Annotated in this window: 38 protein-coding genes and 5 tRNA genes (2 of these 43 running past the window's edge); 12 read left to right on the top strand and 31 right to left on the bottom strand. The window is 38.5% G+C overall.

Annotation, left to right across the window (positions count from 1 at the left end):
• The 15 genes from ACP6L2_RS09885 to ACP6L2_RS09815 form a co-directional block, all read right to left on the bottom strand.
• Positions 1-331, bottom strand: the start of a protein-coding gene (locus tag ACP6L2_RS09885) for an MgtC/SapB family protein (RefSeq protein ID WP_344673008.1). 338 nt of this gene lie to the left of the window's left edge; only the first 331 of its 669 coding nucleotides appear in the window; its start codon is at positions 329-331; its stop codon lies off the left edge, out of view.
• Positions 332-517: 186 nt separating this feature from the next.
• A complete protein-coding gene (gene rpoC, locus ACP6L2_RS09880; RefSeq protein WP_440509038.1) occupies positions 518-4,795 on the bottom strand; it encodes a DNA-directed RNA polymerase subunit beta' in 4,278 nt (1,425 codons plus the stop codon).
• 73 nt (positions 4,796-4,868) lie between these two features.
• The gene (rpoB, locus tag ACP6L2_RS09875) at positions 4,869-8,678 is read right to left on the bottom strand and encodes a DNA-directed RNA polymerase subunit beta (RefSeq protein WP_440509037.1); all 3,810 of its coding nucleotides are present in this window, start codon (positions 8,676-8,678) and stop codon (positions 4,869-4,871) included.
• Positions 8,679-8,838: 160 nt separating this feature from the next.
• The gene (gene rplL / locus ACP6L2_RS09870; protein ID WP_344673011.1) at positions 8,839-9,216 is read right to left on the bottom strand and encodes a 50S ribosomal protein L7/L12; all 378 of its coding nucleotides are present in this window, start codon (positions 9,214-9,216) and stop codon (positions 8,839-8,841) included.
• Between the two features lie 80 nt (positions 9,217-9,296).
• Complete coding sequence (gene rplJ, locus ACP6L2_RS09865; protein WP_440509036.1) at positions 9,297-9,815, bottom strand: 50S ribosomal protein L10; 519 nt, start codon at positions 9,813-9,815, stop codon at positions 9,297-9,299.
• A 2-nt stretch (positions 9,816-9,817) separates the two neighbouring features.
• Positions 9,818-10,516, bottom strand: a complete 699-nt coding sequence (rplA, locus tag ACP6L2_RS09860; protein WP_344673013.1) for a 50S ribosomal protein L1 — start codon at positions 10,514-10,516, stop codon at positions 9,818-9,820.
• A 22-nt stretch (positions 10,517-10,538) separates the two neighbouring features.
• Positions 10,539-10,982, bottom strand: coding sequence for a 50S ribosomal protein L11 (gene rplK / locus ACP6L2_RS09855; protein WP_149526995.1), 444 nt, complete (start codon positions 10,980-10,982; stop codon positions 10,539-10,541).
• Between the two features lie 230 nt (positions 10,983-11,212).
• Positions 11,213-11,758: a transcription termination/antitermination protein NusG gene (nusG, locus tag ACP6L2_RS09850; protein ID WP_099365880.1), complete on the bottom strand. Its 546-nt coding sequence runs from the start codon at positions 11,756-11,758 to the stop codon at positions 11,213-11,215.
• Between the two features lie 23 nt (positions 11,759-11,781).
• Entirely contained in the window at positions 11,782-11,976 is a 195-nt protein-coding gene (secE, locus tag ACP6L2_RS09845; protein ID WP_344673014.1) for a preprotein translocase subunit SecE, read from the bottom strand.
• 24 nt (positions 11,977-12,000) lie between these two features.
• Positions 12,001-12,071: transfer RNA gene (locus ACP6L2_RS09840), tRNA-Trp, on the bottom strand.
• 158 nt (positions 12,072-12,229) lie between these two features.
• Positions 12,230-13,417, bottom strand: coding sequence for an elongation factor Tu (gene tuf / locus ACP6L2_RS09835; RefSeq protein ID WP_440509035.1), 1,188 nt, complete (start codon positions 13,415-13,417; stop codon positions 12,230-12,232).
• 73 nt (positions 13,418-13,490) lie between these two features.
• Positions 13,491-13,562, bottom strand: a tRNA-Thr gene (locus ACP6L2_RS09830).
• A gap of 90 nt (positions 13,563-13,652) precedes the next feature.
• Positions 13,653-13,725: transfer RNA gene (locus tag ACP6L2_RS09825), tRNA-Gly, on the bottom strand.
• A gap of 61 nt (positions 13,726-13,786) precedes the next feature.
• Positions 13,787-13,867 (bottom strand) — tRNA-Tyr (locus tag ACP6L2_RS09820).
• Positions 13,868-13,892: 25 nt separating this feature from the next.
• A tRNA-Thr gene (locus ACP6L2_RS09815) sits at positions 13,893-13,965 on the bottom strand.
• A 288-nt stretch (positions 13,966-14,253) separates the two neighbouring features.
• Between ACP6L2_RS09815 and ACP6L2_RS09810 the strand changes: the two genes are divergently transcribed.
• Positions 14,254-15,423, top strand: coding sequence for a BamA/TamA family outer membrane protein (locus ACP6L2_RS09810; RefSeq protein ID WP_440509034.1), 1,170 nt, complete (start codon positions 14,254-14,256; stop codon positions 15,421-15,423).
• 540 nt (positions 15,424-15,963) lie between these two features.
• Here the strand turns inward: ACP6L2_RS09810 and ACP6L2_RS09805 are convergent.
• The 15 genes from ACP6L2_RS09805 to ACP6L2_RS09735 all read right to left on the bottom strand — a co-directional run bounded on the left by ACP6L2_RS09805 (position 15,964) and on the right by ACP6L2_RS09735 (position 43,785).
• On the bottom strand, positions 15,964-16,431 hold the full coding sequence (locus ACP6L2_RS09805; protein WP_440509033.1) for a hypothetical protein: 468 nt from the start codon (positions 16,429-16,431) through the stop codon (positions 15,964-15,966).
• 25 nt (positions 16,432-16,456) lie between these two features.
• A complete protein-coding gene (locus ACP6L2_RS09800) occupies positions 16,457-17,773 on the bottom strand; it encodes a sensor histidine kinase (RefSeq protein WP_440509032.1) in 1,317 nt (438 codons plus the stop codon).
• Between the two features lie 5 nt (positions 17,774-17,778).
• Positions 17,779-19,134: a sigma-54-dependent transcriptional regulator gene (locus ACP6L2_RS09795; RefSeq protein WP_440509031.1), complete on the bottom strand. Its 1,356-nt coding sequence runs from the start codon at positions 19,132-19,134 to the stop codon at positions 17,779-17,781.
• Positions 19,135-19,150: 16 nt separating this feature from the next.
• On the bottom strand, positions 19,151-20,458 hold the full coding sequence (locus ACP6L2_RS09790; protein WP_440509030.1) for a TolC family protein: 1,308 nt from the start codon (positions 20,456-20,458) through the stop codon (positions 19,151-19,153).
• 498 nt (positions 20,459-20,956) lie between these two features.
• Positions 20,957-21,481 (bottom strand): hypothetical protein, encoded by a 525-nt coding sequence (locus tag ACP6L2_RS09785; protein ID WP_440509029.1) that lies wholly within the window; start codon positions 21,479-21,481, stop codon positions 20,957-20,959.
• A gap of 62 nt (positions 21,482-21,543) precedes the next feature.
• Positions 21,544-22,692: a PD-(D/E)XK nuclease family protein gene (locus ACP6L2_RS09780; protein WP_440509028.1), complete on the bottom strand. Its 1,149-nt coding sequence runs from the start codon at positions 22,690-22,692 to the stop codon at positions 21,544-21,546.
• 941 nt (positions 22,693-23,633) lie between these two features.
• Positions 23,634-26,033 (bottom strand): FtsX-like permease family protein, encoded by a 2,400-nt coding sequence (locus ACP6L2_RS09775; protein ID WP_440509027.1) that lies wholly within the window; start codon positions 26,031-26,033, stop codon positions 23,634-23,636.
• Positions 26,034-26,206: 173 nt separating this feature from the next.
• Complete coding sequence (locus tag ACP6L2_RS09770) at positions 26,207-28,606, bottom strand: ABC transporter permease (RefSeq protein ID WP_440509026.1); 2,400 nt, start codon at positions 28,604-28,606, stop codon at positions 26,207-26,209.
• 253 nt (positions 28,607-28,859) lie between these two features.
• A complete protein-coding gene (locus tag ACP6L2_RS09765; protein WP_440509025.1) occupies positions 28,860-31,286 on the bottom strand; it encodes an FtsX-like permease family protein in 2,427 nt (808 codons plus the stop codon).
• Between the two features lie 240 nt (positions 31,287-31,526).
• Entirely contained in the window at positions 31,527-33,926 is a 2,400-nt protein-coding gene (locus ACP6L2_RS09760) for an ABC transporter permease (protein WP_440509024.1), read from the bottom strand.
• A 303-nt stretch (positions 33,927-34,229) separates the two neighbouring features.
• Positions 34,230-36,581, bottom strand: coding sequence for an ABC transporter permease (locus tag ACP6L2_RS09755; protein ID WP_440509023.1), 2,352 nt, complete (start codon positions 36,579-36,581; stop codon positions 34,230-34,232).
• 183 nt (positions 36,582-36,764) lie between these two features.
• Entirely contained in the window at positions 36,765-37,442 is a 678-nt protein-coding gene (locus ACP6L2_RS09750; RefSeq protein WP_440509022.1) for an ABC transporter ATP-binding protein, read from the bottom strand.
• Positions 37,443-37,474: 32 nt separating this feature from the next.
• Positions 37,475-39,841, bottom strand: coding sequence for an ABC transporter permease (locus ACP6L2_RS09745; protein WP_440509021.1), 2,367 nt, complete (start codon positions 39,839-39,841; stop codon positions 37,475-37,477).
• 39 nt (positions 39,842-39,880) lie between these two features.
• Positions 39,881-41,134, bottom strand: a complete 1,254-nt coding sequence (locus tag ACP6L2_RS09740; RefSeq protein WP_440509020.1) for an efflux RND transporter periplasmic adaptor subunit — start codon at positions 41,132-41,134, stop codon at positions 39,881-39,883.
• Positions 41,135-41,376: 242 nt separating this feature from the next.
• Positions 41,377-43,785, bottom strand: a complete 2,409-nt coding sequence (locus ACP6L2_RS09735) for an ABC transporter permease (RefSeq protein WP_440509019.1) — start codon at positions 43,783-43,785, stop codon at positions 41,377-41,379.
• 503 nt (positions 43,786-44,288) lie between these two features.
• Here ACP6L2_RS09735 and ACP6L2_RS09730 point away from each other — a divergent pair.
• Genes ACP6L2_RS09730 through ACP6L2_RS09715 form a run of 4 tightly spaced genes read left to right on the top strand, consistent with a single transcriptional unit; the run spans position 44,289 to position 50,660 of the window.
• Positions 44,289-46,679, top strand: coding sequence for an ABC transporter permease (locus ACP6L2_RS09730; protein WP_440509018.1), 2,391 nt, complete (start codon positions 44,289-44,291; stop codon positions 46,677-46,679).
• Positions 46,680-46,700: 21 nt separating this feature from the next.
• Positions 46,701-49,055: an ABC transporter permease gene (locus ACP6L2_RS09725; RefSeq protein WP_440509017.1), complete on the top strand. Its 2,355-nt coding sequence runs from the start codon at positions 46,701-46,703 to the stop codon at positions 49,053-49,055.
• A gap of 44 nt (positions 49,056-49,099) precedes the next feature.
• Positions 49,100-49,762, top strand: a complete 663-nt coding sequence (locus tag ACP6L2_RS09720) for an ABC transporter ATP-binding protein (protein ID WP_440509016.1) — start codon at positions 49,100-49,102, stop codon at positions 49,760-49,762.
• 46 nt (positions 49,763-49,808) lie between these two features.
• Positions 49,809-50,660 (top strand): transglutaminase-like domain-containing protein, encoded by an 852-nt coding sequence (locus ACP6L2_RS09715; protein ID WP_344673036.1) that lies wholly within the window; start codon positions 49,809-49,811, stop codon positions 50,658-50,660.
• A 1,012-nt stretch (positions 50,661-51,672) separates the two neighbouring features.
• Here ACP6L2_RS09715 and ACP6L2_RS09710 read toward each other — a convergent pair.
• Positions 51,673-52,734: a hypothetical protein gene (locus ACP6L2_RS09710; RefSeq protein ID WP_440509015.1), complete on the bottom strand. Its 1,062-nt coding sequence runs from the start codon at positions 52,732-52,734 to the stop codon at positions 51,673-51,675.
• Positions 52,735-52,859: 125 nt separating this feature from the next.
• On the opposite strand from ACP6L2_RS09710, the gene ACP6L2_RS09705 reads away from it, so the two are divergent.
• From ACP6L2_RS09705 to accC, 7 genes are all read left to right on the top strand, one after another.
• Positions 52,860-53,510: an epoxyqueuosine reductase QueH gene (locus ACP6L2_RS09705; RefSeq protein WP_440509014.1), complete on the top strand. Its 651-nt coding sequence runs from the start codon at positions 52,860-52,862 to the stop codon at positions 53,508-53,510.
• 75 nt (positions 53,511-53,585) lie between these two features.
• Positions 53,586-54,125 carry a YceD family protein gene (locus ACP6L2_RS09700; protein WP_440509013.1) on the top strand — a complete coding sequence of 180 codons (540 nt, stop codon included), beginning with the start codon at positions 53,586-53,588 and terminating at the stop codon, positions 54,123-54,125.
• Between the two features lie 14 nt (positions 54,126-54,139).
• Positions 54,140-54,331, top strand: a complete 192-nt coding sequence (gene rpmF / locus ACP6L2_RS09695; RefSeq protein WP_344673040.1) for a 50S ribosomal protein L32 — start codon at positions 54,140-54,142, stop codon at positions 54,329-54,331.
• Positions 54,332-54,435: 104 nt separating this feature from the next.
• Entirely contained in the window at positions 54,436-55,374 is a 939-nt protein-coding gene (gene plsX, locus ACP6L2_RS09690) for a phosphate acyltransferase PlsX (RefSeq protein WP_440509012.1), read from the top strand.
• A 5-nt stretch (positions 55,375-55,379) separates the two neighbouring features.
• Entirely contained in the window at positions 55,380-56,369 is a 990-nt protein-coding gene (locus ACP6L2_RS09685) for a beta-ketoacyl-ACP synthase III (RefSeq protein ID WP_344673042.1), read from the top strand.
• 66 nt (positions 56,370-56,435) lie between these two features.
• A complete protein-coding gene (gene accB, locus ACP6L2_RS09680; RefSeq protein WP_440509011.1) occupies positions 56,436-56,918 on the top strand; it encodes an acetyl-CoA carboxylase biotin carboxyl carrier protein in 483 nt (160 codons plus the stop codon).
• A 73-nt stretch (positions 56,919-56,991) separates the two neighbouring features.
• On the top strand, positions 56,992-57,671 hold the start of the coding sequence (gene accC / locus ACP6L2_RS09675; RefSeq protein WP_440509010.1) for an acetyl-CoA carboxylase biotin carboxylase subunit. 682 nt of this gene lie beyond the right edge of the window; only the first 680 of its 1,362 coding nucleotides appear in the window; it begins with the start codon at positions 56,992-56,994; its stop codon lies beyond the right edge, outside the window.

Below are 57,671 nucleotides of genomic sequence, written 5' to 3'. Positions count from 1 at the left end.
CCGCAGACATCCAAATAATACTTGCAGTGGTAAGCCCATTGACATTGACACCATCTTTAAAGATCACACCTGCGCCTAAGAAACCAATACCAGAAACAACATAGGAAGCAATCCTGGTAGCATCTTCTGATTCCCCTGCACCAAGTTTATAGGATAAAAGCGAGAACAAAGTACTCCCTAGGCAGATAATAGAAATGGTTTTAAAGCCGGCAGCCTTATCCTTCCATTCCCTTTCAAAACCTAATACAAATCCCGCCAATAAGGATAAGACTGCTTTTAGTAGGTCATTCCATTCCCATTCAAATTGGTTAAGTATTAAATCTAAACTCATATTTCTTTTTCTTAAATCAATAAACAATCATGCCGTAAAAAGGTTAGTGTGGCATGTAAATTCATAGGTTTCTCTGTAAATATAAAAAACAAAATGGTCTGATTTCATATTGAAACCAGACCATTTTTGTATATGTTATTGAAATTCTTGTCAAGCCGAAGCTTGGAAATTCCAACCTCTTAATTATTAATCTTCTTCTTTAGAAGCTAATAATTGATCGTACTCTTCACGAGAACCAACAATGATGTTGCTGTACTGACGTAAACCTGTACCTGAAGGGATTAAGTGACCAACAATTACGTTTTCTTTCAATCCTAATAGGTTATCACGTTTACCAGCGATTGCTGCTTCGTTCAATACCTTAGTTGTTTCCTGGAAGGAAGCAGCTGAGATAAATGACTTCGTACCTAATGAAGCACGAGTAATACCTTGTAACAATGGACTTGAAGTAGCTGGGATAGCATCACGAACTTCAACAAGTTTCATGTCTTGACGTTTCAAGCTAGAGTTTTCCTCGCGTAATTTACGCATAGCAATAATCTGTCCTGGACGTAAAGATTTAGAATCACCTGCATCTACAACAACTTTCTTGTCGTATAATGAGTCGTTCTCTTCCATGAAATCCCATTTGTTTACTGCTTCTTTTTCTAAGAAACGAGTATCTCCTGGATCTTCGATATTCACTTTCTGCATCATTTGGTGAACGATGGTTTCGAAGTGTTTATCGTTGATTTTTACCCCTTGTAGGCGGTAAACCTCTTGGATACCATTTACGATATATTCTTGTACCGCAGAAGGGCCTTTGATTGACAAGATATCTGAAGGAGAAATCTGTCCATCGGATAAAGGCATACCTGCTTTGATAAAGTCATTATCCTGTACCAAGATGTGTTTAGAAAGTGGCACTAAGTATTTTTTAACTTGGCCATCACGAGACTCAATAGAGATCTCACGGTTACCACGTTTAACACCACCTAAAGATACAACACCATCGATTTCGGTTACAACTGCAGGGTTTGAAGGATTACGAGCCTCGAATAACTCCGTTACACGAGGAAGACCACCCGTAATATCTCGGGTCTTACCTGTAGAACGAGGGATCTTAACTAATACCGCACCTTCTTTCACTTTTTGACCGTCAGAAACGGAAACGTGAGCTCCTACTGGAATGTTGTATGAACGGATGATTTCACCTTTATTATCTAATACCTTGATAGTCGGGTTTTTCGTTTTATCACGAGTCTCGATAATTACTTTCTCTTTGTGACCAGTTTGCTCATCAGACTCTTCACGGAAGGTAATACCTTCGATGATCGCGTCAAATTCAACTTTACCAGCAAACTCAGAGATAATTACTGCGTTATATGGATCCCAGTCTACCAACTTAGTTCCTTTTTCTACTTGCTCGCCTTCTTTTACGAAAAGGTTTGAACCGTATGGAATGATTTGTTGGTAAAGAACTTTACGATCTTCATTTACAACTTTAATCTCACCTGAACGACCTAATACTACTTGGTAAGGACCTTCTTCACCTTCTTTTTCAACTGTACGAACGTTTTCAAATTCGATCTTACCGTCGTATTTAGCGATGATAGAAGATTCTGCAGCAATGTTGGAAGCCGTACCACCGACGTGGAACGTACGAAGTGTTAACTGCGTACCTGGCTCACCGATGGACTGTGCAGCAATTACACCTACAGCCTCACCCAATTGAACACGCTTACCAGAAGCTAAGTTACGGCCATAACAACAAGCACATACTCCGCGCTTAGACTCACATGTCAATACCGAACGGATTTCTACGCCTTCAATTCCAGCGTTTTCAATCGCTTCAGCAATCTCTTCTGTGATATCTTCGTTTGCAGCTACAATTAGCTCTTCAGTTTCAGGATTAACAACATCGTTCAATGGTGTACGACCTAAGATACGGTCATATAATGGTTCAACGATATCATCATTATCTTTCAAGGCAGTTGTGTAGATACCACGAAGGCCATTACAGTCTTGTTCTACAACAATCATATCTTGAGCTACGTCATGTAAACGACGAGTTAAGTAACCCGCATCCGCCGTTTTCAACGCCGTATCCGCAAGACCTTTACGCGCACCGTGGGTAGAAATAAAGTACTCTAATACGGATAATCCTTCTTTAAAGTTCGATAAAATCGGGTTCTCGATGATTTCCCCTCCAGAAGTACCAGACTTCTGTGGTTTAGCCATCAAACCACGCATACCACATAACTGACGAATCTGCTCCTTCGAACCACGAGCTCCTGAATCCAACATCATGTATACTGAGTTGAAACCTTGGTTGTCGTTCGAAAGGATATCCATTACGTGTGCAGTCAATCTGTTGTTGATACGTGTCCAGATATCGATGATTTGGTTGTAACGCTCGTTGTTGGTAATGAAACCCATGTTATAGTTGTTCATTACTTCTTCTACTTCATTCGTAGCTTGAGCAATCAAATCAGCTTTAGCAGCAGGGATATTCAAATCTTGCAAGTTGAAGGATAATCCTCCTTTAAATGCAGTTTGGAATCCTAATTCTTTCATATCATCCAAGAATTTAGCCGCACGTGCCATACCAGTGTTCTTAACGATTTCACCGATTACATTACGTAGGGATTTCTTGGTTAATAATTCATTGATATAACCTACTTCTTCAGGAACGATCTGGTTAAAGATCACACGACCTACTGTAGTATCAATGATGGCGTCTTTAAATTCGCCTTCTTTTGTTTTAATACGAGTCTTAACCTTGATAAATGCGTGAAGATCTACTTTTCCTTCGTTCAAAGCGATGATAACCTCTTCTGCTGAATAGAAAGTACTTCCTTCACCTTTCATTACTAATTTATCGTCAGTTTTACGGCCTTTAGTGATGTAGTAAAGACCCAATACCATGTCTTGAGATGGTACAGTAACTGGAGAACCGTTAGCTGGGTTAAGGATGTTGTGTGCTGCCAACATTAAGATTTGGGCTTCCAAAATTGCAGCATTACCTAAAGGTAAGTGAACTGCCATCTGGTCACCGTCAAAATCGGCGTTGAACGCTGTACACACTAATGGGTGTAATTGAATTGCTTTACCCTCTACTAAAGTAGGTTGGAAAGCCTGAATACCCAAACGGTGAAGCGTAGGAGCACGGTTAAGTAATACTGGGTGACCTTTCAATACATTTTCAAGGATATCCCATACTACTGGATCTTTGCGATCTACGATTTTCTTAGCAGATTTTACAGTCTTTACAATTCCTCTTTCAATCATCTTACGGATGATGAACGGTTTGTAAAGCTCAGCTGCCATATCTTTAGGAAGACCACACTCGTGTAATTTCAAGTGAGGACCTACAACAATTACAGAACGTGCAGAGTAGTCAACACGCTTACCTAATAAGTTCTGACGGAAACGACCTTGTTTACCTTTTAAGATATCAGATAAGGATTTTAAGGCACGGTTACCCTCTGTCTTAACTGCGTTTACTTTACGCGAGTTATCGAATAAAGAGTCTACCGCTTCTTGAAGCATACGCTTCTCGTTACGTAAGATTACTTCTGGTGCTTTGATCTCGATCAAACGTTTCAAACGGTTGTTACGGATAATTACACGACGGTATAAGTCGTTCAAATCCGAAGTCGCGAAACGACCACCATCCAAAGGTACTAATGGACGTAATTCTGGTGGAATAATAGGAACGATTTTCACGATCATCCACTCAGGGCGGTTCTCGATGTGATCATTAGCACCACGGAAAGCTTCAACTACGTGAAGACGCTTTAAAGCCTCGTTCTTACGCTGTTGAGAAGTTTCGTTAGCTGCTTGGTGACGAAGATCGTACGATAATTGGTCAAGGTCTAGACGTTTTAATAAATCCTCTAGTGCCTCAGCACCCATTTTCGCAACGAATTTCTGTGGATCAGTATCATCCAAGTACTGGTTTTCTTTTGGAAGGGTATCCAAAATATCCAAGTACTCTTCTTCTGTTAAGAAATCCATGTAAGAAATACCATCATCTTCTTTGATACCTGCTTGAATAACAACATATCTCTCGTAGTAGATGATCATATCTAATTTCTTAGTAGGAAGACCTAATAAGTAACCGATTTTGTTTGGAAGAGAACGGAAGTACCAGATGTGTGCTACAGGAACCACCAAGTTGATGTGTCCCATACGCTCACGACGTACTTTCTTCTCTGTAACCTCAACACCACAACGGTCACACACGATACCCTTATAGCGTATACGTTTGTATTTACCACAGTGACATTCGTAATCTTTTACAGGACCGAAAATACGCTCACAGAATAATCCGTCGCGCTCAGGCTTGTAAGTACGGTAGTTGATGGTTTCTGGTTTAGTAACCTCACCACTTGAGCGCTCCAAAATAGTCTCTGGAGATGCTAAGCTGATCGTAATCGATGTAAAGTTACTTTTGATTTTATTATCTTTTTTGTAAGACATACTTAGTAAAAAGTTAAAGCTGTATGTGAAAGCTTAAGAAGGTTTAAGGCCTTCTTAAGCTCTATTTGCTTGATTAATCCAATGTGATATCTAAACCTAATCCGCGTAGTTCGTGTACCAATACGTTGAACGATTCTGGTACTGATGGTGTAGGAAGGTTGTTACCTTTTACGATTGCTTCGTAAGTTTTAGCACGTCCTACTACATCATCCGATTTCACGGTCAAGATCTCTTGAAGGATATTTGATGCACCGAATGCTTCTAATGCCCAAACCTCCATCTCACCGAAACGCTGACCACCGAATTGAGCCTTACCACCTAATGGCTGTTGAGTAATCAATGAGTATGGTCCAATTGAACGAGCGTGCATTTTATCATCTACCATGTGTCCTAATTTCAACATGTAGATTACACCTACCGTAGTTGGTTGGTCAAAACGCTCTCCAGTTAATCCATTGTACAAGTATGTACGACCAGATTTTGGTAAGCCTGCTTTTTCTACCCACTCTTCTACTTGATCCATTTCTGCACCATCGAAGATCGGAGTAGCAAACTTAACACCTAATTTCTGACCAGCCCATCCTAATACAGTCTCATAGATCTGTCCAAGGTTCATACGCGAAGGTACCCCTAGTGGGTTCAACACGATATCAACTGGTGTACCATCTTCTAAGAATGGCATATCTTCATCTCTTACGATACGAGCAACAATACCTTTGTTTCCGTGACGACCTGCCATCTTATCACCAACTTTCAATTTACGTTTCTTCGCCACGTAAACCTTAGCCATCTGAACAATTCCTGATGGAAGCTCATCCCCTACCGAGATTGCGAATTTCTCACGTTTGAATGCACCTAACTCCTCATTTACTTTAATGCTGTAGTTGTGTAGTGCATACTTGATCATCTCGTTCTTGTCATCATCAGTAGTCCATCCTGTTGGATTTACATTGTTGTAGTCAAGATCTTGAAGGATCTTTTGTGTGAATTTAGCACCTTTAGCTACTAAAAGCTCTTTGTATACATTGTAAATACCTTGAGAGGTTTTACCGTTTACAATAGTGAATAATTTATCCACTAAACGATCTTTTAATACTTTGATGTTTTTATCGTGTGCTACTTCTAATTTCTCTAAAGCTTTACGCTCAACTTCTTTAGACATTTTCTTCGCACGGGAGAATAATTTTGTGTCGATAACCACACCTTTGATAGAAGGTGGAGTTTTTAAGGATGCATCCTTAACATCACCGGCTTTATCACCGAAGATCGCACGTAATAATTTCTCTTCTGGTGAAGGATCAGACTCTCCTTTAGGAGTAATCTTACCAATTAAGATATCACCTTCGCCAACCTCAGCTCCGATACGGATAATACCGTTCTCGTCTAAGTCTTTTGTAGCTTCTTCAGAGACGTTAGGAATATCAGCAGTTAATTCCTCTTCACCACGTTTAGTATCACGTACTTCCAATTCGAACTCTTCAATGTGTAATGAAGTGAACAAATCTTGAGATACAACACGCTCAGAAATTACGATCGCATCCTCAAAGTTATATCCTTGCCAAGGCATGAATGCAACTTTCAAGTTACGGCCTAATGCTAATTCTCCGTCTTCTGTAGCATAACCCTCACATAATACCTGACCTTTGCTTACTTGCTGACCTTTTCTTACGATAGGTTTCAAGTTGATACAAGTATTCTGGTTGGTTTTCTTGAATTTCGTTAATTTATAAACTTTAACGTCCTCATCAAATGACACCAAACGGTCATTCTCAGTACGGTCATAGCGGATATGGATTTCTTGTGCATCCACGTATTCTACTACACCATTACCTTCTGCATTGATTAAGGTACGTGAGTCTTTAGCCACACGAGCTTCCAATCCTGTTCCCACAACTGGAGCTTGCGGACGTAATAAAGGCACTGCCTGACGTTGCATGTTCGATCCCATCAAGGCACGGTTAGCATCATCGTGTTCCAAGAAAGGAATCAATGAAGCCGCGATTGAAGTAATCTGGTTAGGAGCAACGTCCATATAGTCTAATTTCTCAGGCTCGATAATCGGGAAGTCACCCTCATAACGTGCTTTTACTTTCGCATCTAAGAAATTACCTTTATCATCATATATCGCATTCGCTTGCGCGATTGTCTTATCATCTTCATCTTCTGCCGATAAATAAACTACTGGCTCATCAACAACTACTTTACCGTCTTGAACTTTACGATAAGGTGTTTCGATAAATCCTAAGTTATTGATCTTAGCGTGTACCGAAAGGGACGAAATCAAACCAATGTTTGGACCCTCTGGTGTTTCAATCGTACAAAGACGACCATAGTGCGTATAGTGCACGTCACGAACCTCGAAACCAGCACGTTCACGAGAAAGACCACCAGGACCTAAAGCTGAAAGACGACGTTTGTGCGTAATCTCCGCTAATGGGTTCGTTTGGTCCATGAACTGTGATAACTGGTTAGTTCCGAAGAACGAGTTAATCACAGAAGACAAGGTACGAGCATTGATCAAGTCGGTTGGAGTGAACACCTCGTTATCACGAATGTTCATACGCTCACGAATGGTACGAGCCATACGCGCTAAACCTACACCGAATTGAGCATATAATTGCTCACCTACTGTACGAACACGACGGTTTGACAAGTGATCGATATCATCCACTTCCGCTTTCGAGTTGATCAAGTTGATCAAGTACTTCACAATCGCGATAATATCTTCACGAGTTAACACTTTCGTTTCCGAATCTGTCTCTAAGTTTAATTTACGGTTGATACGGTATCTACCTACATCACCTAAATCATAACGTTTGTCAGAGAAGAATAAACGATCGATGATACCACGAGCAGTTTCCTCATCAGGTGGTTCAGCGTTACGTAATTGGCGATAGATGTGCTCCACAGCCTCTTTCTCTGAGTTCGAAGTATCCTTCTGTAATGTATTGTATATAATGGAATAGTCCGCATTGTTTGATTCATCTTCTTTTGTAAGGATGATGGATTTTACGCCAGCATCAATGATCAAGTCAATGTGGTCTTCTTCTAAAACAGTTTCGCGTTCAAGGATGATTTCATTACGGTCGATGGATACAACTTCACCTGTATCTTCATCAACGAAATCTTCCGTCCACTTGTTCAATACCCTAGCCGCTAAACGACGACCAACGTATTTCTTCAAACCAGTTTTGCTAACTTTTACTTCATCAGCTAAATCGAACAATTCAAGGATATCTTTATCCGAATCAAATCCGATTGCGCGTAATAAGGTAGTAACTGGGAATTTTTTCTTACGATCGATATAGGCATACATCACGTTGTTCACGTCTGTAGCAAACTCGATCCAAGAACCTTTAAAAGGAATTACCCTAGCAGAATAAAGTTTAGTACCATTTGTATGTCTACTTTGACCGAAGAACACACCAGGGGAACGGTGTAATTGAGAAACGATTACACGCTCAGCACCATTGATTACAAAGGTACCTTTTGGAGTCATGTAAGGGATAGTTCCTAAATATACATCCTGTACAATAGTTTCGAAGTCTTCGTGTTCTTCATCATTACAAGACAACTTCAGTTTTGCCTTCAAAGGCACGCTGTAAGTTAATCCACGCTCAATACATTCTTGGATGTCATAGCGCGGCGGATCAATGAAATAATCCAAAAACTCGAGCACAAAGATGTTTCTTGAATCAGAAATAGGGAAGTTTTCTGCGAAAACCTTGTAAAGCCCTTCCTGATGGCGGTTGTCCGAAGTAGTTTCTAATTGAAAAAACTCCCTGAAAGACTCCAATTGTACATCCAAGAAATCCGGATAATCGATTACCTTCTTACTGGTTGCAAAATTTACTCTTTCTTGTTGAATTTTATTGTTTGCCAAGGGAATAAGTATTTAGTTTTAAAAAACTGAGCTAACATAGCTGATTTGGTCTTCCGATCTGGTCTCAGCGAAAACGCAGATCCATGTTGTTGCTAATAAACAGGAATAGACTCTGACAGGAAACCTATCAGAGTCTAAGTTTTTGGCGCTTTATGCGAGATTATTTAATCTCAACTACAGCTCCAGCTTCTTCTAGTTGTTTTTTCAAAGCTTCAGCTTCGTCTTTAGAAACACCAGTTTTTAATTCTTTAGGTGCACCGTCAACTAAGTCTTTTGCTTCTTTCAAACCTAAACCAGCTAAATCTTTAACTAATTTCACTACAGCTAATTTCTGACCACCAGCTTCTTTCAAGATAACGTCAAATGAAGTTTTCTCTTCAGCAGCAGCAGCGCCATCACCAGCAGGTGCAGCAGCAACAGCTACAGCAGCAGCAGCAGGCTCAATACCGTATTCGTCTTTTAAGATATCAGCTAATTCTTTAACTTCTTTTACTGTTAAGTTAACTAACTGTTCAGCAAGTTGTTTTAAATCTGCCATTTTATTTTGATTTTTTGAATGTACTTTAAAAAATAATTGTTAATTAAATTGCAACGATCTTTGTTTCGAAAGAGTGATCGTTAGCCTCTTTCTTCTAATGCTTTTACTAAGCCTGAAATTGTATTTCCGCCTGATTGAAGTGCAGAAATAACGTTCTTCGCAGGAGACTGAAGTAATGCAATAACGTCCGCGATAAGTTCCTCTTTAGATTTAAGATTCACTAATGCATCAAGTTGGTTGTCACCAATGAACGCAGTTTCTTGAATATACGCTGCTTTCAATACTGGTTTTTCACCTTCTTTACGTAATTGTTTGATCAATTTCGCTGGAGCATTGTTTGTCTCAGCAAACAATAATGTAGATGCTCCTTTTAATACGCCAAAGATCTCTTCAGAGTCAACACCTGCTTCTAACAATGCCTTCTTGATCAAGGTGTTTTTCACAACTTGAATCTCGATGTTTTGCTCGAAACATTTGCGACGAATGTTATTCACTTTATCAACAGATAAATCCGCAGTATCGGTAATATAGAAACTACCGTAAGATTTAATCTGCTCTGCTAAAGCTTGAACAATTTCATGTTTAAGTTCTTTTCTCATGATTAAATTCCTACTACTGATTTAGTTTCTACATGAATACCTGGACTCATGGTTGATGAAATGTGAATACTCTTGAAGTACGTTCCTTTAGCTGCAGATGGTTTCAAACGAGCTAACGTTTGCAATACCTCTAATGCGTTATCATAGATTTTATCTGCATCGAAAGACACTTTACCAACTGAAGTGTGGATGATACCGGTTTTGTCAACTTTGAAATCGATCTTACCAGCCTTAACTTCGGTAACAGCTTTACCAACTTCGGTAGTTACTGTACCAGTTTTAGGGTTAGGCATCAAGTTTCTTGGACCTAAAATACGACCCAATTTACCTACTTTCGCCATAACACTAGGCATAGTGATGATAATGTCAACGTCAGTCCAACCACCTTCGATTTTGCTGATGTAGTCGTCAAGACCTACGTAGTCCGCACCTGCTGCTTTAGCTTCTTCTTCCTTATCAGGAGTACATAAAACTAAAACACGAACTGTCTTACCAGTTCCGTGAGGTAATGTTGCGATACCACGAACCATTTGATTTGCTTTACGAGGATCTACGCCCAAACGAACGTCGATATCCACTGAAGCATCAAACTTGGTATTGGTGATTTCTTTAACCAAAGCCGAAGCTTCTTTTAAAGTATACGCCTTACCAGCTTCAATTTTGGATAGTGCCGCTTTTTGATTTTTTGTTAATCTAGCCACTTTCTTAAACTGATTTCGTTAATTAATTTTTCCAAGGAGCATCACCAGATACGGTAATACCCATACTACGTGCTGTACCTGCAACCATTTTCATAGCTGACTCAACGGTAAATGCGTTCAAATCCGGCATCTTATCTTCTGCGATAGTCTTTACTTGATCCCAAGTAATACTAGCCACCTTCTTACGGTTTGGCTCTCCTGATCCAGATTTTAATTTAGCTGCGTCTTTTAATTGAACAGCTACTGGAGGAGTCTTGATGATAAAATCAAAAGATTTGTCGGCATATACAGTGATTACAACAGGTAATACTTGACCTGGTTTGTCTTGCGTACGAGCGTTGAATTGCTTACAGAAATCCATGATGTTAACACCTTTAGCACCTAATGCAGGTCCTACTGGTGGAGATGGATTCGCAGCACCGCCCTTCACTTGTAATTTTACTAACGCACTGACTTCTTTTGCCATTTTTTTTGTGATTTAATTTGTTAAATGTTTGTTAGTAAGTTGGAAGCATAACGTAACATTTACTTTCTCGATGGCTTTCAAACATAGTTTTACAACCAAACGAGGTGCAAAGATATATATAATTCTGATAATAAAAAAGTATTTTTTGCTTTTTTATCACACATACTCAGAGCCTTAAAAAGAAAAGCCTCGATCGTATAATCGAGGCTTTATATTTTGATCAGGTAAGATTACTCTTTTTCTACCTGCATGTAGTTCAACTCAAGTGGTGTCTTACGTCCGAATACTTTAACCATAACGGTAAGCTTCTTCTTGTCTTCATGCACCTCTTCGATTTCACCGGTGAAACCATTGAATGGTCCATCGCTTACTTTCACTGTTTCCCCAACATAGTAAGGGACATTGATCGATTCGCCTTGCTCAGCCATCTCATCCACCTTACCTAAAATACGATTTACCTCAGCTGGACGAAGTGGGATTGCATTACCGGCTTTATCGCCTAAGAATCCGATGACACTGTTCACATTTTTGATTGCGTGTTCAATCTCACCATCTAAAGCCGCTTCGATCAAAACATATCCAGGGTAATAGTTACGCTCTTTAGCAACTTTCTTTCCATCACGCATTTGGTAATATTTCTCCATTGGAATTAAAACCTGCGTTACTAAATGCTGAATACCCAAACGATTGATTTCAGCTTCAAGATATTGCTTAACTTTCTTCTCTTTCCCGCTCACAGCACGTACCACGTACCATTTTAAACTTTGATCTGCCATAATTATCTATTGGAATTAGAAAATTAAGAAGCCGTATTGTATAACAACTCCATGATGTTGCTCGACGCTTTATCCATTACGAAGATTAATAAAGCGATAATAAGTGATGCAACAAGCACAATCACAGCATGACTCTGCAATTGCGACCAGGTAGGCCAAGTCACTTTCTCAGTGATCTCTGTATAAGAGTCCTTAAAAAAACCGAATACTTTTGCCATTTGAATTTTTTCTAAGTTTATTAGCACGGGCACCAGGATTCGAACCCAGATCAAAGGTTTTGGAGACCTCTATTCTACCATTGAACTATGCCCGTGTAGATTTTTTTGATGTTGCAAATATAGCGTTTAAACCGTATTACAACAAATATTATTTCACTTTTCTTGCAATTTCTGCAAGCTTTCTTGGTTAGAAAAAATAAGCTAATCAGCCTGAGCTAATTAGCTTATTTTCTATTTTGATAATCGATATAGATTATGCTAAGATTTCAGTTACCTGACCAGCACCTACTGTACGACCACCCTCACGGATAGCGAAACGTAGACCTTTTTCCATAGCGATAGCGTTGATCAACTTAACAGTGATTGTAACGTTATCACCTGGCATAACCATCTCAGTTCCTTCTTCTAGAGAGATCTCTCCAGTTACGTCTGTCGTACGGAAGTAGAATTGAGGACGGTATTTGTTGAAGAATGGAGTGTGACGTCCACCTTCTGCTTTTGATAATACGTAAACCTCAGCTTTGAAGTCTGTGTGAGGAGTTACTGAACCTGGTTTACAGATAACCATACCACGACGGATATCAGTTTTCTCAATACCACGTAACAATAAACCTACGTTATCACCTGCTTCACCGTAATCTAAGATTTTACGGAACATCTCAACACCTGTTACTGTAGATTTCAAGTTCTCAGCACCCATACCTAAGATCTCAACTGGATCACCAGAGTTGATTACACCTCTTTCGATACGACCAGTTGCAACTGTACCACGACCAGTGATCGAGAATACGTCTTCGATAGGCATCAAGAAAGGAAGATCTGTCAAACGTGGAGGAATTGGAATGTAGTTATCTACAGCATCCATTAATTCCATGATTGAATCTACCCACTGAGGCTCACCGTTCAATGCACCTAATGCAGAACCTTTGATTACTGGAACATCGTCACCTGGGAATTCGTAGAATGATAATAACTCACGAACTTCCATTTCAACTAAGTCTAATAACTCAGAGTCATCAACTAAGTCAACTTTGTTCAAGAATACTACTAACGCAGGAACACCTACCTGACGAGCTAATAGAATGTGCTCGCGAGTTTGAGGCATAGGACCATCTGTAGCAGCAACTACGATGATAGCACCGTCCATCTGCGCAGCACCAGTTACCATGTTCTTAACGTAATCGGCGTGTCCAGGACAGTCTACGTGTGCATAGTGACGGTTAGCTGTTTGGTATTCTACGTGCGAAGTGTTGATTGTGATACCACGCTCTTTTTCTTCAGGAGCAGAGTCAATTGAATCAAATGAACGAGCTTCTGAAAAACCTTTATCAGCTAATACTTTAGTGATAGCAGCTGTTGTAGTTGTTTTACCGTGGTCAACGTGACCGATAGTACCAATGTTTAAGTGCGGTTTACTACGGTCAAATTTCTCTTTTGCCATGTTTATGCGAATTAGTAATTATAAAATATTTCCTTTAATTATCTTACAAAGTTAAATAAAACTATTGTATTCGAGCCAAAGATGGGATTTGAACCCACGACCTCTTCCTTACCAAGGAAGTGCTCTACCCCTGAGCTACTTCGGCTTAAAAAACCTTTATCTACAGATATAAGCCTCTACCCTTTTAATATAATGATTGAAAAAGAAGAGAGACCTAGATTTGTTTTATAAATTGAGCGGAAGACGAGGTTCGAACTCGCGACCTATAGCTTGGAAGGCTATCGCTCTACCAACTGAGCTACTTCCGCTTGTTGTTCGACACTCGAGAATGTAGAGATCAACTCTACGGAATGCAAACATCATTTGATGTGGAGGGAGAAGGATTCGAACCTTCGAAGCCGAAGCAACGGATTTACAGTCCGTCCCATTTGACCGCTCTGGAACCCCTCCAGACCAGCAACTTACGTCGCTTTTGAGCCTCCTATCGGAATCGAACCAATGACCTACTGATTACAAGTCAGTTGCTCTACCAGCTGAGCTAAGGAGGCGTATTTTTAATTTAATAAAACTCTCTGTTAAAGAACGGCTATCTCTGGATAGCGAGTGCAAAAATCTAATATTTATCTGATATTCGCAAGTTTTATTTTTATTTTTTTTTCTCTTTAAGAACATTCAAAACTTTCGACCCGTTGTCCCCGTTTTGATGATGCAAAGATAGCTAACCCATGAACATATCAAAAATATTTAGTCATTTTTTTCTCCCTTGAAAATCATATCCTTGATATGCAAGTAAATAATTTTCATTTTTCATTCCTTTCTATACCCTATATTTGTGCATGATTCATACCTTTTACCCAAAATATTACCGAAAATTTATCGTAACATCCCTATGTTTACTGCTCGCCCTACCCCATTTACAGGCACAAGAGCAACAAAATATCGTTCAAAAAATCATAAAAAAATTCGTCTCCGCTAAAAAAGACTCCTCCAGATCCGCCAGTTTTATGGTTCTCCCAGCAATTGGCTATGCTCAGGAAACCGGATTTGAATACGGCATCGCCGGAACTTACGACTTCTATATGGACAAAGAAGATCTAATGAGCAGGACTTCCAACCTCACTCTCATCGGAACTTTAACCACCAAAAAACAAAAAAACATCAAGTTGACCTCCGATTTATGGACAAAGAATAACGATTACCATATTCTTTCTGAACTCCGTTATCGCGATTGGCCATTCAATTTCTACGGATTAGGCAATGATACCTGGAAGGAAGATGAGGATTACCTTGATCAAAAGCTTTACCGTATTAAGGTTGATGCCGAACGCAAAATCATCCCCAATGTATATGCCGGATTCAATGTCAATTATGAGCATTTCAATTTCCAAGACATGGAAGCAGGCGGTGTATTTGAATCTCCCGAAGTATATGGAAAAGATGGTGGACAATACCTAGCTCTAGGAGCGTCTGCACTTTATGATACCCGAAATTTCACGAACTACACCACAAAAGGCCTGTATGCGCGGATTAAATATGCCTATGCACCAAAATTCTTTGCCGATGATGATTTTACGGGTAGCCAAACTGAAGTCGATATCCGAGGCTTCTACCCCATCAGCAATAAATTCACATTAGCAGCTCAAGGCCTCTATCGAGGCTCCCACGGCAAGAACGTGCCATTCTATGTCATGCGCGACCTTGGAGGCGATATGACCATGCGTGGCTACTACCTCGGCCGCTATAAAGACAAAAACTACCTTACGGGACAAGCGGAAATCCGCTATAGAGTACACCCAAGAATAGGTGCTACAGGCTTTGTCGGTGCAGGAAGCACCTTCTCCAACGAACATAAAGCAAGAATCCTCCCATCCTATGGTGCAGGATTACGCTATTTCTTTAGTCTAGAACACAACAGCAGCATCCGTTTCGATTATTCCTACGGAGAAAAAAGACCCGGTGAAAAAAGACAATCTGGTTTTTATCTGAGCATTAGTGAAGCGTTTTGATAGATGTGAGACAACAGACACAAGACAACAGATGTTTGTAGATCAACTCAGAACGAAGTGAAGAGTCTTTGATCTCTCCCTAAGACCGAGTTTATTCTGAGGCTAGCCGAACAAACCATTCATCTGAAATTCAGAATTGCTTTAAATGTGTGGAAAGAATTTTTAATTGCGGGCGATGCATGCATCGCCCCTACAAACAATCGTGATTTTATTAATTTTATAACTATAACCGTAGGGTCGAAGCATGATTCGACCGCCATACACCACATTTCACCATTATCTCGTAAATAGCTTAAACTTTTTGATAAACGGGCGGACATTCCGTTCGTTTTCGTCGGTAATAAATTCCCCTTCCTCAAACTCACTCAGTACCGCCCCTACCAAACGTACTACCTAGAAACTTTGTTATTTGGCGATTAATAGCTCGTAACGCGTAGGGGCAGTACTGAGCGTCAGCGGAATGTCTGCCCGCATTTACGTCTGTCTCAAATCTGTAGTCTAAAATCTGGTGTCTATTGTCTATCGTCTATCATCTACCATTTAGCTCCTCAACAAAAAATGCTCTTTTCTTTGCCCATTACGGTGAAGTAAAATTGCAAAGGAGAACAAATCAATCGATACAATCACCTCTTCTTGCTGCCATAATGCTTTCCAAGGTTTTTCATGTTTTCTTTTGTGGGGTTGATCAACAATCAGCATCTTTCCTGCTCGAATATCTTGGAGAAGCGTTTCAAGCTCGTATTGCTGAATATCTTTGATCCAAATAGCTTGAGCATTCAAATTCTCCAGATTATCAGAAAGCCGATCTATTTTCCAATAGCTCAGAATTTTATTTAATAAGGGCTTATACTTCGGATTAAAACCTTTAGGATACTGAACCAGATGATTTGACTGAAAAGATTTATTATAAATGGCTTCATCGGCCAAGGCATACACAAAAGGCGAATGCGTGCCGTGACGGCTATTGGATATCAGATAATGACGAATGTATTTTAGGAAGTACCACATGGATGCTTCAAAAATACAAAAAGCTTTAGAATTGCAAGGTGAATGTACTTCCTGCACCTTCCTCACTATCCACCGAAAGATTGCCTTGGTGCATTAACATAATCTGTTTACTCAGCGTTAAGCCTACACCTGTACCGGTTTTCTTAGTCGTAAAGAATGGCGTAAATATCTGCTCTTGAAGCTCCTGACTCATACCGACACCATTATCCTGAATTTTAATCTGAACAGAATCCTTTTGCTCCACAGCCGATAAACTGATGTATGGGTTCTCCTTATCTTTCACAGCCTCTATCGCATTTAACAACAAATTGATGATAACCTGCTCAATCAGGTTAATATCTGCCTGTATAATCAAACGGGTATTTTTGATGATAATATCCAAGTCGATATTCTTTTGCATCAAGGTAGGTTCCAATAACTGATAGATACTTTCAAAGAGCTGTAGCACCTGAATATCGCCATATTGCGGTTGATCAACCTTATTGATCATACGATAGCTCTTCGCAAATTGCAATAACCCCTCGCTGCGTCTCTTGATGGTATAAATCCCCAATTTTAGGTCCTCCAAATCTTCTTCCGCAGTCCAATGTTCTAAGCGCTGATGCAATGTTTCCGCCAAAGAGCTGATTGGACCAATGGAATTCATAATCTCATGCGTCAATACGCGCAATAATTTATGCCAAGCTTTGGTTTCTGTCTCATCAATGGCCTCATTAATGTTTTGATAGACGACAATCCTAAAATTCCCCTCTTGGGTTTCGAAACCGGAGCTTTGCATCAACAACTTGATCTTTCCCTTACTGGAATGCACCGTATCCATTTGATGTTTGCCAACCCGCAATTGCATAGTCTTCTCATAAAGCTCTCCATGACGTTTCTTCATGCCGGAAATATTTCCCAAATGTGGAACCTGGAATAATTCCTTAAAGGCTTCATTCAACCAAATCACTTTACCACTCTCCGAATGGTAAAATAGGATGGCCGTATCCAGCATATTGATAACCTTATTCAAATATTGGTGTTGCAGAGCTTGATCAATGCTGATATGCTTATACACCTCATTGATCTGATTGAAAGCATGAAACAGTTGTCCTTCCGTACTCTTTTGGTTTTTAACCACAAAACGGCGGGTGAAATCCTTATACTTTACGGCTTCAGAAAACTCCAGCAATTGTTTAAAGAGAAAGCGATGGGAAGAGAATATGTTGTAGGCGAATATGACCAGAACAAAAAATAAGCATATAGCATAGGTATAGAAACCTTTAAAGAAAAGGTATCCGACCGCAACAGCTGCAGCCATAAGGACCAACATTTTCAAAAAATCGGTTACCGCTAGGCGCATAAATATTACAGGTTATATTTTTCCAATCGACGATATAAGGCAGCCCGAGTAAGGCCTAGTTCTTTAGCAGCTTTACTAATATTGCCATTGTACCGGTCAATAGCCGACTTAATAGCTTTTCTTTCCATCTCTTCCAAGTTATGTGAAGAAAAGACATCAGAAGTAGGCTCCTCCACCTGTTGCTGCTCAATCGGAGAAAACAAAATATCTTCCCCTCGAATACTGGATCGATCCGACATAATCACAGCTCGCTCAATGCTGTATTGCAATTCCCGCACATTGCCCGGGAAATGATAGGCTTTCAACTTAGCAATAGCATCCTGCTCTAATCCAGCAATATTTTTGTGGTACTTGCTGTTGTAGAAACTCAGGAAATGTTCTGCTAATAATGGAATATCAGAAACGCGCTCCCGCAAAGGGGGTACTTGAATTTCCAAAGTGTTGATACGATAGATTAAATCTTTCCGAAATCTACTTTCATCTGCCAATGCTTTTAAAGGCACGTTGGTGGCACTTAACAAGCGTATATCGACTGGGATTGATTGGCTAGAACCCAAAGGTACCACTGCCCTATTCTGTAGAACTGAAAGCAATTTAGCTTGCTGTTGAAGGCTGATATTTCCAATCTCATCCATAAAGAGCGTTCCACCATCAGCATGCTCAAAGCGACCCTTACGATCTTCACGAGCATCGGTAAATGCACCTTTCTTATAACCGAAAAGCTCACTCTCGAATAATGTCTCTGTTAAAGAGCCAACATCTACCTTTACATAGGCTTGCTTATGACGCAAGGAGCGTTGGTGGATGGCAGAGGCAATTAAATCCTTCCCTGTTCCATTCTCACCCAATATAAGAATATTGGCCTCTGTAGGAGCAACCTTATCCAGCTTATATTGCAAGTCTTCCATGATGGCAGATTTGCCAATAATGCCGTGATGATCACGTGAAACGTTAATAGGATTAGGTTTTTGAACCGGTTTATTCTCGTCTAGTGCTGCTTGAATTGTTTGTAAAAGCTGATCGTTTTGCCAAGGTTTAACAATAAAATCCGATGCTCCTTGTTTTAAGGACTTCACCGCCAAGTCTACAGCTCCATAGGCTGTGATCATGATGACATTGATATTTGGGAATAAAGATTTTACCTTAGACAACCAAAAAAGCCCTTCATTGCCCGTATTGATGGCACTTTTGAAATTCATATCCAACAGGACTACATCCACAGGATTTCGCTCCAAAATATTGATCAGCTTTTCTGGATTATGCTCCACCAAAACTTCCTTTACATTGGGTCGTAAGAGAATTCGCGTAGCAGTTAATAAATCTTGATCGTCGTCTACAACTAAAACAGTAGCCTTTTTCATACCCTCGCTAAGTTAATTATAATTCCAAAGAACCTGCGTAATAATCATTGATATATTTCTGCATCAACAATTCATACTGCTTAATGATCAATTGACTCTTCACCTGATCCATCTTATTTTTTGCAGTAAGGTATAATACGGAATTGCTATTTCCAGCTTCAAAATGAACTGTAGCAATTCGAAAAGCCTCCATAAAATTGACGTCCTGATCTTTAAGATTTCGAACTTGCTCCTGTGTCATTTGCAAATCGAACACCGCTTGTGCTGTCTTAACCTGAAGATCATTGCGCATAATCTCCTTATTAAATCCGGCCTCTTCTAAATCTACTTTCGCCATCCTAACTTGTGTCCTTGTTGCTAATCGATTGAAAATTGGAATGCTGAGGTTTAAGCCTATTCCTTTGTATAAATTGCCTTTATATTGCGAAGAGAATGAACCTCCTTCCCGACTGTAATTGGTACTTAAGCCTCCAGATAAGGATAGCGATGGAAAATAATCGGACTTTGCTAATTTCACACCTTCTTCCATTTGCTTCTTCCGCCAATCCAATGCTTTAAATTGAGGCAAAACTGATAAAGATTGTTGAAATAGATTTTCCGCCGAAACAGTAGAGTAAGCTGTTGGGATATCTAATTTTTCTACAGCTTTCAATTTACTTGGATCCATATTTAATAATCCTGCTAGACCAAGCCTTGCTGTATACAATCCTTGTTTGGTCTGCTCTATAGAATTCAATTCGGCACTGTATTGTCCTTTAAGGTCATAATAGTCGCCAGGAGCAATATTTCCCTCGCGGTTCATCACCTCAGCGCGGTGCAACTGTTCTTTGGTAACTTCAACTTGTCCTTGGATTTGTTTTAACATATCCTGAGCCGTCAACAGCTTAATGTAGGCCTCAATCACATCCAATTTGAGGTCATTGCTCAACCCTTCATACTCCAACTTGCCTGCATCTTTGGCATTCGACTGCATCCGGATATTATGAAGTATCGCAAATCCATTAAACAAAGGCACATTCATGTTTAAGGACTGTCTACCCGAACTGTTATTATTATCAATATATTGATTGGTTGTTGGATCAATGGCCCTTCCTTGGGTCAAATCATGGCTGATATTTCCAGATAAAGCCGGTAAGCGATCATATTGCGCCTGCTTATACCTCAAATCAGCTCGATTCACCTGCAATTCCCCACGTTTTAAGCTGGGATTGTTTTTTAAAGCCAAATTGATGCAGTCGGCTAAGGACAGGATGCTGTCCTGCCCTTGAACCCTGCAAACTAAACAACAAACAAAAATTATTACAACGATATATACTTTTCTCATGAATCAATTTTCAATATGCATCCACAGCTTGTGCCAAACAACAACACAACTGAATAACAAGCACTTATGAATACCGTTGTTTTATAATTGTCCATAGGCGAACATCCAAGTGTTCATTAGCGAACAGTGTGTAAAGCTTCCATATCGAACGTATAGTCCAAATATTAAAGAGGTTCTTGCCTTAGGGATAGTTATAAATTGCGTCCATTTCGATTCGAAACTCTAAAGGAATTTCTTAGGATTTGATAAGAATCTTGTTCGGATCTCGTTCGGTCGGAACCGAACGAGATCCGAAGGAGTTCCGAACAAGTTCCGAAGGAGATCCGAAGGAGTGTCGAGTAAAACCCCTGTGAGAGACGATGAGACAACAGACGAAAGACACCAGATTTTAGACCTGTAGGCGCGTTAGGGAAATCGAGATATAAATCAAGCTGTCAGGATAAGCTTAAACAGCTTGAATATTATCAGGAATAGTCTTCTTTAATTTTCAAATTTATACTAACTTTTATTGATAATATATTTATTAATCAACGGAATAAATTCTTGAAATTTAAGAATGCGGTGACTATCATCTACAAATATGCTCTCAACATTTTCTCCAATTTTAACTTTATTTTGATCAATCACTTCATCAAACCTACTTCGTAAAATAAAGCAATCATTAACAGTTGTAATAGTTTGAAGACTATTGAGAAGTTCTTTAGGAAACGGAAAGTCTGCTATTCTATTAGAAACATCTAATAATGGATTTAGCAAAACAAGTTTAATAGAATTATTCGCATTCGCCAGCATACTTCTAAATTGATAGGCATAGTTTCCACCAGTGGAATCACCTATAATTACGAGGTTACTCACCTTATCATATTTAGATAATAGGTTATTAAAAAATTCTAGAAAGTCTGTGTTTTTATCCCAAAATGCAAAATGACAGTTATAGATTTTTCCTAGTGACTCTTCAATTATTTTAAATTTTCTAGAATTCCTATCGGATCCTAAGCCATGAATATATACTAGTTCATTCATAAAATTTGTATTTAAAAGAGAATTGGTTTGTGTAAAATATTAAGAATCTTTTGTTTGATTATTTAGACAAGTACTTCATCAGTTTTTATTAGAATATAATTATTCAATAAATCATTTGTTAACTCTATTTCTTCCATGAATAATTCTGCAAATTGTTTTGGAGTAAGCTCCCACCAATGCTTAATCTCTCCTAAGGATGGTTCCGAAAATGTCGTTATATTTAGCGGCTTAGAAACGGAACAAAGGGCCTTACTTTTAGGTAAATTCACTTGTTTCATATAACCAAACTGAGGATGTTGTGTATGAATATTTTTAAATAGTTCTAATATTTCTTGTGGTAAGTCGTTTTTATTTGATCCAAAATAATCAGTGGAAACGCAAAAAGTTTTGACCGTACCTCTCTGGAAATCTAGGCCAAAATTAAAATACCTCCCATTTCCAAGCTTTCTTTCTGGAATGGTAATAATACCTAAGATGGCATCACCTCTAGTCTCGTTAATATAATAATAACGTTGTGGCGGTATATACTTAAGGACTTCTCTAAAATATAATTTCTGGAATAATGTTTCCAATTGGTTTTCACGAATAAACAATTGTAAGTTATCCTTTATATCCTTTATTGCCCGTTTTTGAGATTTTTTCAAATTTGCTTCTGAAAACACATTAGGCATGGATTTTGGCTCTTTTAAAAACAAATCGATAGCACCAGTTAATTTCTCGAGTGTAATAATATACTCTTTAAGGATGAATCCTTCTCCCTCTTTATAGATATGTTCATCTTTTTCCAATTTATTTAAAACTGAAAGTAAATCTCTATATGATTTATTAATCCAATCTTGGTTTTCAGAATCTTCATCAATTAAGGTTAAGTAATAAAATCTTCTTTCAACATCACCATAGTGTGAATCAATAAAATCTTTGTATTTATTAAGTTGATCTGAATGTTGGGATGATTTCAATTTGTTTTCAATACAAAGAACGACTTTATCTAACTTGATTAGGATGTCTATTGAATCGCTCTCCGTGGAAATTTCCACAATATCTTCAGGGTCATTTAATCCAAAGAAATTTTTTAATATCTCTTTCCTACAATAAACAGGATCTTTAAAACCTTGAAAATCCTTGGACAAAATCCAGGCAATCATTTGGGAATGAATTAACTCAGCGTCTGCTAGGCTGATAAATTCAAAGAATGTTCTTCTTGAATACATAAATAAATGTTATGAAATATAATAGTTAATTAATGAATTGGTTAAAGTAGCTTCGTGCTTATTTGTTTTTTATCAATTGCCACAATCTAGCAAATATCTCTTCAAATGCATAAACGAAAATCAATAAAAATATAATGGGCAATTTTGCTATTAAATGAACAACTTGAAAGAGGTAAAAAACAATAAGTAGTAATTGTTTATTCAATAAGGTTAACATATTTAAATGCTATTAATATTTAAGGAAATAATATAATATGCTATAAAATAATAGAGATATCTCAAAACTAAAATGGTATAGTCCCAGGCTTTTATTTTGTATTATAGAATTTGAAGAATTATTTATTGGATGAGGTAGCTTAGGAAAAGAATGCCGTTCCAACTTATTTAACAAAACAGCGCTAAATATTTGGATAAATAACTGTATAAATGACCCAATTATACCATAAAAGAGCCACCCCTTTTCTTTTTTCCAATAAAGAATTTGAAGCTTATATAAGAATTTATAGAATTGATTTTGGAGAGAGAACAGAGCCAAGTTCTTATACCTAATGTATTGTGCAAGCATATCTATCAATTTTTTTTCGATATTATACTCTTATAAGAACAAAAGTTTCATTTGCGAACGAAAAAAAATAAAATTCTTTCTAAATCGTGAACACTCTACTTGAGGTACTCAATATAGACCAATTTTATCAAAAACAAAGTCTTAAAACATAAAAATGACAATAGAAAAGTGATGAAACTACTTTTATTTATAAAATAATTATAAGTATTGTTTCATAGCGGGCGATGCATGCATCGCCCCTACAAACATTCGTGATTTTTATTGATTCTAACCACCATAACAGTAGGGTCGAAGCATTCTGAGTTGCCCTACAAAAATCTTGCGTCTGTGGTCTTGTGTCTGTTGTCTCAAATCTAATAGCGAAGCGGTCTCCCACTCACTCATCCCTCAGGCTCTTTACCGGATTTGCTTTTGCGGCAAAGTAAGTTTTGGAAAGCAATATTAAGGTTGCTACTAATAGTAACCCTAATGCAGATAATGGGAATAGCCACCAGTTAATATCCATCTTATATGTAAAGTTTTCTAGCCATTTGCTTCCAAAGTACCAAGCGATTGGGAAGGCGATTAGGCAGGCTATCCCCACCAATGACAACAGGTTCTTCAACAATAATGCAATAATCTGTGATATGGAAGCGCCTAAGACTTTGCGAATACCGATCTCCTTGGTTCGTTGATTAGCGGTAAACAAACCTAATCCGAATAGCCCTAAACCTGCAATTAGAATTGACAAGCCCATTGCCCATGTTAACAGTTTGGAAAGTTGCTTATCCTTGGTATAGAAGCTTTCCACCGTATCATCAATAAATTTGAATTCAAAAGTATCGTTTGGAAATACTGCATTAAATTCCTTGGAAATTTTATCCGTTGCTTTGGACCAAGTTTCAGGATGCTGCTTATCTAACCTTACATGAATCACATAACCCTCAGAAGATCCATAATAAATAATTGGACGATTAGCCTGGCGGGCGGTAGTCATGTCAAAATCCTTCATCACACCTACAATGGTCATCTGCCCTTCATTTAAAGTTTTCCCTAATGCATCTTGTGGATTCTGGAATTTGAAGTATTCTAGACTACGCTCATTGATCAACACCTCTTGAAGGGAATCGCGGACAATTATATTGCGGCCTGCAACCAATGGAATATCATATACGGAAAGGAAATTCTCATCTCCATTCCGCATATCGATTTGTTTGGTGTCCTTTTCATCCGATTGATCCAATACAACAGAGGTGGTCATTTGTCCCATTACTGCTGGTGAATGATTACCAAAGCTTACTTTTTGGACCTCAGGTATCTGAGCGATTCTATCCTTTAGTACATTTCCTTTTGCTGAATTTTGGTAAGAACCGGGGATAAAGAAATTGAGTACCGCATCTTTCTCAAATCCCATATCTCGTTGGGATACATACTTCACTTGCTGAACAACGATTAACACACAGATCAAAAACACTTGAGCCAATGCAAATTGAAAAACAGTCATCAATTTACGAACCCAATTACTTCGACTTAAATTGGTATTCTTGCCTGCTTGATTTTTCATGGCAAGTACAGGAGAATAACCTGTTAATATCCATGCAGGATAAAATCCAGCCATTAGGGTCACAATGATCAATTGCCCCAAGAGAAATACCACTGCCAGAGGTGTAAATAAATTAGCTATTTCTAGTCCCGCAGGTATAAATCCATCGAACGCTTTTAATAAAATCGGAGTTAACACAATGGATAATAAGGTAGCAGTTAAAGCGATGACGAAGGTTTCAACAAGAAACTGCATAGTCAATTTTCCCTTAGTACTTCCCAAGGTCTTACGAATACCTATTTCTTTAGCTCGTTCGGTAGATTGTGCAGTAGAAAGATTGATGAAATTGATGACACCTAGGGCAAGTAAAAACACAGCCAATAAAATAAGATTTCTTAATGTCTCTGGTTTACTCGCGTTATAATTGAAATCTGAATTAAAATGTACATCAGCTAAGGGTTGAAGCATAAACTTATCCTCAAATCCTTCATTCATTTTCTTATTCTTCTTGGTCAGTTCAACTATTGTTTTTTCGACATCTGCGGGATTAGTTCCTTCAGGTATTTTAACCAATACATTGTTAATGTCGTTATAATTCGTCCAAGAGTCCCAGGCAAAAATCGTTTTTAAAGAAGGGAACATTGGAATAGTTGACATGGAGATAAAACCCTGAAAACTAAAATCAGAATTCTCCTTAAAGTCAGCTACTACACCAGCTACTTGCAAGTTAATCGAATCCATAAAAACAAGGGTATTTCCCATTACATCCTGCGCTGTTTGTCCGGGAAAGAAACGGTCCTTAATGCTTTCTGTCAATACGATCTTTTGCGGTTCATTGAGTTGATTGACATCACCAGCCAACCATTTAGAAGGATATAATTCAAAATAATGACTATTCGTAAAACCTAGTTTATTTCCTTTTTGAAATACTTGTAAATCTTCAGACTTTACTTTGGGTACAGCAATTTTCTCCAAATAGGTTTTAATAACAGGTACAACCAACTCGATATTCGTAGCTTCTTCTTCCATGGTTTTAATCAATGGCAGCATAACTCCAGGAATCTTAAAAGTTCCTACGCTATTTACACGATAAACCCTATCCCCATCGGGAACATGCTTATCAAAACTATAGTCGTGCTGCACAAAAAGAAAAATTACCAAGGTGGCACTAATGCCTATTGCTAAGCTGACCACATTGATTAAGGTCATTAACTTATGCTTCTGGATATTGCGAATGGCGGTTTTGAAGTTCATGGTTAGAGTTTTTAGACAACAGATATCAGACAACAGATTTTAGACTTTTCGGTCAATTCTGCTATGTAGATATCTATTGTGTTGTTTTAATTTATTAGTTCTTTCTTTATCCTGTTTAATATCTGACATCTGGAGTCTGTTGTCTGATGTCTATCATCTTTTGTCTCCTCTCCTCACTCATCCCTCAGGCTATCCACCGGGTTTGCTTTTGCGGCTTTGATGGACATCAGGCTCATTGTGAATAATGCGATAATAATAGTGACTACTGCCGGAACAATGAAAAGCCACCAACTTAAGTTTATCTTGAATGCAAAATTTTCAAGCCATTTGTTCATTGCCCACCAAGCAATTGGGGTAGCGACCAAAATAGAGATGAATATTAATTTGATATAATCTTTGGAAAGAAGACCTAAAATACCGGAAACAGTACTTCCCAACACTTTGCGAATACCAATTTCCTTCGTACGTTGCGATGTGCTGATAGTTACTAAACCGATTAGACCAAGACAACTGATCAATATGGTGATAATAGAGGACAGATTGATGATGTTGGAGAATCGATAATCTTGCTCGTAAAGATTCTTGATTCGTTCATCATAGAATTTATAATTGAATTCTGTATTAGGATAAAATATTTGCCATTCCTTTTGAATGGTTTCAATAGCTTTATTCCAAGATTTAGGATCAGAATTCAGCTTTATGGCTATTCTTCCTAATGAGCCTCTATTTATAGAAGGTAAAAATGCTGCTGCCTCTAATTGCATGTGCAGATTCTTGGTATGGAAGTTTTTAACAATTCCCGCAATCTGACGCTGTTCTCCACTGACTGTTACTGTTTGACCAAGAGCCGTCTGAGGAGATTTAAATCCTAATCCAGAAATGGCCTTTTCATTTAAGATGATTCCGGTACTTGTATCCGCAAGAGTCAATGCACGACCAGCCATCAACTTAAGACCATAAGTTTCCATATAGGTATCATCTACCATTTTAAAGGGCATATTTACTTTAACAATCCCTGTATCAGAAGCAAATTCAACATTATTACCCCAATGATCTGAACTTAGTGGAAAATGACCTAAGGAGGTTGAGTTTATTTCAGGATGTTTCAGCAGTAACTTCTTAAAAGTATAAGGGTCCTTCTTACCATCAACACCTTTATACGGGAGATCCAAGGTAATTAATGCTTGTTTATCAAAGCCAAGATCGGTCGACATCAAATGTTTTAATTGAAAACCGATAACAACCGTAGCGATGACAAACAACTGTGCAATAACAAATTGGAATACAATCAAAGCTTTTCGAAGTGAGATGCTTCCTATTGAAAGCTTACCATTTTTATTGCTTTTTAAAACATCAATAATTTGTACTTTATTACTTAAATAAGTTGGGTATAAACTCGATAAAATTGTGATTCCTAAAATCAGTAACAGCAAGAAAATAACGGTTGTTCCCAAATAATCATATTCATTGATTTGTCCAGGGAAATAATCCTTAAAGAAATGTTCAAACAATACACTCAATGGCCATGAAAGCAATAATGCTGTACCGGTAATTAGGAATGTTTCGCTAATAAATTCCAAGGTTACTCGTCCATTCCTTTGACCTAAGGTTTTACGAATACCGATTTCCTTCGCTCGACTTGGTATTAATGCGGTGCTTAAATTGATATAATTGATGCTTGCTAAAAGCAATAAGAAAATACCTATTCCAATCATACCATAGACAATTTTCTTGTCAGTATGATTATTAATGTTCGGATGAAAATGTAACTCACTTAAGTTTACCGGTTCAAAATAACCTGTGATATCGTAATCTTTCCAAGCTACTTTTGTCATTTCCTCTAGTTTCAGCTTCAGATTCTCCTTGATTATGGGCAATTGATTAGGATCTTTGAGCTTGATAAAAAGTTGATTGTTTGAACTAGACGATGACCAAGATTCTTCTTTCCATTGTGCATCTTGAACTTGTATAAATTCAACACCTTGGAAACTACTAGGGTAATCCAAATCTTTAACAACTCCCGATACTGCAAATACCTTATCATCATAATTGATCTCCCGACCAATGATATCAGTAGGTTGAACATTTGGGAAATAGAGTTTAGCCCTAGATTCAGTTAACACGACCTGATTAGGCGCATTTAAAGCCGCTTGTTTATTACCCGCCAACCAAGTATATGGTACCAGTTCAAAGTAGCTCTTATTAGTTGCATAGATGTTGATATCAGAAGAAAACTCTGCATTTGAATCATCCGCTTTCTTGATGGTAATTCCATCATAGTACATGTTGAATAAAGGAACTGTTAATTCAACCTGAGGCAGATTGTTTTGTACATAATCCCAAGTAGATGAAGGAACACCATCAAATCCACTCGCTTTACCCTCAAAGGTAATATTGCTGATTAATTTGTAAATCAACTCCTTATTCGGATGTTTCTGATCAACACTAAATTCATAATTTACGATCTTAAATACGATCATACAAGCACTAATACCAATGGACAAACCAAGTATGTTTAGCAATGTAAATAGCTTATTTTTCCAAAGCTTACGGAGTATGTGTTTGAAGTTCATCTCGTCAGTTTTAGACAACAGATATCAGACAACAGATTTTAGACTTTTCGGTCAATACTGCTATGTAGATATCTATTGTGTTGTTTTAATTTAGACAACAGATATCAGACAACAGATTTTAGACTTTTTCGGTCAATACTGCTATGTAGAGTTCTATTGTGTTGTTTTAATTTATTAGTTCTTTCTTTATCCTGTTTAATATCTGACATCTAGAGTCTGTTGTCTGATGTCTATCATCTTTTGTCTCCTCTCCCTACTCATCCCTCAGGCTATCCACCGGGTTTGCTTTTGCGGCTTTGATGGCTTGGTAGCTGATGGTGAGTAGTGCTGCGAGGAGGGCTATTAGACCACCTAATACAAATGGAATCCAGGTAATTTCAATGCGATATACAAAATCGTCCAACCACTTGCTGCATAACCACCAGATAATAGGTGAGGCTATAAGAATGGCTAATAGGATCATGAGGATAAAATCCTTGGACAACATACGTACAATCCCAGAGACTGATGCACCCAATACTTTCCGGATACCGATCTCCTTGCTTCGTTGGAATGCAGTAAGTGTCGCTAAGCCAAACAAGCCTAAACAACTTATCAGGATAGCTATACCTGTACTGATATTGCTGAGCTTAAATAATTGTTGCTCCTTCTTATACATTTCAAGGATGTTTTCATCGTAATATCGAGCCGAAAATTGATCTGCCGCAAAGAACTTATTCCAGGTTTGGTGAACTTGTTCAAGTATGACTGGCCATTCTTTATGCTTAGCTGGATTTAAACGAATGCTATAGGTTTGCAAATTCCTATTTTCATAGCTTAGGGCCATTGGATCAATAGGTTTATAGAAATTCTGTGCATAAAAGTCCTTAACTACAGCAACGATTTGTTGCATATCATCTGATTGACCAATAAATTTCCCGATGGCATCTTGTGGATTTTTAAATCCAAATGCTTTTACCGCAGTTTCATTGATGATATAGCCGTTCGTGGTATCCGATGGAATTAAAGCAGTACCTGCCAATAATTTCATATCGTAAAAATCCAAGTAATCCGGATCAATGGTCTTAAAGAATACATTCTTGGAAATAGGTTCTTGTTGATCATTTGGAATATATTGCAGCTGATTGGAAGAAAAGCTGTTATTCAATGGCATTTCGCCCATAGTTGCCTTTACTACTCCAGGTATTTTCTTGATTTCCTCATATAAGGCCATTTTCTTACTTTGGAAATTTGGGGTCATGAAAGTCTTATAGGGAATTTGAATAACTGCCACATTTTCTTTATTAAACCCAAGATCCGTATGAACTACATATTTCAATTGTTGCCCGATGACTATTGCTCCAACAATAAAGATTTGAGCAATGATAAATTGGAAAACAATCATTGCCTTACGCAGGCTCATTTTTTCAGATCCAACTTGTACTTGTCCCTTATTTCGGAAAATATCCACTGCATTAACGCGACTCATCATCCATGCCGGATATAGACCAGCAACGATTATACTCCCTAAGAGAATAATCCCCATAACGCCAATAAATAAACCAATATCTTGGTAATTTTTGGTGTTAGTAGAAATTAAATCACCTAGCAGAAAAACACCTAATCGGGAGACAAATATGGAAAAGAATGCAGCAACCAAAACCATCATTGCCGTCTCTGTCATCACCTGCAGTACCAGTGATCTTTTAGAACCTCCTAAGGTCTTACGGATACCGATTTCTTTATATCGCTGAGGCATTTGTGCCGTCGTCAGATTAATGTAATTGATGCAGGCTAAAATCAGCAAGAATAGCGCCACGCCAATTAGAGAATAGATGACCTTATAGCTTGTTTTGGCTATTGCAGTTTCTTTCATATGGGTGGAGAAATGCGATTCTTGAATAGGCATAGACTCTAAGGTTCTGATAAAATCAAAACTTACTAATTCTTGCTTTTTTATGGCTTGCCATTTAGCATCCAGTTTCTTCTGTGTCTGAGCTAAGGCATGTTTTAGGGTCTGTTCATCTTTTGCCTTCAAATAGATATTGTCAGCGCCATTTGTACTTGACCATGCCATCAAAGTCTTATCACGATCTCTTTCAGTAATTAAGATAAATTCCTGACCATTAAATTCCGATGGATAACTTAGGTTTGCCACAATACCAGATACGACTTTCTTAATCGAATCGTTATATACAATTGTTTTTCCTAGTATATCCTGTTCTGATAATTTAGGGAAATAATGCTTAGCTCTTGATGCTGTTAAAACAACTTGATGAGGTTCATTTAATGCAGTCTGTGGATTGCCTGCCAACCACTTGTAATTAACCAAATCAAAGTAATCTTTGTCGGTCTCAATAAATACGGTTTCACCAGACTTTGGTTCTTCATATCGTTTCTCTTGACCTGCCACCTCAGGAATAGTAACGGATTGATAAAAAAACCGATAATGTGCCACTACCTCATCTAATCCCATTGAATTTTCCTTTAAGAAGGCATATACAGGACGTGAAACACCCGAAAACAACTCATCCCTACCATCTGCCTTAAAGTGGCTCAGTAAGCGATAAACCTGTTCCTTCTGAGGTAGATCTTTCTCAAAGGAAAGCTCATAACTGACGTATTTATAAATTACCCAACAGGCACTAATTCCTATGGTTAGTCCCAGGATATTGAGGATGCTGAAAAGCTTATTCCTCATGAGTTGGCGGAGGCTATTTTTTAGAAGCATGGGGGAAGGAGATATGAATTTGGAGACAACAGATGATAGACAACAGATAATAGACTTTTCTGGTCTAATCTATCGTGAAGTTTTATATTAATCTTATAAATCATTTTTGTTGTGTTTAATTTCTAATAAAATTGTCCGACGTCTGGTGTCTGTTATCTTAAATCTGTTGTCTGGTGTCTTATATCTGTTGTCTTATATCTGTCGTCTCCCTCACTCATCCTTCAAGCTATCCACCGGATTAGCGATGGCGGCTTTGATGGTTTGGAAACTGATCGTTAAAACTGTAATGATTAAAGTAATAGCTGCTGCTATGGCAAATACCCACCAATGGATTTCAATGCGATAAACAAAATTACTGAGCCATTCATTCATGAGGTAATAGGCAATCGGTACGGCGATGAAGAAGGCAATAATGACTAATATGACGTAACTTCCTGAAAGCATTTTACTAATGTTGAATACCGATGCTCCTAATACCTTGCGGATACCGATTTCTTTGCTTCGCTGTTCTGCAGTAAATGCTGCTAAGCCCATCAATCCTAAACAGGCAATGCCAATGGCTAAGACAGAGAATCCTATAATGATTTGATTGGTTCTACGCTCAGTCTCGTATAGTTTGTCTACATAGCTGTCCACGAAAGTATAGTCGAATGCAACATCTGGAATATGTTTCTTGAAAGCTGTTTCTACTTGATCTAGATATGCCTTTTGCTGATTTCCTTCATATCGAATTAACAAATTACGCGTGTTTTCAGAGGCTCTATTCATTCTGGAATAATAATAGCCTCCTACTTTTTCTTTTAAACTGCTGTAATTAAAATCGCGCACCACCCCTTTGATTATGGTGTTCTTTGCAGATTCTGTTCGCACAAGTTGACCAATAGCATCTTCTGGATTTTTGTACCCTAAGTAAGCTTGTGCAACTTCATTTATGAGTATGTAATTGACCGTATCTGTTGGACTCAAGGTTTTTGGTAGATCTGACCCGGCTAGTAAGTGTAGACCTAATGTTTTACAGATCGGACCATCGACTGTATTTGTGTAGACAGGCATCCCCTCTGCATCTGGAGCATTAAATTTGGCAATGCGTTTTCCACTTTCATTTGCTCCAGGAATTGTTTGTACGGCTGTTGTTGATACAGTTGCCGGCAATTGTTGAATGGCATTTACCAAAGCAGTATAATTAGCTTCTGATTTTATGGATTTATTACTGATCGACAACAATTGCTGTGGTTCATATCCGATATCTTTTCCTTCAATAAACTTAACTTGTTGGATCATGATAATCACCGAGATGATCAAGATAATAGAGGATGTAAATTGGAATACCACCAATCCTTTTCTGGCTGGTTCTACCAAGCCGCTATTCTTTCCTTTTCCCTTACCCATTAAGTTCAACGAACTAATGCTGGAAAGATAAAATGCAGGGAAACTACCAGAGATTAAAGTGATAGCAAACCATACCAATAGTACCGTAAGCAGAACCAAAGGATTGAATAAATATGTCCAAGTTAAGTTTGCACCAGTTAATTGATTGAAGAAAGGTACAACTAGAATACTGATTACAAGTCCCAATCCAATGGATATGGTACTTATTAAAAAGGTCTCCGTAAAGAAACGCAGGCGCACCTGCCCTTTACTGGCACCTAGTACTTTATTGACACCTACTTCTTTTGCATAATTGGTCGTACGTGCAGTCGCCAGATTCATGTAATTGATGCAGGCGATTAATAAAATCAAGCCGGCCAAATAAAGTAAATTTTTAACCGTTTTGAAATCTCCAGCTTTACTGCTTATCCCTTCACGTAAATGAGCGGAATGCAGGTGTACCTTCGTGTTGGGCTGCAATTGGAATTGCACAAAATACTGATCTTCTTTCTTGACATTCTTATCGATCAATGCAGTAGCTAAATTTGCTACTTGGTCTGCATGAGTTGTCGCATCCAATTGAATGTAGGTTTCATAACTGGCATTGGACCAATAAACATTCTTACCCATCCAAGAGTCCATGATATTGTAAACCATTTCACAATCTAGACTGCTATTCGTAGCTAGATCTTCATATACACCTGTTACCCGTAGGGTATCACGTTGATTTAAATAAATAAGTTGATTGATAGCAGGACCCGTTCCAAAGATTTTCTCTCGTTTGGATTGAGAGATCACGATACTTTTTGGTTCTTTGAATACGGAAGCCTTATCCCCTTCTACAAACTGGAAATCAAACATGGAGAACAAGCTTGAATCTGCCAAATAGATCCCTTTCTCCACAAAATTCTTTTCCCCTACTTGAATGGATGCATTGGCACCGAAGTCATCACGTACCATACGTGCATTTCTGATGACTCCAGGTACTTCCTGCTGAATTGCAGGACCTACTGAATTTGGCAATTGCGGCCAATATTCATCATTATACTCCGGACTGGTTTTCATCGTCACACGATAGATATCATCCGAATGCTTATACATTTTATCAAAACTCAATTCATAAAACGAATAACCAATCAATAACAAAGCAATCCCCAAACTAATGGATAAGCCTAAGATATTTAAGGAAGAGAAGAACTTATTCTTCTTTATACTTCGCCAAGCAATTTTTAAGTTGAACATGTTTAGAGGTTTTAGACAACAGATATCAGACAACAGATTTTAGACTTTGCAGTCAGCTCTGTATGGTAGATTGCTATTGTGTTACTTTTTTTAGACAACAGATATCAGACATCAGATTTTAGACTTTTAGTCAGCTCAGTATTTTAGATTTCTGTTGTTTGGTTTTAATTTATTATTCTTTCTATTTCCTATTTCAATCTCTGACATCTGATGTCTTTTGTCTTTTGTCTAATCTCATATCTAATCTCCCACCATAGGTCTAAATACTAACTACTTAATACTAAATACTGCCCGCAGGGCTCCTCACTCATCCCTCAAGCTATCTACCGGATTAGCGATAGCAGCTTTGATGGATTGATAACTGATACTTAACAGGGTGATCAATATCGCACCGACTCCTGCTAGGATGAATATTCCCCAGCTGATGTTGATGCGATAGGTATAGTCTTCCAGGTATTTATCCATTGCCCAATAGGCTATTGGAAATGCGATAATGCAGGAAGTGATTACCAATATTAAAAACTCCTTAGACAGCATCCTAGTCACACTGAATACCGATGCTCCCAATACTTTACGAATACCAATTTCCTTGGTACGACTTTCCGCCATATATGCTGCCAGTCCAAACAGACCAAGGCAAGAGATAAAGATCGTTAAGCCAGCAAAAAGCGTAGCTAGTTTACCTGTCTTTTCAATTTCCTTAAACTTCAACGCATAGGCTTCATCGACAAAGCTGTATTCAAATGGATATTCTGAATTGAATTCCTTAAAGACTTGCTCCGTACGCTCTAAAGCTTCTTTGGTTGAAAGCTGTGGATTGAAACGAATATGCATGGTGTTCATCCAGTGCGAAGCACCTTCAATAATCAATGGTTTAATGGGATCAAATGGTGACTCTTGAACAAAGTCTTTGATAACACCTATAACATGAAATTTGTCGCCACTATCATCAATGATTTTTCCAATAGGATCTGTAAATCCCATTTTCTTAGCTGCTGTTTCATTAATGATAGCAGCAGATGAATCTGTAGGGAATTTACTAAGGTCAAAATCTCTACCTTTTACCAATTCAAATCCAGCAGTTTCCACCACCTTATCATCAGCAGTTTGCCTATTGAATTGGGTATCATCATTAGGATCCTTCCCTTCCCATAGAAATCCACCCCAACCACTCCAACGTTCAGTTATGGGAGACATCATACGAGTTACAGATTGGGCAATATTACGACTCAATAAGGCCTGTTTGATAGACACCGAATTATCTGCAATCTTACCTACCTCGGATACATAGATCAGATTCTGTTGTTCAAATCCATAATCTCTATCCTGCGCATATTGCACTTGCTTGCGGATAACCAGTGTACTCACGATTAAGACAATGGCCACACAGAATTGAGTCACTACTAAAATCTTTCTTGGATTTATTTTATGTTGAATCTGACGAAATCTTCCTTTCAATACTTTTATTGGTGTAAAAGAGGAAAGGAAAAATGCAGGATAAATACCAGCAAGTACACCGGTTAATAGTATAAAACCAAGGAATAATGCCCAGAATTTATAATCAGCAAATGGTATTTGGAATTTCTGTCCTACCAGATCATTGAAGCTTGGAAGGGATAAGACCACCAGCAGTAAGGCAATAACACCTGAAATCAATGCCATCAATATGGACTCGGATAAGAACTGAAAAATCAATGTCTTTTTCTGCGCGCCTACTACCTTACGAATACCCACTTCTTTTGCTCGTCTTTCACTTTGAGCAGTACTTAGGTTCATAAAATTGATACAGGCAATCAAAAGGATAAATCCAGCGATAAGAATGAAAGTCTTCACCATGCTGATCCTTCCTCCTACTACCTCTCCATTTTCATACTTGGAATAGAGATACATATCCGAAACTGGCTTAATGAATGTCTCTACCTTAATATCAGAATGTCTAGACACAATATCTTTCAGCTTACTTTGAATGGCAGGAATATTAGCTTGCTTCTCTACTTCCACAAATGCTTGTACAGAACTATTTCCCCAATGGTTATCCGACAGTCCTGCTTTTTCCATAAAGGTCCAAGGAAGGAAATAAGCATATCCTGCGAATCCGATTTCTTGTGGAATGTCTTTTAATACTGCAGATACGGTTAGTAAGGCTGCTGAATCTAACCGAAGTGTTTTACCAACCACATCTGTACTTCCAAAGAGATCATTAGCTAACTTTTCAGTCAGTACGATTTGATTAGGATCCTTCAATACTTGTTTCACATCACCTGTAAACACCGGTAGATCAAACATGGATAAGAAACTAGAATCTACAAAAGCACCTACTTCTGGGAATAATTTCTTTTCACCTGCAGTAAATAAAAATCCTGTTGCTGAACTTAGACGTGTCATATCCTTGATTTCAGGAATATCTGATTTAAGTACTGGACCTAATGGTTTAGCAATAGAAAACCAAGCGGCAATACCATTGTCAGATGGTGCTTTAGTACCAACTACAAATAATTGATCCACCTTCGGAAAAGTTCTATTGACACTGAATTGAAAATTTACCCACAATAAAATCAATAAGGCAGCAGCCATACCAATGGCTAATCCTATCATATTGATAGCAGTGAATCCTTTATTCTTCTTCAGATTGCGTATGGCTATTTTGAGGTTCATGTTTGAGTAGTATTTAGTAGTTAGTATATAGTATTTAGACCTATGAAAGAAGTTATAGACATTGATTTACAACCTATTAAACAACAAAAAAATCCTTTTATACGATATCTCAGTCTATCTGTTGTCTAAAATCTGTTGTCTTTTGTCTCATATCTAATAGCGAAGCGGTCTCATATCTCAATTCTACACAACGGCAGTCTCCAAAATCACTTGTCCATCCAGCATACGGATAACGCGGTCAGCAAATTTGGCATCATGCTCTGAGTGAGTAACCATGACAATGGTTGTTCCTGTTTCGTTTAGTTCGGTGAGCAATTGCATCACTTCATTACCATTGCTGGAGTCTAAGTTACCTGTAGGCTCATCGGCCAAAATTAGCTTTGGGTTATTGACTACGGCACGAGCAACTGCCACACGTTGTTGTTGACCTCCGGATAACTGTTGCGGAAAGTGATTTCTCCTATGCATAATCTGCACTTTCTCCAACACCTCCTCTACTCTTCGCTTACGTTCTGCTGCCGGAACATTGGTATAGACCAATGGTAACTCGACATTTTCAAATACCGTTAATTCATCGATCAGATTAAAACTCTGAAATACAAATCCGATGTTATGCTTACGTAAGTCTGAACGCTTGCCCTCTTTGAATTGAGCAACTTCAATATTGTTAAAGAGGTAACTACCCTCATCTAAATCATCCAATAGGCCTACAATATTCAACAAGGTAGACTTACCGCATCCCGAAGGCCCCATTACGGCAACAAATTCACCCTCTTTAACATGGATATTCACGTTGTTCAAGGCCACCGTCTCTACCTCTTCGGTACGGTAAAACTTTTGCAGGTTGGTTATTTTTATCATGTGTTTCTATGTTTATAATGATAGGTATCTAATTATTCGTTTCTTAATGTTTTTGTTGGATTGCTCCATGCTGCTTTTAAAGCTTGCGAGCTGATGGTGAGCAAGGCAATTGCGATGGCTACCAATCCGGAGATGAAAAATATAGCCCACGGTATATTGATATGGTATTGGAAGTTCTTCAACCAATCGTTCATATAGAAATAGGCAATTGGAAAGGCAATTAAGCAAGAGATTACGACCAATAGAATGAACTCTTTATTCAACATTTTCACCAAGCCAAATACGGAGGCGCCTAATACTTTGCGGATAGACACTTCACGAGCGCGTTGCTCGGCAGCATATGATGCTAATCCAAATAAGCCTAAGCAAGAGATAATGATGGCTAAGACGCCAAATAAGCTAGCTAATTTTTGAAGTAATACTTCTGAGAAAAACATCTTATTGAAAGACTCATCCAGGAAGCGGTAATTGAAAGGATATCCAGGACTTTGTTCTTTTATTACGGTCTCAATTTTCTGAATAGCCTCTTGAATATCTACCCCAGCTTTTGTACGAATATTCAATACACCTGCTGTCTCATAAAATGGAAACAGGACTAACGGTTCTATATTGGCATAGACATTATTATACACATAATCCTTTACGACTCCAACCACGGTTATAGGCTGTCCATTCATTTGGATTACCTGACCTGCAATCTGCCCATCCGGTTTCACCAATTTGGCAAATGATTCATTCACAACTACGGAAGTGCTATCACCAACGTTCTGCATATTAAAATTACGGCCATCTGCCATTTTCATACTCAAAGCAGGAATAAAATCATCATCAACCACTGTCCAGTTAATTAGAATAGATTGATCTTTATTCTTACCATCCCAGTCAAAATTGCTTGTGTTAGACCCTGTCCTTAAGGAGCTTTCCTTACTAACCCCTACTGCTTCTACTGCTCCGGTAGCCAGTAATTTATCTTTGATATAAGGTAAATGCTTGGTCATGTCACTACGTAAATTCGTCGTGATAACTTGGCTTCTGTCAAAACCAACATCCCTATTCTTTGCACTATTGATCTGCATGTAAATAATGGAAGTCGCAATAATCAAAATGATGGCAGCAGAGAATTGTATAACTACTAATATTTTGCGAACAAGTCCGGCGGATAGCGATCGACTAGTACCACCTTTCAGCGTATTCAATGGCTTAAAGGAGGATAAGAAAAATGCAGGATAACTACCTGCTACTAATCCGCAGAGCAAGATAATACCTGCAAAAAAACCTAAGTGTAAATTAGAGCCTAAGTTCAACTCCAATTCTTTACCGATTAAAGTATTAAATGGCTTTAATCCTAACCAAATAAAGAATAAAGCAAGTGCCCCTGAAACAAAGGCATATATTAATGACTCCCCTAAAAACTGAAAGATTAATGAACGTTTAGTAGCTCCGACAATTTTACGCATACCTACTTCTTTAGCTCTTTTTTCAGAACGTGCTGTAGATAAATTCATAAAATTGATACAGGCAATGATGAGAATTAACCAGGCGATTGTACTAAATAAACGAACATTCTTAATGGCGCCATCTTTTTCAATTCCACTGGAATCAAAAACATCATATAAGTGCCAACGAGACATTGGGTACAGAAAATTCTCGGAGAATGTCACCTCACCATTGGTTTTCTTCTCTACAAATTTCAATAGTTGCTTGTTTATCTGCGATAAATCAGCATTCTCTGTTACTTGAACAATAGTTTGTAGTCCATTGCTGCTATAACTCTTGAGCCACTCATTTGCTAATTCAAATTTCTTAAAATCAAGTAAGAAATCATAACGTAAATCGGCATTCTGTGGAAAGTCCTTTGTTACAGCTGATACGATGTATGACTCCCCATTGCTTAGCTTTATTGTCTTGCCTAGCGCCGTTTCTCCAGGAAAGAACTTCTGTGCAACAGATTCACTTAAAACAATATTATTCAGTTGTGTAAATGCTGTTTTCTGACTACCTTCTACAAATCCAGGGCTTAAGATTTCAATAAAACTAGGATCTACATAATAGCCAAATTGGTTTACTTTATCTTCGCCATTATTAAACAGCATATTGTCCCCCCAGGTATAACGAGCAGCATGCTTAATCCCAGGGATCTCTTCTTTAATCGCAGCTGCAAGTGGACCTTGTGTGGCTCCAAAAACAAAAGTCTGGCCATCGTACTTCTGAATAGATTTTACGATATAAATATCCTCTTGATTTTTAAAATTAGCATTGTAGGTTACTTCATCTTCCACCCATAAGAATATAAACGCGGTAACCGCAATCCCTAAGGCAAGTCCAAAGATATTCAGAAAGCTATAGCCTTTGGTTTTCCATAAGTTTCTAAAAGCCGATTTAATGAAATTACTAATCATAATTATTCGTTTCTTTAGATTGGTTATCTGGTAAATTCTTTACTTCTTAATATTTAATTCCTGTATTTTATCGTAAGTTTCGTAGCTGGAAACAATAACCTTATCCCCAGGTTTTAATCCGCCCATTACTTCATAATATTGTGGATTCTGACGTCCTAATTGAATATCAGCACGATAAGCTGTATTTCCATTTTTATCCAATTTAAAGATCCAATTACCAGCAGTCTGTTGATAGAAGCCTCCTTTAGGAAGTAATAGCGCTTTGGTCTCATCGCTCAATGCTAAACGGATCGATAGCGTCTGTCCTCTACGGATACCCTCTGGTCTTACACCCACAAACTCCATATCCACTTGAAAACGGCCATCCTTTACCTGCGTATAAACCTTCTTGATGCGCAAGTCGTAAGTCTTATCTCCTATTGTAAATTGACCTTGCAAATCAGGGAAAATACGATTGATATAGTGCTCATCGATATCCGCACGAACCTTAAAACCACTTAATACATCAATTTGCCCTAAACGTTCACCAGCTTGTTTGCTTTGACCAATCTCTGCATCAAAGGAAGTCAACTGACCATCAACCGGTGCCCGTAGAATCAAGTCACCAACTTTCTGACGTGTTAATTCCAAAGCACTCTGCGTACGCTTGTATGTTTCTCTATCCTGCGTTAATTTTTGCTTATTTGAGATCTCATCCTGTTGCAAGATCTGTTTGGTCAAAACCACGCGTTCTTTTTGATAGTTATACTCGTTTAATGATTTTTGATATTCTTGTGATCCAATAGCCTTCTCAGCCAATAATTTCTTGTTTAAAGTATATACACGTTCTGCTTCTTTTAAAGCTTGCTCCACATCCGCCATCTGGTTTTTGTTATTGATGGAAACCTGTTGCGCATTGGTTTGTGCAATCTGTGCTTGTGTTAATAAATTCAATACCTGAGTCTCTTGTTGAATTAATCCCAATTCCATATCTGTATTCGACAAACGCATGATTGGATCACCTTTTTGAAGATGTGCTCCATCCTCCACGTATTTCTCCTCTACACGGCCGCCTACAGAAGCATCCAAATAAATACTGCTGATCGGTTGAACCATTCCATTAATCGGAATAAACTCTTGAAAACTTCCTTCCTTGATCTCCACAATGCTGATACGTTCCGCCTCCACATTCAATTTACTATTGCCACTGGTAAAGTAATAACTAGCACCAATTAGTGCTATTATTCCCACTATACCCGCAAGCATCATGATGCGTTTTGAATTCCAGGTCTTTTGTTTTATCGGTCTGTCCATTGATTAATTTCCTTGTATTTATAAATTACATAGACAAGGTTGTGCCAAAAACACAAAACACTGTAAATCAACACTTATATTGTCCATTGAAATATTTAACTGTTCGCTTTCGAACAGTAGATGTGCGCTGGCGAACAAAAGAATTTTTACTTAAAAAATCCCCTCAGTTTACCTAAGGGGATTATTTACTGGAAATTTGGTTTACATCTCCAGCCTCTTTTCAAACTAGTTAAATATTGGTATTATTCATCTCTTAAGCTGTTTACCGGATTTGCTCTAGCGGCACGGAATGTTTGCCAAGCAATGGTACTCCAAGCTATAATAACGGATATGACTGCTGCCAATGCAAACATCCACCATTGAATCCCTACTCGGTAAGCATACATCTTTAACCAGCTGTTCATAAAGAACCAGGCAATAGGAGCAGCAATCAGAAAGGCAATCAAGACCAGCTTCATAAAATCCTTTGACAACAACATAATCAAACCACCTACCGATGAACCAAGTACCTTACGAATACCAATCTCCTTAATCCGTCTATTAATAGTTAGCAATGCCAAAGCAAATAAACCCATACAGGATATAAAGATCGAAATCCCTGTACCTGTCATTACGATATTGGAAAACTTACGCTCGCCTTCATAAAGATTCTGTGTATTCTCATCCAAATAGGTAGGTGATATGCTTGCCTGAGGATTTATTTTCTTCCATATCTGGTCGATATGCTGAAGTGTCTGCGCTAAGTTATCTGTGGACACACGAACGAAAATATAATCCACTTCAAAAACACTTGGATTTACCGAAATCGTTAATGGTTCTACTGTTTTCTTCAGATTCTGAAAATTGAAATCATCGATGATGCCAATTACCTGTGATTTACCATTCAAATCCAGATACTTTCCAAGCACTTTATCTACACCACCCAACTGCATAGCCATCTGTTTATTGATGATGATGGCATTGCTGTCTGTCGCAAATTTCCGATCAAAATCACGACCTTCCAACAATTTAATATCCAATGTTTTTAGGTAGTCATAGTCTATTCGCATGTAATTGGTGGAATACTCTCTGTTCTCCTGTGTAAATCCAAATACACTATTCCGAGAGGTTCCATCATTCCCCATTCCCATGTTGATATCTGCACCAGATACTGACTTGACGCTGGATTCTTGAGCCAAAGCAACACGCATCCTATCTAAAGCATCCTGATGATCAATCCCCTTTCCAATTGGAATGGAAATCACTTCAGACTTATTAAATCCCAATGGTCGATTAGCGATATAATGCAATTGGGAACTGATAACAATCGTAGAAACAATCAATAGTATCGCAATACTGAATTGCAATACAGTAAGTGTATTTCGAAGCTTTGAAGACTTTACAGAAGAGCCACCCTTAAGGGAATTTATGATATTGCTATTCGCAATTTTCCATGCAGGATAACCTCCCGCCAATAAGGTGATCAGCAGAAACATCCCTAAAAAGAGCATCAAATTCGAAGGACTAATTAAGTCCATCAAGCTCAGATGGTATTTCATACTGGCATTAAACTCTGGAATAAGTAATCCTGCCAATACCAAACCTAAGCCTAGGGCAATCAAGCAAAGTAAAAAAGCTTCTGTCCAAAGTTGCATAATCAGGTGCTTAACTGTTCCACCCAATGTCTTTCTAGTTCCTATTTCACGACTACGAATCAGTGAATTTGCTAAAGAAAGATTGATAAAATTTGAACAAGCAATAAATACCAATAAGGCTGCAATCCCCAATAAAATCCACGGGTAATAAGCCGGTGGCCCATTACCAAAACCAAGATCACTCAAATGAAAATCGGTAAGAGGAATTAAATGTAAGGAATAGTAATTCCCATCCTTATCAGCAGTTGCCCCATCTCTTTTCAAGTTATTGATGGCATCTTTATAATATTGTTCTGTAAAAGCTTTAACCTCTTTACTGAACTTTACATCATCAACTGCAGCATCTTTTAGTTTTACAATGACATTGTGGCTTGAGTTATCCCAAGCATCCTTTTCTTGAGCATAACCAGGTTTTGCCTCAAAATTTATTAAGCTATTAAACTTAATGGTAGAATTATATGGAGGAGTTTCCAATACAGCCGTTATGGTCTTTGGTACCCAAGTATTGTTTTCTAAAACCTCAACCTGCTTACCTAGCACATCCTTTTGACCAAATAGACGGGTTGCCATGTCTTCATCCAATACAATGTTCCCTAAGTCATTTAATGCCTTTGCATCACCTTGCAACATCGGGAAACTTACAATGGATAAGAAATCATCATCCACGTATTTATTGGTAGATTCCAATTGCTTCTCCCCATTTCGAAGAATAACATTCCCATTGGCTACCCTACTTGCCAATGTGATACTTGGGATTTCCTCCTTTAACCGAGGTGTTAGAGGTGCAGGCATGGCGATATTGTATTTAATTCCTCGCTCAGGTTGACTCTTACTGTACAATAGACCTATGCGTTCAACATCCTGATGAAAACTATCGTAAGAAAGCTCAAATCGGGCAGTGAGAAACAGGACTATAGCCGTTGCTAAGGCAATAGCTAAACCCAATATGTGGATGAAACTTAATGACTTCGTCTTCAAGATGCTCCGCCAGGCTGTTTTAATATTGTTTGTAATCATGTTTTATCAAAATTAGATATCCATTGTATTTTGACATCCCTATTGCTACATTCCATTCAAATTCAGAATACAAAATTTATCATCCCTATTTAAATGCCACAACAGTAATTACCTATATTTCAAAACATTACAACTAATACAGCCATTAAACAATGTTCGGAATCGAACAGTTTTCGTGCGATTATGGACAAATGAATTGATCCATTTTTAATCGATCATTACCCAATTAATACTCATTAATAGATTTTTCAACTTGAATTTTCATTCCCAACTCATTTCAAAAAACATGAATTTATGCAACTGAATTTTTCATAAGAATTCCTCTCTCTAACTATTGTCCACAACCGTACGCCTACTGTTCACTATCGAACAGTAGGCGTTCGGCGTTTTACACCTATCAACCTACTTACCAATTACTTACATTTATGGCAAAGTACTTGAAACAGCTAGTATAAAGATCATAGAACTAACCAAAAGAATAACAGCACGAAATATCAAACCATATGAAACAGCTTGCATTCCGTAATATCTTAAAAAACAAAACCTATAGTATCATCAACATTATTGGTTTGAGTATTGGTTTTGTTCTATGCTATTTAGTTTTCTCAGTAATAATCGAGGAGAATTCATACGATAAGAGTTGGTCCAAGTCTGAGCAGATTTATCGCGTTATCACAGAAGATAGCAGTCTTGGTCAGGTCAATAGTAACCCACAGGCCTATATCAACTTTGGCTATGAATTACAGAAGAATTTTCCAGAAATCCAATCCGCTTCTCATATCCGAGATAACAGTATCTACTTAAACTTGAACCCTGATGATCCGAATACCAAAGAATTTGAGGGTTTGGAAGCAGAAGAGAATGTTTTCGATTTATTAGATATCCATGTGTTAGAAGGAACTCCTAAAACCAGAATAGCAGGAAAAAGGAATATCATGATTAGCAAATCGTTCAAGGATCAATATTTCCCAAATGAAAATGTAATTGGTAAGATCCTATTATCTGCTGACCCATATGCCGAAGAACAAAAAGAATACATTATCACTGGTGTCATGGCTGATTTGCCTTATAACTCCGTTCTTCGCACTTCCATCATTCAACTCATTGGAAGACCCAATATGCCACTTAATGCCGATGGTGGTGGATTCTATTTCCAACAGTTTATCCATATTAAACCTGGAACAGATATTCAGCAGTTGACAAATAAAGTCAACAAATGGTACCGTGAATTTTTAACAAATGACGCCCATTTAAAAACACATTTTAGCCTTCAACCCTTAACGGATATCTATTTGGATCCTCTAGGAGATTCGAAAATAAGTGGAAACCAAAAAACTAATTTGATATTTCTTTCCGTGGCTTTATTGGTATTGGTACTTTCCTGTATCAATTATATAAATATCTATGCGGTTAGAACCATCAAGAAGGTAAAATCCATACATCTTCATAAGGTACTCGGTGCGAAACGTAGTCAATTAATCAAATCTCTACTACTAGAAACTTCTATCATCTTTGGAATTGCCGGGATCATATCCTTCGGCCTTTTTCTACTTATACTGCCGGTACTATCGTCCTACTTAGATTTTCAACTGGTTTTTGTAAAAGAAAAGCTGATTTTACTAGCAGGCTTAAGCTTTTTTGTTATACTATTACTAAGTCTATTAATCGGATGTTACCCTGCTTTTATGATTTCCAATATTAAAACTGCCGATGCTTTAAGGAATAAAATCAAAACAGGAAATCAATCCGAAGTATGGATAAAAAGGGGGCTTATTACACTACAGTTTTCTATTTCATTGATTGTAATAATTGGCTTAATAACCATAAAATCCCAAATCAGTTTAGTTCAACACAGTGACTTAGGTATAAAGACAAAAAACATCCTAGGCATCAATTACTTTTCATTAGGCAAACAGATACATGCTGTAAAAGCAGAACTAGAAAAGATAAGTGGTGTAGAGCAAGTCAGTATTACACGTTGGGTTCCCAGCCAAGGGACAGGTCATTTTTCCAAACAGATTCCAGATCCTCAGGATGAAAGCAATAGAATAGATGTCAATTTCATTACAGCAGACCAAGATTTACCTGATATTCTTGGATTCAAATTGCTAAAAGGCCGAAACCTGACCTCTGCTGATTACGATGGAATTAGTGAGGGCAAAGATGATGGAGAAGAATATAAAATACGAAATGTACTCCTTACTGAAGGTACAGCAAAACGACTAGGCATTACCGAACTAGGTTTCCTTCACCCTCAACTAAAATTTATTCCAGTAGGCATAATAGCAGATTTTCACAGCCAATCTTTACACAAAGCCATCGGCAATACAGCTATTGTAGCAATGAATTTGGAATCTTCAGGAAGCATTTTAATTAAGTTAAAAGCAGGTCAAGAAGCAACTTCCTCAAAAGCAATAGGTGCGGTGATGGATAAATTCTACCCGAACCGAATGTTAACTTATGAATGGATTGACGATCTTTATCAACAAGCCTATGCAAAAGAAACTAAACAAGCGCAGCTTTTTACTTTGTTTTCCGGATTAGCACTTTTCATCTCTGCTTTAGGGATCACAGGATTGCTGATACAAAGTGTAGAACAACGCAGTAAAGAAATCGGTATCCGTAAAGTATTAGGTGCTTCAATAGCGAATATCAGTAATCTATTCGCTAAAGACTACGTCTTGATGGTGCTATTGGCAACCCTACTTGCTAGTCCTTTAGCATGGTACCTATCCAATAAATGGCTGGAAGATTTTGCCTATAAAATCGAAGTAAAATGGTGGTTTTTTGCCCTTAGTGGATTAACTGTCTTAATAATCACGTTAATAACCGTTAATCTACAAACCATTCGAGCAGCCATGGTCAATCCCGTAAAAACATTACGTGACGAATAAGAAATACCTAACGATTAAACTATGAAAACAGCGTGGCGATTATTTTTCCGCAATAAACAAGTAAATTATATTAATCTTCTTGGACTGTCCTTGGGATTGAGTATGGTGTTTATGCTATTCTGCTGGTCCTTAAACGAGTGGAGTTTTGATCAATACTATCAAGATACCAATCGCATATTCCGCTTAACTGCTGAGAATAAAGAAAAGGAAATTATTGATCGTCAACCGCTTCCTTTGCGGGATAAGCTAATCCATAATATGGATGAAATTGAGACCGCAACAGCTATCCGTGGAATTACCGGCATATTGCCAACCATAAAATCAGGTGATAAGTTGTGGAAGGAAAAACAAGTAGCCTATATTGACGAGAACTGGTTTAAGGTTTTTGATTATCAATTTATTGCTGGAGGATTCGAATCATTCAACAAACAACCGCATTCCGTAATACTCACTGAAGATAAAGCAAACCTTTACTTTGGGCCAAATACAAATCCAATAGGAAAAACAATTTATATCGATTCAGAACCCTATGCTGTACAAGCAGTATTAAAAAATAACCCCAGCAATTCTAGTTTTCAGTTCCAAATTTTCCTGCCTATAGCTGCTAGGCACCTCAATACATTTTGGAAAGAAAGAGATCAATATGATTTCATTCCAAGCTATAGCATCTTTATTAAATTGAAGCAGGGGATTGTCCAAAACGAAGGCTTAAACCAAGCCATTCAAAATCAAGGATCGGATCAATGGAAAGCATCTTATAAAAACTACCTGACTCCCTTAAGCCAGATACATACAGAAATAGGCATAACTACATCAGATATAACCAATCGTGGCAATAAAAACCTAGCTAATGCTATTTTCATATTGGCTGTTTTAATTATGTTATTGGTGGCCATTAATTACATCAACCTGAGTACTGCCAAATCTTTCTCTGCCGCCAAAGGTATTGCTTTAAGGAAGGTCATTGGCGCAAGCCGAATCCATATTATTAAACATTTGATATCAGAGGCATCCATTATAGCTACGCTCTGCTTAGTATTGGCAAGCCTGTTAACTTTTTTCTTATTACCTCTATTCCAAGATCTATTGGGCATAACCATCCATGTAGGGTTGTATCAGGTTTTAATGGGTATAGGGCTTTGGTTTATTCTCTTATTCATCAGTTTCACCTATCCTATTCTACTCTTCTCAGCCATCCCTGCCTTAGGCAACTTAAAAAATATCGAGAAGATTAAATTGGGAAGTACATCGAAAAGATCTTGGTTAGTCGGATTTCAACTCGCCTCAGCCATGTTATTGATCACCTGTAGTATCGGAATTGCCCAGCAGATGAATTTCATCAAATCATCTTATGAGAAATACGATTACCAGCAACTTGTGGATATCTTATTGCCTTTTTATTCTGGTGAATCTAGCTTACAGAAAAAGCAACTCTTCTTAGAAAAAGTCAGTGCATTGCCGGAGGTACAAATAGCTAGCTTAAGTTCCACCATCATTGACGAATACAACGAAGACAACAGTCTTAAATGGATAGGTAAATCAGATACGGCAAACTATCAGCTCAATATTCTTCCCGTAGATGAAGCTTTTCAAGCTTTATATGAATTAAAAATTCAAGAAGGACGTTGGTTTGAAGACAACCAAAAGACTGACCAAGCCAATTTCATTATAAATGAAACTGCTGTTAATCGTATGGAATTGAAGCAACCTATTTTGGGGACTAAGATCAATTACGATGGAAGAGAAGGTCAGATTATTGCGGTAGTAAAGGACTTTCCATTTCAAAAAATGCAACATAAAATACAGCCTTTAGTATTAATCAATGATCCAAACTATAGCAATACCATCATCATACGGACGAATCAAACGAGTTTACAAGAAACAATGGAAAAACTTAAACCCATTTACGAAGAATTATATCCAGAGGAACCTTTTCAATATCAATTCATCAAGGAACAAGTGGAAGCGGTTTACCGAAGCGACAACAATGTAATGAAGTTAGCCTGGGCTGGTACTATTGCAGCTATCCTTATCTCTGCCCTTGGTTTATACGGTATTTCACTATTCAATCTGGAACAAAGGAATAAAGAAATAAGTATCCGTAAGGTTTTAGGTTCATCTGCATGGGGAATCTTCCAACTGCTCAGTAAAAACTACCTGATCATACTTACCTTTAGTCTGTTGGTCAGTATTCCAATTGCCTGGATTCTATTGAATCAATGGCTACAAAATTTCGCCTTCAAAATTCAAATGATTTATGGAGTCTTTATTCTAGCTGCAGTCCTACTCATGGTTATATGCATGTTGAGCATAGGATTTCAAACTTGGCGAGCAGCGAAAGCAAATCCCATAAAAACCTTACGTAATGATGATTAAACAAAAAATTAATTCAAAAATAAATTAAGTATAATACATATAACATGATCAAATTAGAGCATATTTTCAAGTGGTACAATGTCGGAGGTACTAAGTCATTTATATTAAAAGATATCAACCTAGAAATTGAAGAAGGGGATTTTATATCCATTATGGGTCCTTCCGGATCAGGGAAGTCTACCCTATTGAATGTAATCGGGATGTTGGATGAACCCAATGAGGGAAAATACTTCTTTATGGATGAAGATGTATTAGAAATGAAACCCAAAAAAAGAACCCAACTTTTTCAATCGCATATAGGTTATGTATTTCAATCCTACCACTTAATTGATGAGTTGACGGTTTATGAAAACATTGAAACACCTTTGATCTACAAGAATATTTCCTCTTCGGAGCGCAAGAGCATTGTCAGCGACCTGCTTGATCGCTTTAACATTGTTGGGAAAAAGGATCTTTTCCCGGCACAGCTATCCGGAGGTCAACAACAGATTGTAGGGATAGCCCGTGCATTGGCTGGTTCGCCAAAATTATTATTGGCAGATGAGCCTACAGGGAACCTGAATTCCAAGCAGGGTGAAGAGATTATGGCACTTTTCAAGCAATTGAATGAGGATGGAGTGACCATTATCCAAGTAACGCACTCCGAGAAAAATGCCGAATATGGAAAACGCATTATCAATATGCTGGATGGGCAATTGAAGCAATAATTTTAGCCAATTTTTGTGATGTGCCTTTATTTTCGTAAATTTCGTTGTGAACGAAAAAGAAATTAAGGCACTAATTTATCTCTTGGACGATCCTGATGCGGATATCTTCCGGGAAATCGAACACAAACTTATCACCTGTGGTCCTGAGGTCATTCCCCTGTTAGAAAGCTCCTGGGAATCCTCTTTTGATCCCCTATCCCAGGGTCGCATCGAGAATATCGTCCATAAAATCCAATTTGATCAAGTCAAGAACGATCTCCAACTCTGGAAGTTGAACAATGCTGAAGATCTGTTGGAAGGCCTTTTAATTGTCAATCGTTATCAATACCCCAACCTGAACGATGAACAGGTTTATTTCCAACTTGCCGAATTAAGACGCAATGCCTGGTTCCACCTCATGTATGATATGAGCCCTGTTGAAAAAGTAAAATTGCTGAACAATATCCTCTTCCGCGAATTTGGCTTATCCGGCAACACCAGCAACTACCATGACCCTCAAAATTCCTTTATCCATAAGGTATTGGAATCTAAAAAAGGAAATCCAATCAGCCTCGCCTGTATCTATGCGCTGGTAGCTCAAAAATTGGATATACCCATCTACGGCATCAACCTGCCCAAACATTTTGTGCTGGCTTATGTAGAAGGCGAAAACAACGACAAAGTATTATTCTATATCAATGTCTTCAACCGAGGACAGATCATGCGTGAGGAAGACATCTTCGCCTTTCTAAGACAACTGAATCTTCCTATATCGGATGAGTACACCCTTCCATGTGACAATCTGGCTATCATTAAGCGCGTTCTAAGGAATCTTATTGCCGCCTACGACCATATTGACAACGCAGAGAAAAAACTCGAGGTAGAGCTTCTATTGTCGCTTATAGAAGGTGGAGAGTAATGGCATTTGTGGAGACAACAGATATTAGACAACAGACATCAGATTTTAGACAACAGACATCAAATTTTAGACAACAGAAAAAGACCTGTTAAGCTGTAAAGATTTTATGGTTGGGCGGGCGATGCATGCATCGCCCCTACATGAAACGGAAAAATATAACCTAATACCCTCATCTAATACCCTTTCTATCTCAAATCTCACATCTAACAGCGAAGCGGTCAATTTACTATATACTAATTTAAAAGGCGGGCAGACATTCCGCTGCGCTTAGTGCTGCCCCTACGCATGGGTGCTACTTGGCGGAAAGGAAACTATCTAGGTATTACGTTAGGTAGGGGCGGCACTGAGTGAGTTTGAGAAAGGGGATTTATCCCCAACGAGAACGAACGGAATGTCCGCCCGATTTTTCAAACAATAGACAACAGACACCAGACATTAGACGCTAGACCCGTTAAGTTGTAAAGAATTAAGGTTAAGCGGGCGATGCATGCATCGCCCCTACAAACAATCGTAATTTTATTATCCCAAACCACCATAACCGTAGGGTCGAAGCATGCTTCGACCGTTTCCCCCTTTCTATCTCAAATCTCATTTCCAATAGCGCAGCGGTCTCATATCTCATATCTAACAGCGTAGCGGTCTCACATCTCATGTCTATTGTCTGTTGTCTTTTGTCAGTAGTCTCATCGTCTTTCCCAGGGGTTAAACAGGGGTTTGCTAGGGGTTTGCTAGGGGTTGGATTCGAGAACCCTTCGGATCTCCTTCGGAACTTGTTCGGAACTCCTTCGGATCTCGTTCGGTTCCGACCGAACGAGATCCGAACAAGATCCCTATCAGATCCTTAGAAATTCCCTAGGGTTCTCGAAGCCAACTGGAGGGCAACATACAGCAAACCCCTACTTGAATCGAAGCAAATAGCAAGAATAATCAAGTTCTATCCAACAAAAAGGATCTTACTGTGCAGCAAGATCCTTAATTATTAAAATTCGTTTAAAGTCTGGAAGTATTTCTATTAATTTCTGGCATCCAAGGAGAGGCTGATTGGGCTTAATCCGGTGCGTTCAAAAGTTGCATTCGGAGCTACATCGCCTTCGGCATTTTTATCAAATCGGTAAACCGCTTTGGATACTGGATCTGCTACGTACAGGTATTTGCTGTCCTGACGGAAATCCAAGTCCACATCCGTAGGTCCTTTAAGTTTGGTATTCGCACCTGTGATGATGCGTGTTGGGGTAATTGTTCCACTTGCTTTGCTGATTTCCGAGAAATTTTCGAAGATCAAGATTCGGCCAACTGGATCTCCAGATGTTGGCGTGGAGTAATCGGTCATTGCTAAAACATTATTGACTGTATCAATCGATACCCCTTGAATATTATTGGCACCAGTAACGGTCAATGAACGCGTAGGTTGAATATTATTTAATGCAATATCTCGAGCACTAATTAATTTCTCGAAGATATCCAATCCACCATTAGCACCTTGGCGGCTCAAGATTAAGTTGCTGTTGACTATGGTCGCATCGAAATACAGTTTAGAACCTGCGAATTCAAAAATCTGGCTTGGAATAATCTGCCTATCAATTCCCCTAGGGCGATCATATACCAATACGGAAGGTGTACCATCTAACATTTGAACGACATATAGTTTGTCCAAGAAAGGGTGGAATACTAATCCCCTTGGGCTAACCATTCTTTCATAAATGATCTTTCCTCTATTGGTCAATTGACCTGTTTGGCCGACGTACATGCTATAAACCGTTGAATCTCGTTCGGTACGGTTCAAAGACGATTGGAAGACGGTTTGTGCACCTGGGTGAAAATAGATAGCAGATCCTCCAGCCGCAGGAGATAAGAAGTCTAATTTTAGTAGACCAAAATCGGATGAATCGGCATTGGAGACAATGGAGACATTGTAGATTTTGGGCCTGTTAATATCAAATTGATAGTCACTGTAGGAAACATATAACCTAGAGATAGCGCTACTTTTAGCAGGCTCATCGTCATTCATTTCACAAGCGGTAAATAATGTAAGTGCACCTAAAAAGACTAGGGGTAATAACCATCTATATGTCATAGAGAAAATATTTTATTACAAATGTATAAAAATATCCCTTTCAGCGCTCGTTAAGGGATGTTAAGATTGATAATTTGAATAAATACATCGTTTTTTGTAACATTGCAGAATAGATTTTAGGCCCCATGGAGAATAAAGAATTTGAAAGAGAGAAGCTTTCCTTGCCTAAAGAAGGGAAGAAGTTGTTGCTACACTCCTGCTGCGCACCCTGTTCAGGGGAAGTGATGGAGGCATTGATATCCTCCGACATTGATTTCACCATTTATTTCTACAATCCCAACATTCACCCACGCAAGGAGTATGATTTGCGCAAAGAGGAGAACATCCGATTTGCGGAGAAGCATAATATTCCATTCATCGATGCGGATTATGATGTTGACCATTGGTTTGAATTAGCCAAAGGAATGGAGAATGAGCCAGAGCGTGGTAGTCGTTGCACGATGTGCTTTGACATGCGTTTTGAAAAGACAGCGGAATATGCTGCTGCCAATGGCTTTGATGTGATTTCGAGTTCCCTAGGGATTTCGCGGTGGAAGAACATGGAGCAGATCAACGATTGCGGCTTACGGGCGGCATCCAGACATCCTGAAATGGAATACTGGACCTTCAATTGGCGGAAGAAAGGTGGATCGGCTAGAATGCTAGAAATCAGCAAAAGAGAGAAGTTCTATATGCAAGAATATTGCGGTTGTGCTTACTCCTTACGCGACACGAATAAGTGGCGTATGGCGAATGATAGGCCGAAAATAGAACTAGGTAAAAATTATTACGAATAGCCTGTAGGATTTTTTAAAAATAAATTTCATTTATACTTAATTAATCGTTACTTTTGCAGGCTCAAATGCAAGATTGTGAAGTATCTAAAACAGTATAGAATACCCTTCTCAGGACTTTCGACAGGTAAACACAGTTTTGACTTTGAAATTGATGAGAAGTTCTTTGCTTGTTATGAACATTCCTTAGTGCAGGAAGGCGACCTGAAAGTGGTTGTTGACTTGCAGAAACAGGAAAACATGTTGGTGGCGAATTTTGACATCCGAGGCACGATAAAATTGACTTGTGATGTTTGCTTATCCAGCTTTGATTATCCGGTTGAGATTAAGGAACGTGCTTTGGTAAAATTCATAGAAGAGGATTGGAATGAGGACACCGAGGAGGTGATTGTACTTTCCAAGAGCGACTATGAGTTGGATATTGCGCCTTTGTTGTATGAGTACATCAATGTTGCAGTTCCTCCATACACGAAATGTTCAGAGCAGGGTGTTGGTGTAAATTGTGATCCGGTTATGTTAGAGCGGATTCAGAGCGAAAACGAAGAAGACTTATCAGGTGGCGAAGATGGCAACATTGATCCACGTTGGGAAGCATTGAAAAAAATTAAAAATAACTAAAACAAAAATACGAGATGGCACATCCAAAACGTAAAACTTCTAAATCTAGAAGAGACAAGAGAAGAACGCACTATAAAGCAGAAGCACCAGGCTTAACTGTTTGTAAAGAAACTGGCGCGGTACACAGACCACACCACGCTTATACAGTAGACGGTAATCTATACTATAACGGCAAATTAATCGTTGAGCATACTGCTGCTGTCTAAAGACATCTTTCAGAAAAACATCCCAGAAAAGTATAATATTTTATATTATTCACTTTAACTTGGGATGTTTTTTGCGTATTATTGACTAATATAAATAATAACGAATGAAGATTGGATTAGACGTGTTGGGGGGCGATTATGCACCAGATTCGAATATCAAAGGTGCTATCGAGGCTCAGAAAATACTGGAGGACACGCAGCGTATTGTGTTATTTGGCGATGAAGAAGCCATACGTAACGCCCTAACTGCGGCCGGTGCTGACCCCAGCAAATTTGACTACGTTCATGCTCCTGAGGGCATCAGCATGCATGAGCACCCGACAAAAGCGATCACACAAAAACCAAATTCCTCCATTGCAAAGGGATTTGAACTTTTAAAAAGCGGAGCGATCGATTCGTTCTCTTCCGCGGGTAATACAGGGGCCATGTTGGTGGGCGCCATGTTCAGTGTTAAGACTGTACCTGGGGTCATCAGACCTGCCATTGCAACTAATGTTCCCAAACTAAAAAGCGGCTTCGGCATCCTATTGGATGTTGGTGCCAATGCCGACTGTAAACCCGAGATGTTAAACCAATTTGCTATACTTGGAAGCTTATACGCTGAACATGTTTATGGCATTCCTTCACCAAAGGTTGGGCTTCTCAATATTGGTGAAGAAGAAGAAAAAGGGAACAACCTAACCATTGCGACCTATCCCCTCCTAAAAGAAAACAACAAAATCAACTTTATTGGAAATGCCGAAGGCCGGGATTTATTCTCTGACCATGCTGACGTCGTAGTCTGTGACGGCTATACCGGTAATGTAGTCTTGAAATTGGCGGAATCTTTTTATGTGGTGACCTTGAAAAAAGGTATTAAGGATCAATTCTTCGATCGGTTTAACTATGAGCAATACGGGGGCAGCCCTATTTTGGGCGTAAATGCACCTGTCATCATTGGCCATGGAATTTCAACTCCGGAAGCCATTAAGAATATGGTTTTATTGTCTAGAGATATGATTGCGTCGCAGTTTGTGGACAAGATCAAATCGGCCTTTAATTAAGAAATATGTCAAAAATACATGCAGCCATTACCGCTGTAAATGGTTATGTCCCTGACTATATCCTAACCAATAAAGAGTTGGAGACTATGGTTGACACGAACGATGAATGGATCGTTACGCGCACCGGAATTAGTGAAAGAAGAATATTAAAGGAGCCTGGAAAGGCGACTTCAGACCTAGCCGTACCTGCGGTAAAAGGTCTTTTGGAAAAGCGTGGCATCTCAGCAGAAGAAATTGAACTGATTGTTTTCTGTACGAGTACTCCAGATATGCTTTTCCCAGCTACAGCAAACATCTTGGCCGATAAAATCGGCGCTAAAAATGCTTGGGGTTTTGACCTTCAAGCAGCATGTTCCGGATTCTTATTCGGTTTAACAACAGGTGCACAATTTATCGAATCTGGAAAACATAAAAAAGTTTTGGTTGTTGGAGGAGATAAAATGTCCGCTGTAGTCAATTATAAAGATAGAAATACCTGTATTTTATTTGGCGATGGATGTGGAGCGGTATTATTGGAGCCAAATGAAGAAGGAAATGGCGTAATTGACTCTGTTTTAAAAACAGATGGTTCCGGTGGCCAATTCTTAAATATCAAAGGTGGCGGATCATTAAATCCAGCCAGCTATGCAACTGTAGATGCAGGTTTACATTATGCCTACCAAGAAGGACGTACGGTATTTAAATTTGCCGTAACGAACATGGCCGATGTAGCTGCAGAAGTGATGGAGCGTAATAACCTGACATCTGAAAATGTCGACTGGTTAGTTCCTCACCAAGCAAACAAACGTATTATTGATGCCACCGCAGAGCGTGCTGGGCTTCCGGAAGAAAAAGTGATGGTTAATATCCAGAAATACGGAAACACCACGAGCGGCACCATCCCATTGTGTTTATGGGAATGGGAAGACAAGCTAAAGAAGGGGGATAACCTGATTTTGGCAGCCTTCGGTGGAGGCTTCACATGGGGCTCAATTTATTTGAAATGGGCGTACTAATACGACATATTTTATTACCTTTATAGCTAATCATTTTTACAAAAAATTAAACAAACCTGCTAGCATATGAGTATGGATATTAAACAAATTCAAGATCTGATTAAATTCGTTTCCAAATCAGGTGTGAATGAAGTATCGATTGAAGAAAAAGATTTCAAGATTACGATAAAGACGAACCAGGAGCCAACGTACGTTACGGCTACTGTTCCTGCAGCAGTTGCAGCAGCGCCTGCGGTTGCTCCAGCAGCAGCACCAGTTGCAGCAGCACCGGCAAGTCCAGCAGCAGCGCCTGCAGACGAAAGTTCGAAGTATATCACTGTAAAATCGCCAATCATTGGTACATTCTATCGTTCTCCAGGACCTGATAAAGGATCTTTTGTGAACGTAGGTGACGAAATCGCTCCAGGAAAAGTATTGTGTATCGTTGAAGCCATGAAATTATTCAATGAGATTGAATCAGAAGTATCTGGTAAAATCGTGAAAATCTTGGTTAATGACGCACAACCTGTGGAATACGATCAACCTTTATTCTTAGTAGACCCTAGCTAAAGGCTCGGTGATGGTATCACCGAAGACGAAAACAGCTACACTATTGAAATAAAGAGTTACATTAATCAGCATTATGTTCAAAAAAATATTAATTGCCAATAGAGGTGAGATTGCACTTCGAATTATCCGTACCTGTAAGGAAATGGGGATTCAGAGTGTTGCTGTATATTCTACAGCAGACCGCGACAGTTTACACGTTCGCTTCGCGGACGAAGCGGTTTGTATCGGCCCTCCTGCAAGTAAAGATTCCTACTTAAATATCCCGAATATCATTGCTGCTGCGGAATTAACCAATGCAGATGCTATTCACCCGGGATATGGATTCCTATCAGAAAACGCTAAATTCTCTGCTATCTGTGCAGAATACGGTATCAAGTTCATTGGTGCTACTGCCGAGCAAATCGAGAAGATGGGTGATAAAGCTTCGGCTAAGGATACCATGAAAAAAGCCGGTGTACCAACGGTACCAGGATCTGTAGGTCTAGTTCCTGACGTGAAAACAGGAATGAAATTAGCGCATGAAATGGGTTATCCGATTATCCTTAAAGCTACTGCCGGTGGTGGTGGTCGCGGGATGCGCATCGTGTGGAAAGATGAAGAATTTGAACCAGCTTGGGATTCAGCTCGTCAAGAAGCAGGTGCAGCTTTCGGTAATGACGGAATTTATTTAGAAAAATACGTAGAAGATCCACGCCATATTGAGATTCAAGTAATTGGTGATCAGTACGGTACTGTATGTCACCTTTCAGAGCG

Source organism: Sphingobacterium lactis, assembly GCF_051951495.1.
Classification (GTDB): domain Bacteria; phylum Bacteroidota; class Bacteroidia; order Sphingobacteriales; family Sphingobacteriaceae; genus Sphingobacterium; species Sphingobacterium lactis_A.
The sequence above is the reverse complement of the archived record's forward strand: the minus strand, read 5'-3'. Positions and strand labels throughout refer to the sequence as shown.

Bases quoted from the DNA above. Each gene is read 5' to 3' on its own strand.
- ACP6L2_RS09745 (WP_440509021.1), bottom strand. From the start codon at position 39,841: ATGATTAGTAATTTCATTAAATCGGCTTTTAGAAACTTATGGAAAACC.
- ACP6L2_RS09770 (WP_440509026.1), bottom strand. From the start codon at position 28,606: ATGAACTTCAAACACATACTCCGTAAGCTTTGGAAAAATAAGCTATTT.
- ACP6L2_RS09755 (WP_440509023.1), bottom strand. From the start codon at position 36,581: ATGAACCTCAAAATAGCCATACGCAATCTGAAGAAGAATAAAGGATTC.
- ACP6L2_RS09710 (WP_440509015.1), bottom strand. From the start codon at position 52,734: ATGACATATAGATGGTTATTACCCCTAGTCTTTTTAGGTGCACTTACA.
- rplJ (WP_440509036.1), bottom strand. From the start codon at position 9,815: ATGAGAAAAGAACTTAAACATGAAATTGTTCAAGCTTTAGCAGAGCAG.
- ACP6L2_RS09790 (WP_440509030.1), bottom strand. From the start codon at position 20,458: ATGAGAAAAGTATATATCGTTGTAATAATTTTTGTTTGTTGTTTAGTT.
- ACP6L2_RS09805 (WP_440509033.1), bottom strand. From the start codon at position 16,431: ATGTGGTACTTCCTAAAATACATTCGTCATTATCTGATATCCAATAGC.
- ACP6L2_RS09765 (WP_440509025.1), bottom strand. From the start codon at position 31,286: ATGAGGAATAAGCTTTTCAGCATCCTCAATATCCTGGGACTAACCATA.
- secE (WP_344673014.1), bottom strand. From the start codon at position 11,976: ATGGCAAAAGTATTCGGTTTTTTTAAGGACTCTTATACAGAGATCACT.
- ACP6L2_RS09810 (WP_440509034.1), top strand. From the start codon at position 14,254: ATGATTCATACCTTTTACCCAAAATATTACCGAAAATTTATCGTAACA.
- accB (WP_440509011.1), top strand. From the start codon at position 56,436: ATGAGTATGGATATTAAACAAATTCAAGATCTGATTAAATTCGTTTCC.
- ACP6L2_RS09760 (WP_440509024.1), bottom strand. From the start codon at position 33,926: ATGTTCAACTTAAAAATTGCTTGGCGAAGTATAAAGAAGAATAAGTTC.
- ACP6L2_RS09750 (WP_440509022.1), bottom strand. From the start codon at position 37,442: ATGATAAAAATAACCAACCTGCAAAAGTTTTACCGTACCGAAGAGGTA.
- ACP6L2_RS09775 (WP_440509027.1), bottom strand. From the start codon at position 26,033: ATGAACTTCAAAACCGCCATTCGCAATATCCAGAAGCATAAGTTAATG.
- ACP6L2_RS09725 (WP_440509017.1), top strand. From the start codon at position 46,701: ATGAAAACAGCGTGGCGATTATTTTTCCGCAATAAACAAGTAAATTAT.
- plsX (WP_440509012.1), top strand. From the start codon at position 54,436: ATGAAGATTGGATTAGACGTGTTGGGGGGCGATTATGCACCAGATTCG.
- ACP6L2_RS09705 (WP_440509014.1), top strand. From the start codon at position 52,860: ATGGAGAATAAAGAATTTGAAAGAGAGAAGCTTTCCTTGCCTAAAGAA.
- rplK (WP_149526995.1), bottom strand. From the start codon at position 10,982: ATGGCAAAAGAAGTCAGTGCGTTAGTAAAATTACAAGTGAAGGGCGGT.
- ACP6L2_RS09795 (WP_440509031.1), bottom strand. From the start codon at position 19,134: ATGAAAAAGGCTACTGTTTTAGTTGTAGACGACGATCAAGATTTATTA.
- ACP6L2_RS09730 (WP_440509018.1), top strand. From the start codon at position 44,289: ATGAAACAGCTTGCATTCCGTAATATCTTAAAAAACAAAACCTATAGT.
- ACP6L2_RS09785 (WP_440509029.1), bottom strand. From the start codon at position 21,481: ATGAATGAACTAGTATATATTCATGGCTTAGGATCCGATAGGAATTCT.
- rpoC (WP_440509038.1), bottom strand. From the start codon at position 4,795: ATGTCTTACAAAAAAGATAATAAAATCAAAAGTAACTTTACATCGATT.
- ACP6L2_RS09720 (WP_440509016.1), top strand. From the start codon at position 49,100: ATGATCAAATTAGAGCATATTTTCAAGTGGTACAATGTCGGAGGTACT.
- ACP6L2_RS09780 (WP_440509028.1), bottom strand. From the start codon at position 22,692: ATGTATTCAAGAAGAACATTCTTTGAATTTATCAGCCTAGCAGACGCT.
- ACP6L2_RS09740 (WP_440509020.1), bottom strand. From the start codon at position 41,134: ATGGACAGACCGATAAAACAAAAGACCTGGAATTCAAAACGCATCATG.
- rpmF (WP_344673040.1), top strand. From the start codon at position 54,140: ATGGCACATCCAAAACGTAAAACTTCTAAATCTAGAAGAGACAAGAGA.
- ACP6L2_RS09735 (WP_440509019.1), bottom strand. From the start codon at position 43,785: ATGATTACAAACAATATTAAAACAGCCTGGCGGAGCATCTTGAAGACG.
- tuf (WP_440509035.1), bottom strand. From the start codon at position 13,417: ATGGCAAAAGAGAAATTTGACCGTAGTAAACCGCACTTAAACATTGGT.
- ACP6L2_RS09685 (WP_344673042.1), top strand. From the start codon at position 55,380: ATGTCAAAAATACATGCAGCCATTACCGCTGTAAATGGTTATGTCCCT.
- ACP6L2_RS09800 (WP_440509032.1), bottom strand. From the start codon at position 17,773: ATGCGCCTAGCGGTAACCGATTTTTTGAAAATGTTGGTCCTTATGGCT.
- nusG (WP_099365880.1), bottom strand. From the start codon at position 11,758: ATGGCAGATCAAAGTTTAAAATGGTACGTGGTACGTGCTGTGAGCGGG.
- rplL (WP_344673011.1), bottom strand. From the start codon at position 9,216: ATGGCAGATTTAAAACAACTTGCTGAACAGTTAGTTAACTTAACAGTA.